Raw genomic sequence first — 45772 nt, 5'->3', positions numbered from 1 at the left:
TATTATTCTTATTGGAAAATAATTAATGTCTCTCATAAACCAATAAATTCACTTCTAAATATAACCTCTTTTTTGAATTTTATACATGAAAGTGAACAGAAAGCAATTCTTTAACTTAAATTGAATTCAAATAAAAAAATAACCTAGCAATAAGAGCTAGGAAAAACTAATAACAGTATAATTATCAACTAAAGATATACTTTTTTGGAAAGCCTCTTTATTTCCAACTAGAACTAAATAATCCCCACCTTTAATTCTTTCATTAGGCCAGGAGAAATAATTACTTCTTCTCCTCTCCTAATAGCTATTACGGTCGCCCTGTAGTATCCCAAAATTTAACTCAGCCAAAGTCTTACCAACGGCAGTGCTTTTTTCATTGACGCGAATTTCAACAGGGTTAAAATCACTAATGTTTTTTAGTCTATTGGCATATTCTATAAATTTTAACAAAAGAGTTTCTAGTCTTTCATCAAGTTTTTTTCTTTCTTCAACGATTTTAACCAATTCCTTTTTTAAAACCTCTAACGTTTGTCTTTCATTAAATTGGTTTATATATCTTTGCGCCGCTTCTTTGGATTTAATAATTATCCCTTTGCCTTGTTCTGAAAAAACTACTCCCATGTCCTGTAAAAGGGAAATAGCACGCCGTATTGTCTCAGGTGAAACTTTATAAATTCCCGCAAGATTTGACCTGCCGTAAAGTCTCTCACCCTCATTAAACTCGCCATCTACAATTCTTTTAGCAATATCAAAAGCAATATATTCATATTTTGGTCTTATAATTTCAGACATATAAATATGCCTCCGTCTCATTATTTAAAAATCATAGCTTTAATTAATTTTCTCACTACACTGCCTTTATTCATATTTTATACTTTTCCATGTAAAAACTCAATCAAAATTTAAAAAATCCCTTTATCAACACAAGCCTCAGTTACTTTAATTTTCCTATTGTGTTATAATACTATTAGTGATTAAAAAGTTTAGAAAAAACAAATATATAAGTGCTGATCAAAATCTATTTGGACTCCATTATAATCCAATTGATATTGCCCCTAAACAATACAGACAATGTAGGAGTTTCCAATAAAAATAGGAGGTGTTATATGGCAACTAAAAAAGAAATAAAAGAAATACTTAATTTAGCATTACCTGCAGTTGGAGAAATGCTTTTATACATGGTTGTGTGGGTAATAGATACGATGATGGTGGGGCAATTTGGCGGAAAAGACAGTGTTAGTGCTGTAGGCCTTGCATCAGAAATTATATATACCTTCTCTAACATTTTTGTAGCAATGGGAATCTCTATAGGAGTAACTTCCTATGTCGCCCGTAGCATTGGAGCAAAAGATTTTGAAACTGCTAAAAAATACGCATCTCAAGGAATTTTGTTAGGAACTATTGTCGCTATTATTATTTCTTTAATACTTTTTGCTTTTGCAGAAAATTTTTTAATAATAGCCAGTGCGACTGGTAATGTACTTTTCGTAGGAAAAATATATATAAAAATTGCATCAATAGGTATTTTCTTTAATATGCTTATGAATGTACTAAACGCAGTTTTAAGAGCACAAGGAAATACAAAAACCCCCATGATAGCAGCAAGTATAGTTATATTTATCAACATTTTATTGGATTGGATTTTAATATTTGGAAAATTAGGCTTTCCTGCTTTGGGTGTAAAAGGTTCTGCAATTGCTACTACTATAGCACAATTCTCTGGCTTTATATTTATAATGTTATATTATTTCAACCAAAAAATATTAAATATTGATCTTTTTGATATAATAAATTTTGACAAGCAAATAATTGTAAAGATACTAAAACTTGCCTTACCTGCTTCTCTTCAAGAAGGTTCCTTTGACATAAGTCGACTTATTTCAATATTTATGATAATGCACCTTGGAACAGTAGCTTTCGCAGCCAATCAAATTGCAACTACAATTGAATCTATCTCTTTTATGCCGGGATGGGGTTTTGCAGTGGCTGCAACCACAATGGCAGGTCAAATGGTTGGCGCAAAAAACTATGAAAGTGCAAAAAGATATACAAATATTGCAGCATTCTTCGCTGTAGCTATTATGGGTACAATGTCAATATTGTTCCTTACAATACCTTATCCTTTGATGAGAGCTTTTATAAAAGATACCGATGTAATTGCAGTAGGAATTTTGTGTCTTATGGTAGCATCTATTGAACAACCTTTTATGGCAGTTGGCATGGTTTATGGTGGAGGCCTTAAAGGAAGTGGAAATACAAAGACCCCCTTTATTATCTCTACAATATCCAGCTGTTTATAAGACTTCCTCTTATGTACATAGTCATCTACATTTTAAATTTAGGAGTTGTCTATGTATGGTTTGTAACAGCCATCCAATGGGCGTTTGAAGGAAGCATAATGTATATATACTTTAGAAAAGAAATAGATAAATTAAAAAGGGGAGTAAGGAATATATAAACCTTACTCCCCTTTATTGCCATCTAAGCATTATATAAGTCATAAGTAAAATGCTTATAATAATTGAAACGGTAATAAAAACAGAAGCCAATTTAGCATTTAGTCCTCTTTCCTTGGCATAAATTACTGCTACCATAGGAGTAGGAAGAATTGCTCCTATTGTTATAATTTTTATTATAAGCAGTTTTGTATCAAACAAAAACGGTGTTGTTAAAATTAAAGCAACTCCCGGTAAAAATTTTACAAACAAACCTATTATCAAAGCTTTTAATTCATTTTTATTCAAATCAAAATCCAAAAAATATCCAATTGTAAATAAAGCAAGAATATTGTTAGGTAGAGAAAGTTGATAAATAAATTCCTTTGTCATCCCAGTAAAATTGATATTAAATAAACTCATTAAAATAGCTGATATGTACACATCAAGTGGAAAAAAATATATAATCTTTTTTGATACCTCTTTTAAATTAAAATTAGTTTTTCCACCCGCTAAAAAAGATACACCATAGGCAAAACCAAAAACAATAAAAGAATTACCCATATCAAACATTGCCATATTTATAATGCCTTCATTTCCATAAACCTGCTGTATAAAGGGAAGGGCAAATAAACCTATATTATATCCGCATATAGAAACCAACAGAGTCCATTTATCAGAATTATCTAAGTTAACTTTTTTTACCACAAAATATCCAAAGATAAATGTCAAAACTCCCAAAATAATACTTATAAAAGTGAGAATAAATAATCCCGTATCAATTTTATACTGAGAAAAAATAGTTAAAATCGTAGCAGGTAAAGTTATATAAAGCACAATCTTGCTCAGTACATCACCTGAATTTTCAGAAATTTCCTGGATTTTTATAAAATACCCTAAAAAACTACAGCAATATTTAAAAAAATTTTTCTTGTATCATTAACTGGTTCATTTAACGCACCCCAAAGTCTATTCTATTGCATAAAAACATCTAAAACCAATTAATTTATTTTCCAATAACCTAAGTTCTAACTACCTTTAAATAGTGGGAAACACGATTTTTATTCTACTTCCAGTAATCAAAATTGTTAACTTTTATTAGTAATCAAGCAAACACTTTCAACGTGATGCGTATAAGGAAACATATCAACAGGTTGCACTTCCATCGTTTTGTATCCTTTGTCATCAAGATATCTCAAATCTCGTGCCAATGTAGAAGGATTACAAGAGACGTATATAATTTTTTGTGGATTCATATTCACAATTGCTTCTAAAACAGGTATATCGCAACCCTTCCTTGGAGGATCTATTATAACTACATCTGCTTTGACTCCTTTATCAACTAACTCAGGCATTACTTTTTCCGCTTGTCCTGAAATAAATTCCACATTTTTAATGCCATTTATGTAAGCATTTCTCTTTGCATCTTCCACCGCTTGGTGGACAGCCTCAATACCATAGACAAAAAAAGCCTTCTGTGCCGCAAATAAAGATATGGTACCTATCCCACAATACACGTCTATTACGGTCTCATTTCCCTTTAAATCGGCATACTCAAGGACCTTTCCGTATAAAACCTCTGTTTGAACAGGATTTACTTGAAAAAAGGATAAAGGTGATATCTCGAATTTTATGTCCTTGATATAGTCAATAATATTATCGCTTCCATAAATAGTTATATTATCCTTCCCCATAATCACATTAGTTCTTTTTGTGTTGATATTTAATACTACACTTTTAAGCCCCTTTATCTCTTTTTTCAAAGCATCAATTAATTGTTCTTTATAGGGTATGTGTTTTCCATTAACCACAAGGATAACCATAACTTCTCCTGTTTTAAACGCAACTCTTGTGACAATATGCCTTATCAAACCCTTTCCTGCTTTTTCATCATATACAGAAACGTTATATTTTTTAATCCAATTTCTTACAGTTATTGCAATATTATCACTAATCTCATTCTGTATCATACAGCTTTCTATAGGTACAATATCGTGAGAACGAGGCGCATAAAAGCCCGTCACTACTTCGCCATCAAGCATTCCAACAGGAAACTGAGCCTTATTTCTATACCTTTGTGGCTCTTTCATTCCTATGATTTCATGAACTTTAGTATACACTTTGCCTATTCTTTCTAAATTGTCTTTTACCTTTTGTGTTTTGTATTTTAACTGCCCTTCGTAACTTAGATGCTGGAAAGAGCAACCCCCACATTTATTTGCATAAGAGCATAAAGGCTTTACTCTATCATGAGACTTTTCTAATATTTCGACTACATGACTTATAACGTAATTTTTATAAACTTTATCTATTTGTGCAACAACCTTTTCTCCTGTCAATGCTCCTTCTACAAATGTAGCAACTCCTCCAATTCTTCCAACTCCTTGGCCTTCATGAGCCATATTGTCAATATATACCTCATAATTTTCTCCTACTTTTATGTTGTGCAAGAAAAACGCCTCCTTTTCCCATAATTATTATACCGTTATATTGAGAAAAAACATAGAGTTCTTATAAAATATGTAAACGTTTACTATAATTTTAAGAAAAAATACACTTAAAAAAGTGCATTTAAAAAAATCGGTTACCCTATTATTTATTATAACTCATTTTCATAGTATTTTATACCATTTTTTATAAATTTTAATCACAACATTTTGCAAGCATTTGATAAACTTCTGGCATGACTTTTTTTAAGTTAATAGGTTTCTTTTCAAGGTTGGTAAAAGGATGTTCTGTATAACCTTGTGCTAAAAGTTTGTTATCCTCTTTTCGTATTATATCATATAAAAATTTAATACGGGTTCCTTTAACAAATTCTAATCGAGTACGTATTATTATAAGGTCGTCATACAAAGCAGACGAAAAATATTTGCACTGAGCGTCAATTACAGGTAGCATTACATTTTTTCTTCTAAACTTCTGTAAGACATCCCTAAAGAACGAAAAAACTCTGTCCTGCCAATTTCAAACCAGTTAAAATAATTAGAATAGTAAACTATACCCATTTTGTCAGTTTCTCCATATCGGACTCTTAACTCTGCATCCCATACATGCATGACTTAATCACTCCTTAAAAAGAAAGAAAAGAAAGACAAGAGAAAATCTTGTCTTATTTAATATTTACAGTTCCTTTATACACAAATCCTCTAACGGTGTCAACCGTTACAGTCATGCCATCTTTGAGTTTAGAAGTTGCTCCTTCGCACCCTACAATTACAGGGATTCCTAGGTTTAGCCCCACAATAGCAGCGTGAGAAGTAAGCCCTCCTTCTTCTGTGATTATAGCCGAAGCTTTTTCTATAAGAGGCATAAAATCTCTTTCAGTCTTTGCAGCAACTATTATATCTCCTTCTCGGAATTTATCTTTATCTTTACTTATATCATTAATAACACATACAGCACCTGTAGTAGCTTTAGAACCTATACCTATTCCTCTTAATAAAACATCCCCTACTATATGTACTTTCAACATGTTGGTGGTACCTGCCATAGCTACAGGAATTCCTGCGGAAATTACTACGATATCGCCATTCCTTATAAATCCTGCAGTTAATGCACTTTGTATTGCCACATCTATCATTTCATCTGTAGTAGAAACCTCTTCTGTAACTAAAGGATATACGCCCCACACTATAGAGAGTTTCCTTGCAACACTTTCGCTTGGAGTAGTAGCAATAATCGGAGCTTGAGGTCTGTACCTTGACACCATTCTCGCTGTATAGCCAGATTTAGTACAAGTTATTATAGCAGCTGCACCTATATCTCTCGCTGTAGTACAAGTTGCATGGCTTATAGCGTTTGTAATAGAAACATTTGTATCAATATTTCTATCGATTATATCTTTGTATCCCACGTAAGCTTCTGTCTTTTCTGCAATCTTAGCCATTGTCTCAAACGCCTCTATTGGGTATTTACCTTGAGCTGTCTCCCCTGATAACATTATAGCATCTGTTCCATCAAGAATAGCATTTGCTACATCTGTAACTTCTGCTCTTGTAGGCCTTGGATTTCTCATCATAGAGTCCAACATTTGAGTTGCAGTAATTACCGGTTTCCCCGCTTTATTGCATTTTTGTATAATCATCTTTTGAACGATTGGTATTTCTTCAAGAGGAATCTCAACCCCTAAATCTCCTCTGGCTACCATTATTCCATCTGAAACCTTTATAATTTCGTCTATATTTTCTACTCCTTCGCGATTCTCTATTTTGGCAATAATTAAAATATGCTCTGCCTTATTTTCTTCTAAAAGTCTTCTTATTGCCAAAACATCAGAAGCCTTTCTAACAAAAGAAGCAGCAATCATATCAATGCCTTTTTGAATTCCAAACTCTATATCGTCTATATCTTTTTGAGTTAATGCAGGAAGATTGAGTTTTACCCCTGGAACATTTACTCCTTTATGATCTTTTACAGGACCAGAATTTTCTACAATACAAACTATATCTTCTCCTTTAACATCTGTAACCTTTAGAGAAATTAACCCATCGTCAATTAATATGCGGCTGCCTCTTTCCACATCTTGAGGCAACCCTTTATATGATACACTGCATATAGTTTCGTCTCCTAATACCTCTCTTGTCGTAATGACAAAAGTTTGTCCTTCTTTTAATTGTACTTCGCCATTTTTAAACTTTCCTGTTCTTATCTCAGGACCTTTTGTGTCTAATAAAATAGCAACAGGCAACCCCAACTCTTGCCTTATTTTTTTTATATTGTCAATTCTCGCTCCATGTTCTGCAAAATCTCCATGAGAAAAATTAAGTCGTGCAACATTCATACCTTTTTCAATTAATTTTCTCAGTATATTATAGTCTTCGCTGGCAGGTCCTATTGTACATACTATTTTTGTTCTGCGCATACCTTCACTCCTTAAAACTTATTTATATAGACAATATCTTGCTGAGCTCATAAAGTTTTCTGTTAAATTCTTTCTTCATGGAAAGAGCTTCATCTATATCATCATCTACAATTTGATTGTTTCGTATACTTATTATCCTTTTGGTTTTATTTTCCAAAAGCAATTCTACTGCTCTTGCCCCCATTTGGCTTGCCAATACCCTATCCATCACTGTAGGAGCTCCGCCTCTTTGAATGTGCCCCAAAATAGTATACCTTAAGTCCAATTTTGGTAGTCTTTCTTTAATCATTTTCGCTAGCTCTGGAGCACTCATAACTCCCTCTGCAAGAACAATTATATGGTGAAGCTTCCCCCTCTTTATCCCATAAGTGATTTTATCACAAAGTTCATCGATGCTCCATTCCACTTCAGGAAGTATAATCATCTCTGCTCCACCAGCCAGACCAGCATACAAAGCAATGTAGCCCGCATTTCTTCCCATCACTTCTATTATATTTGCTCTTTCATGGGAAGTAGCAGTATCCCTTATTTTATTTATCGCGTCAATGACAGTATTGCAAGCAGTATCAAAACCTATTGTATAATCCGTACAAGGTATGTCATTATCAATTGTACCTGGAATCCCAATTGTATTTACATTCCACTCCTCACTCAAAAGCTGTGCACCTCTAAAAGAACCGTCTCCTCCAATTACTACCAGACCTTCTATTCCATGTTTTTGAAGCGTTTCGTAAGCTTTTTTGCGCACCTCTTTTTTCTTAAATTCTTCACATCTAGCAGTTCTCAAAATAGTACCACCCTTTTGTAGTATATCTCCTACCGAAGAAAGATTTAAATCAATAACTTCATCCTCTACTAACCCTGCATATCCCCTCATAATGCCTTTTACTTTAAGCCCATAATAAATTCCTGTCCTCACCACAGCTCTTATAGCTGCGTTCATCCCTGGTGCATCTCCACCACTTGTAAGTATCCCAATTGTCTTCATAGTTTACCTCCTTTTTTATCCCACATGGACTATACTTGTCCCATTTCTGTTAAAACAGCCTTTCGGGCAAAAAATTATAGGCCATATTCAATAATAATACTTTGCGCATCTTGAGCCTCTGTTTTGGGAACTAAAATTTCACAATAAGAACCTTTTTTGTCTATTTTTTTGTTAAGTGGACGCAATTTTACTAAGAAACCTTCTTTTGTTAAAACCTCTTTGACTTTTTCTGCAGTCTCCATATCTTGTGCCATGTATATTACCGTCCACATAAAACTGCCTCCTTAGTATTTCTAGAGTATATTTTAATCTATTTTCTTTCAGTTATCAACTTAAAATTTGCAAACTTTTTCTCAAACTACTTTAACATTTTCCTCTCCTAACACCATATGAAGTTCTTTAATTAATTCTTTGCTTCCATTTACCCACAAATCTCTATTAGCCGCTAATAATTTTTTACTGTTAAGCTTTAAAACTACTGGCATATTACCAGGATTTTTGCGCAATATTTGTTTAACAATCTCAATCTTTGCAGAATCTTGCAAATTAAGATAAAGTTTCTTCACTATCGCTTGAGACAACGACTTAATTTCATCGCATAAAATTTTAGGCTCTTCATCTTCCCTTAAACTAACCTTTCCCTTCACTACAACTGGGCTGTCTTCTTTTATTATACTAGAATACTTTTCATATACAGTTGGAAATACTATTACCTCTACAGTACCATACAAGTCCTCAATTGTGACAAAAGCCATCATATTATTACTTTTCGTAAATTTAATTTTTTTTGTAGATATGACTCCTGCTATCACCACTTCTTGGTTATCTCGCAATTTGGGTTGAAACATCTCCTCTTCGCTAACTTTAAAATCCAAAGTAGTGGCATTAGTAATTTTAGGAATATCCTCCACATACTCTTCTAAAGGATGCCCACTTATATAAAGGCCTAAAGTTTCTTTTTCCATGGACAACAATCTGCTTTTAGGAAATTCTTCTAAATCAGGAAATTCAAATTCCACCCCATGTTTTTGTTCTATTTCCCCAAATAAAGAAATCTGCCCGTTTATATTATTATTCCTATTTTTCTTTATATTTTCCATTAATTTGTCATATACTGACAAAAGTTGAGAACGCCGCACTCCAAAAGAACTAAAAGCTCCGGCTTTAATTAAGCTTTCCACTGCTTTTTTATTTAATTGACTATCCTGCATCCTCTCGAAAAAGTCGACTACAGATTTAAATTTCCCATTTCTTTCTCTTTCACTTACGATTTCCATTGTCATATTTAAACCAACATTTTTTACTGCACTAAGTCCAAACCTTATTTTATCCTCTACCACTGTAAAATATGAATCGCTCTCATTTATATCAGGTGGTAGCACTTTTATCCCCATTTTTTTACACACGTGAACATAAAAAGCAATCTTGTCCAAGTTATCTACAAAACTGTTTAAAAGAGCTGCCATAAATTCTACAGGATAATACCTTTTTAAATACGCAGTCTGATAAGCTATAACAGCATAAGCTGCAGCGTGAGATTTATTAAAAGCATAGTTTGCAAAATCTAACATTTCGTCAAAAAGTTTATTAGCAGTTGACTCATCTAATCCATTTCTCAAAGCTCCTGGAACTATTACATTTCCTTCATCATCAACCATTCCATAGATAAAATTTTTTCTCTCTTGTTCCATAACATCCATTTTCTTTTTAGCCATGGCTCGTCTTACCAAGTCAGCCCTACCTAAAGAGTAACCCGCGACATCTCTCACAATTTGCATAACTTGCTCTTGATACACCATACAGCCATAAGTTACATCTAAAATTGGCTTTAAAAGAGGATGGTCATAGACTATACTCTCTGGGTGATTTTTATTAGCGAGATATCTTGGAATTTGGTCCATAGGTCCGGGTCGATAGAGAGAAATTCCTGCTATTATGTCCTCAAGGTTTTTAGGCTTTAATTCTGTCATAAACTGTTTCATGCCAGAAGACTCTAATTGAAAAACTCCTTCTGTCTCCCCTTTTGATATAAGTTCATAAACTTTAGGGTCATCGTACTCCATAGAATCAAAGTCTATAGTCACTCCTTTGTTCTTTTTTACCATTTCAATTGTATCCCTTATAACTGTCAAAGTCCTAAGCCCCAAAAAATCCATCTTTAAAAGTCCTAACTCTTCAAGGGTGGTCATCGGAAATTGAGTTACTATGGAATCTTCATTTTTTTGTAGTGGCACGTAATTGACAAGAGGTTCTTTTGATATTACTACTCCTGCCGCATGAGTAGAGGCATGTCGCGGAAGGCCTTCTAAAGACCTAGAAATATCAATAAGCTGTTTTACTCTTTCGTCATTTTCATACCGCACTTTAAGTTCAGGATTTAAAGATAAAGCTTTATCAATAGTCATTCCTAATTCAAAAGGAATCATTTTTGCAATTACATCTACCTCTGCATACGGATAATTTAAAGCCCTTCCTACATCCCTTATGACAGCTCTTGCTGCCATGGTACCAAAAGTTATAATCTGAGCAACATTATCTTTGCCATATTTTTTTACAACGTAATCAATTACTTCTTGTCTTCTCTCATAACAAAAATCCGAATCAATATCAGGCATGCTCACCCTCTCAGGGTTTAAAAACCTCTCAAAAAGAAGGTTGTACTTTATAGGGTCTACGTTAGTTATTCCCAACGTATAAGCCACTAAACTTCCTGCTGCAGAACCTCTTCCTGGTCCCGTCATAATTCCATTGTCTTTTGCAAACTTTATAAAATCCCACACTATGAGAAAATAATCTACATACCCCATTTGCTTTATCACAGAAAGTTCATAATCTAATCTTTCAATCACTTCTTTGTTTGGATTTTTATACCTTTTGTACAAACCTTCATAGCATAAATTTCTCAAGTATTCATAGGAATCAACGCCCTCTGGTAAATCATATTTGGGTAGTTTCGTCTTATTAAACTCAAATTCTACATTACACATACTTGCAATCTTCTCAGTATTTTCAATTGCCTCTTTACAATATGAAAAGAGATTTTCCATCTCTTCTGGAGATTTTAAATAAAATTCATCAGTTGGAAAAGACATGCGATCTTCATCATCAATTGTCTTCCCTGTTTGAATGCACAAAAGTACCTCATGGGCTTTTGCATCTTTTTTGTCAAGATAGTGTACATCATTAGTAGCAACTAAGGGTATCCCTGTCTCCTTGGAAAGTCTTATAAGTTCTTTATTTACCTTTTGCTGTTCTAAAATTCCATGGTCCTGCAGTTCCAAATAAAAATTCCCTCGTCCAAAAATAGAATCGTAAAAAAGTGCTGCCTCCTTCGCTTTTTCATACTCACCTCTTAAAATATAAGAGGGAACTTCTCCTGCAAGGCAAGCACTTAAAGCAATTAGCCCCTTGCTGTGCTCTTTTAAGAACTCTTTGTCAACTCTCGGTTTATAATAAAAACCCTCAATTGAAGCCATAGTCACTATCTTCATTAAATTTTTATAACCTACCATATCCTTTGCCAGTAACACCAAGTGATAATTTTCATTATCAATCCCATATTCTCTATCCCGCATGCTTCGAGGGGCTACATAAATTTCACAGCCTATAATAGGTTTTATACCGTGGGCTACTGCTTCTTTGTAAAAATCTATTACGCCATACATTACTCCATGGTCTGTAATAGCTATGGCTTTCATATTTAACTCTTTAGTTTTAGCAATTAAATCTTTAATTCTGCAAGAACCATCAAGTAAGCTGTATTCAGAATGAACATGTAAATGGGCAAACATGATATAATCACCTAAACCATCTTTATTCTTTTAGAAAGTCTAACAGACATCAATGCCTTTGCAATTTCTTCCTTCTCATGCATGATTCGAATTTCTAACTTACTAAAATTATTAGTGACTTCTATTATTCTTGCAAAAACTTCTATTAATTCCTCTGTACCTATGGGTTTAATAAAATAAACTGAAAAATTATCTAAAACAGCATCATATCTTTTATTCTGCGTTATAGCAAAAATGCCAGATTCACACATTAACATCATTAAAGCACTGTTGTTTACTGTACTAAATTGGTTAACCAACATTGAAGGAATTTTACCTTTAAATTTTACTCCATTTTCTATTTTTTCCATATCAAAATCTTTAAAAATTGTGTCTTGAATAGCTTCACTAATCTGTGGCTGTTTTGCGGTATAATGTAATGCCTTAATTACATCTTCTCTGCTTATAAGCCCTATCAATTGTCTACCGCGAGTCACAGGTAGTATCTCTACATTCCACCATATCATTAAATGAGCTGCATAAGAGAGCGTAGTAGTATCCGTTACAAATACAGGGTTAGGAGTCATAATACTCCCAATTTTATCATCCTCCGATGCAGTAGCAACGTCCCTTGAAGTAACCATCCCAACTAACATCCCTTTTGAATCAACAACGGGATATCTGGTATGTTTAGTCTCTGTATATAATTTTTTCCAATCTTTTACTGTCTGTTGAGGCATCATATAAATTGGATTATATGTCATTACATCGCTGACGTATAAAATCTTTTTTCGTGTCATACTTTCATTAATCGCCTTATTTATAAGAGTTGCTACAGTAAAAGTATCATAAGAAGTAGATATAAGTGGCAATGAAAGCTTATCCGCAAGTTCTTTTATATGAGATAATGTATCAAAACCTCCTGTGATCATCACTGCTGCCCCTGCTTTTAAAGCTGCTTCCTGTGCATCTTCCCTATTACCCAAAATTACAAGATCTCCCGGTGATATGTATTTTACCATTTCTTCGATGGTCATGGCCCCAATTAAAAATTTGTGAAGCTCCATTCCCATTCCACCATGACCACCTAACACTGTCCCTTCCACTACCTCTGTAATAACCTCATAAGTGAGACGGTCAAAAAATGGCTCCTTTTGTTTTCTTCTTATAGTTCCTACTCTTGGAATCGTTGTTACAAGCATTAAATTTTCTGCATCCTTTATAGCTTTATAAGCAGTACCTTCACTTATATGTAAAGTCTGTGCAAGACTTCTTACAGAAATTTTGGTACCTTCAGGTAAATTTTTTATATATTCCAATACAATTTCATTTTTTTTCATAAACTATCATCCTTTTATACAAAAAAGGTTTCTGAAAAAGAAACCTTTTTTGTTTACTCCTCACCAAATTTTGATTCAATAAGTTCTACCAATGCTTTTATAGCTGCTTCTTCGTCATCACCTTCAGCACTTAATTTAACAACATTACCTTGCGACACTCCAAGAGACATAATCCCCATTATACTTTTGGCGTTTACTTTTTTGTTATCTTTCTCTACCCATATTTGTGAAGAAAATTTGCTAGCAGTTTGTACAAATAAAGCTGCAGGTCTTGCATGAAGCCCAGTCTTATTTTTAATTTCAATCGTAACTTCTTTCATTATTGAACTCTCCTTTCCTTCAATTTGTTTGAAATTTCTTCAATTTTTCTAAGTCTATGATTCACTCCTGACTTGCCGACAGGAGGAACTAGCATTTGTCCCAATTCTTTTAAGCTCAGATCAGGATAATTAATCCTAAGTTCCGCTACTTCTTTCAAATTAGGAGGCAAATAATCAAGACCTACTGTCTCTTTAATATAATTTATGCTCTCTATTTGCCTTAAAGACGCGTTAATAGTCTTGGTTAAATTTGCAGTTTCACAGTTTACAATCCTATTTACATTGTTTCTCATTTCTTTATACACTCGTATATTTTCCAAGTTTAATAAAGCACTGTGGGCTCCTATTATATTTAAAACATCAACAATTTGCTCTCCCTCTTTTAAGTATACTACATAACTATTTTTTCTTGCAATAACCTTTGAATTTAAATCAAAAGAATTTATCAATTTACTTAAATCTTTCCCGTGCTCCAAATTATGAGTAATAAACTCCATATGATAAGCCTTTTCAGGATCGCTTATTGAACCACCCCCCAAAAAAGCCCCTCTCAAATACGCCTTTTTTGCTTTTGTGTTTTTTACAATCTTTTTGTCTATCCCATAATTTAATTTTATATGGCCTTTTTCATAATTTAATATTTTAACTATATCTAAAATTTTTTCTACAATTTTTGTATCAGGTATAAAGAGGAGATAGTTCAAGGTTTTTTTGAGATACCTACCTCTTCTCACCATTGTCTCAGGAATTATCCCAAATAAATCTTTTATTAACTTAAAAATTAGCCTTGCCACAGAAGCATTTTCTGTAGCAAAAGTCAAAGAAATTTTCCCATTGCCATAAATGGAAACGCTACCTATCGTCCTAATCAAAGCAGCTAACTCTGCTATTTTGCTCTCTTTATCCTCAGGGTAAATCTTTGCTAATTCGTCTTTTGTGTTTGAAGAAAAAGACATAGTGTATCACCTCAACAGGCTTATTTTTATTATACTACATTATTTCAAAAAAAACACCCCTTTTAAAAACACCACGAGTAAAAGGGGTTTATAGTTTATAGTAGACTACAATAATTTTTTCTTTTCCCACTCAATATATTTAGGGGAACTTTTCCAATTATGTCTTTCTTCAGAATTACACCATTCCCTAAACTCTTTGTAATCTTTCCACTCTTCATATTCACTCGCTTCAACTAATTTTTTTAATGTGATAAGCTTTGTAATGTCGTAACTTCCATACAACAGTTCATAATCTTTATAATATTGATAATCTCTGCCATAGCGGGATGTATCTTTCATACCATCACCCCTGTTTTTTTAAAAAATATAGGGGAATTTTCATTCCCCTTTATTTTTCTATCTTCATATTATTCATTTAAACTCTTATTGGTTACTTTAAAATATAAGCGGAATTAGGTTGCAAATAAAGGAGATTACCACTTCTTCTCAATTCCTTCATTTTTAAAATATCTTCTTTCCCCTCTACTTCATTCAAAAATATTACTTCCTGCTTACTACTGTTATTTAGTACAACAATTATTGATTTACCTTTGTATTCCCTCTTAAAAGCAAATACCATTCCTATAGCGTATAAAGTACAGAAATTTCCGTATTTAAGCTCCTCACTTTCTTTCCTTATAGAAATCAATTTTTTGTAGAAATCAAAAATACTTCTATTTTGCTTTTCCTCCTCCCATATCATACATCTTCTGCAATCAGGGTCATTGCCCCCTACCATTCCTACCTCATCACCATAATAAATATATGGAATTCCAACAAAGGTAAATTGAAACACCAACGCCAACTTCATTCTCGTAACCATGCCATTTGCTAAAGTCAAAAACCTTTCTGTATCATGGCTTCCTATCAAATTAAACATAACCCTATTTACACTTTCCATATGTCTCATAAGTTGCTCTGTAATCAATGTATTAAAGCGAGAAGCACTTATTTTTCTTTTTGCAAAAAAGTCCACAACTGCATTTCTAAAAGGATAATTCATTACACTGTCAAATTCATCCCCTCTCAGCCAAGGAGAAGCATCATGCCAAACCTCTCCCACAATTATGGCTTCTGGTTTAGCTGTCTTTACTACTTCTCTAAATTTTTTCCAAAAATGATGGTCTATCTCATTGGCAACATCCAGCTCCAACCGTCTATATCCACTTCTTTAATCCAATATTCTGCCACTTCCAATAAATATTTTTGCACTTCTGGATTTTTTGTCATAAGCTTTGGCATTCTCCATACAGTATCTGCAAAAGCTTCATAGGAAGGTTTTGGATGAGTTTTAATTGGCCATTCGTATATATTAAACCAATCCCAGTATTTTGATTTTTCACCATTCTTAATAACATCCTGAAATGCAAAAAAGTCATACCCACAGTGATTAAAAACGGCATCAAATATAACTTTTATGCCATTGTCATGGCATTTTTGAACCAGTTCTCTCGCTTTTTGCGTATCGCCAAAGCGTGGATCAATTGTATAATAATCAGTAGTATCATATTTGTGTGTGGAAGGTGATAAAAATATAGGTGTTAAATAAATGGCATTTATACCTAAATCTTTTAAATAATTTATTTTATCTATTATTCCTTGTAAATCTCCTCCAAAAAAAGAATCTGCAGTAGGCTTTTGACCCCAAGGCTTTACATTTTCAGGGTCGTTTGATTTGTCGCCGTTATTAAACCTTTCAGGAAATATTTGATATACAATGCAATCGCTTGTCCAATTTGGAGCAAAAAATACATCTTTCTCTCCTATATAAGGGTAATGGAAAAATCCCCAAAATCCATCTTCTGGCCTTTTTTTGTAAAATCCTGCTTCTGTATAATATAATTTCTCGCCACCTTCAGATACCAAATAGAAAAAATACACAAATTTTTTATTAAGGTCTAAGGTAGTTTCAAAATAATCAAATAATTCGTTGGTATGGATTAATACCATCGGTTTTATTTTGAATTTCCCCATCCAATCGTATCTGTCTTTGTATAAAACATATACCCTATCCACATCAAATACAGCAGTTCTTAATACTATCTTTAATTGATTTTCATTAACTGGATATGCGTAAGGCACATCGCTTTTATGGAATATAGCTTCTTTTATCATCTTCTTTCCCCTTTCTATGTATGAATATTTATAGTAACCGGTGATGGTGTCTGCACTGTTGGTAACTCCTCACCGTCTACAGTTATTTTAACAGCTGGCGGATATCCCATCAATATAGTAATACTATCTTTTACATCAAAAATTTTAGACATATCCTTTGTCATAAGACCTTCAAAAACCACATTCTCATCTACTTTTATACTAAACCAACATTTTTCGCCAGGCACGCTTATTTCTACTTTATAACTTTCTCCAGAGGGAACAACTTTATATTCTATTTTTTTGGAAGTTTCTGATATTTTTTTCAATCGACGTATTTACTTTCGGTTGAGAAACATTGCTTTCCTGTGAAGGATTTGTTTTGTTCTCTAAATCTGTTTTGTCTTCTGAATATGTTGAAGCTTCACTTTGATTTTGTTGTGGAATTGGTGCAAGTCCCTTTTTAACTTGATTTATAAAATAGTAAAAACCGTATCCTATAATACCTATTACTAAAACAAAATTACTGCCTTTTTTAAAGTCAAAAAAAATTGCGAAAAATCTCTTCCCTCTTTTTTGTAAGAAGAATTAGTTTCTATATTAGGTAATGTCTCCTCCTCTTTCTCCTGAAACAAATACTCATATTTTTTTACTAACTCATTGCCATCCAATCCTAAAGCTTCAGCGTAACTTTTTACAAAGCCCTTAGCATATACAAGGGCAGGCATTATGCTAAAATCTCCATCTTCAATAGCTTTTAAATAGCGTATTCGTATTTTAGTTATCTCTTGAATTTCTTCTAATGTCAACCCTTTCTTTATTCTTTCATTTTTTAAAAATTCTCCTAATTCCTTCATACCTATCACCCCTTGCTAACCATCCACTTATTATATATTCCACACAAAATACATTTTTCCTTCCATTATTTTTGGAAAAATAAAAAATTAAAAGGATGATTTCAGCAAACTACCTCCATCCTTTTTCTATACAAAAGATCCACAAAAGCTTCCAAACGGGTTTGGTAACCTGCTTGCCCAGTGTTTTCATCGTATACTAAAGACATCACTGGAATATTGTAATCTCGACTAATTTTTGCAATTATTCCTTGAGCTACTATTTCAGGGGTGCAGGTAAAGGGAAGTATGTGAATCACGCCATCATATTTTAGTTTAGCATATTTTACTGTATTTGCAACAGTGTTAAGTCCATGTCCTCCTATATCTCTTTCTAAATATCCTCTTGCGTTTTTCTTAAACTCCATCCTTTGAGGCAATTTAAAGGCACTGTTAATTAAATAATCTGAAAGATATTCTGTTTTTGTAACTTCTACCCCCAATTCATTTAAAGATTTGCTGATATCCATATTAGTAAAAGGTTCTAATAGCATATAAATTTCTCCTACCAGTGCCACTTTAAGCTGTATTTTCCGTTGTACATTTGCATTTTCCTTTATTTTTTTCATAGCCTCTGCTACTATTTTGTCCACTTCTTTACCAGTTTGAGCCTTTTCTAGCTTTTTCATATATTCTTCGTATATTTTTGTTGTCACACCTGGTTTATCTTCATGGGCTCTGTGTTTTAACAAAAACTTTTCTAATCTGTCAGCTGCTATCATCTTTTTCACTGCAAATACAAAAGATTTTAAAGCCGTTTTTCCATCTACATTAGGAAAATATGAAGCCAATTCTTTAAGAAAGTCTATTAACCTACCATGGGGTGGATCAACAATTATCATTTTAAAGTCATAACCTAAATCTTTTAATATCTCTTTTTGCACCTGACCATAATATCCAAATCTACAGGTCCAATCCCCCCTAACATTATAATCGTATCTGCACCCTTATCGAGAGCCTCAATAAAATTTCCGACGTTGATTTTAAAAGGTAAACATACAAATTCATGAGAATTTCTTACTCCTAAAGTTAATGTTTTATTAGTAGAAGGGGGTGGATCTACCACTTCTACCCCGATTCCTTCAAACATCGTCTTTAAAATCATATTTAAAGAGCCCATATTGGGATAAGTAATTTTCATACCATCACCGCCTTTTTGTTAAATCTTAAAAGATCTATAAAAGCCTCCAACCTAGTCATAATGCCAGCTTCTCCAGAATGTTCATCAATTGTAATCAACATAAAAGGTACCTCCTTCTCTCTTTTATAAATCCTCTCCAGCAATTCCTCTGTTATAGAATTAGGTCCACAACCAAAAGCAGAAATCATAATCACACCATCCACATTTTTTTGTTTCAGAAAATATAGCCCTGCTCCTAAAATATTTCTTTCATAGTTCCAAAATATGTCTTTTGAAAGTATTGATGCTCCTTCTAATATTGAATTTCTCTCTAACATTTCCATTGTATAGACTTGCGCTCCCATGCTTTTTAACTTTTCAACAATACCCATACTTATGTACTCATCCATAATATTATAAGGATGAGAAATGACTGCTATTTTAAGGTCATAATTACTTTCTTCTTTTTTTTAGTTTGTTGCTTTCCCAAACTCTTAAAGCTTCTAAATTAGTGAAACCTTCTTTCAATAATTCTTCAAACTTTTTTTGTTGTTGGGTAGCTTCAAAATAAGCTTTTAAAGATTGCTCTTTAGTTTTTCCAAAGATTCTACCAATTTTTATAAATTCTTTTTGAGTAAATTCATCATTTCTATAATAATTAATCTCGACATCTATAATAGGTGGCAAATCTTCAATTAAACTTTTTACAAAATCAGGCAGTCCTAAAAACTTTGAACAAAGGTATTTCTTTCTTTCTACACTTACAATTCTTGGAATAAATATATAATCAACACCTTTTTCTTTTAAATTCATTACATGACCTACATAAGTTTTTACGGGAAGACAAGCATCTTCAACGCAGGTCTTTACTCCTTCATCAAGAATTTTTTATTCGTATCCTGGGAAACCACTACTTTTGCTCCCACACCTTCAAAAAAAGTTTTCCACATTGGATAAAAATCGTAATATAAAAGTCCTTTGGGTATTCCCACAGTCTTAGTCACTTTTGACACCTCCTTTTAAAAGCAAATACATATTTATTCTTGCCATAAATTTTTATTTATATACAAAATAAAAATACCGGAAATAATCCGGCATTTACAAATTGTTCCATGTGTAACAATTTTTATCCTTTTACTGCACCTGCTGCAAGACCAGCTTGTAAATACCTCTGCAATACCATAAAGAGTATTACAAGAGGAAAGGACGCCATAACAGAAGCTGCAGCAAATTGAGTCCAGTGAGCTGAAAATGGTTTTGAATAAATCTTTGAAGTCCTAAGGCTATTGTGTAATTTTCAGGTGACTTTAGTACCGCACTGGACAAAATAAATTCACTGTACACTCCCATAAAGCTAAATAAGAATATAACTACAAGCATGGGGGTCGCTAAAGGGAGAATTATTTTTGTAAAAATCTGCCAATGAGTAGCCCCATCAACTAAAGCAGCTTCATCTAACTCTTTTGGAAGACTATCAATATAACCTTTTAAAAGCCATATACTAAAAGCACTACTACCTGCCATCACTAGCATAAGAGCATAAAGATTATCCAGAAGGTTTAATTTTGCCATTATACCAAATATAGCAGGTAATGCCATAAATGTAGGGAACATCTGCATTATCAAGAGACTCTTTAAACCATTTTTTCTTCCTACAAATTTCATTCTACTAAAAGCATAAGCTGATGTAGCAGTCAAAAATAATTGAATAGTTGCAACACCAACACTCAAAATCATACTATTTTTACCCAAAGTAAAAAATTAGTCTTAACAAGCACATCCTTATAATTTTGAAATGTCATATGTTGTGGAAAAATTGAACCAGAGAAAAAGGCATCTCCAGGCGCCATAGAGGCTCCTACTACCCAAGCCACAGGAAACATTATTATCGCAATTACAGCCCATATAATAAGTCGGCTAATCCAAAGAGATACTTTTTCATGGGGTTTTAATTTTTCCCTATAATAAATCTTTTGAGTCCTTTTTTTATCACCAAATTTAACACTTGCATATTCCATTTTAGTCCACCTCCTCGAAAGCACGAGTCATCTTCATATTGATAAGGCTTAGTGTGCCAATTATCAAAAATATAATTATAGACAAAGCCGCCGCTAAGTCATACCTATTAAATTGCATTGTCATCTTGTATGCTGAACTTACAAGCAAATCAGTATGACCCGCAAAAGAAGTATCTGTTCTTGGAGGTCCTCCTCCTGTAATTAAAAATGCTGCACCAAAGTTGTTGAAATTATATGCAAAAGATGAAATAATAAGTGGTAAAGTAGAAGATGTCAACATTGGCACTGTTATCATTCTAAACTTTTGAAACCATGTGGCACCGTCAATATCCGCAACCTCATAAAGTTCAGGCGGAATGGCTTGAAGAGCTCCTAAGGATGCATTCATCATAAAGGGATAACCCATCCATACACTAACCATTATAATTGCAATTCTTGCCCAAAATGGGTCAATAAGCCATGGTATCATAGGAAGGTGTAACTTCTGCAGTATCAAATTTATACCACCATACTGCTGATTTAAAAGTCCTGTCCAAGTAAGAGCAGCAATCGTGCCCGGAAGACCCCAGGGAATAATTAATATTGCTCTATAAAAATTTGTTTCCCACATATTCTTGTTATTCAAAATAACCGCTAAAAGAAGGCCAATAATATAGCTCAATAATGTAGCGGAAAGCGCAAAAATAACTGTCCATATAAACACAGGAGCAAAAACTACTTTGAAAGGGCCGGCAAGTATATCAATAAAATTTTTTAAACCTACAAATTGATAATTTTTAAAATGATATAAATTAAAGTTTGTAAAAGCAATATAAACAGTATACAAAATAGGTGCAAAACTTAATACAGTCATAGATAGTATAGCAGGAGACAAATAAGCATAAGGTCTTAATTTATCCCTCAGAGTTTTGTTTATTTTCATACAACAACCTCCTTCTCTAAAAAAAGGGGCTAGAAGCCCCCTTTCGTTACTGCTGTGTTTCGATACCTTGTTTGATTTGATTTACCATATCATCGGCTGCTTTGTCAACCTGGACTTTTCCAGACGTAATAAGCTGGAGTGCATTGCCTGCAGGAGTCCATACTGCTGCCATTTGCGGTATATTAGGCATTGGAATAGCATTTTTCGCCTGTTCTGCAAAAGCACTTAAAATTTCATTGTTCTTTACTTCGTCAGTGTTCAAAAGTGAGTTAAGAACTGGTATCCTGCTACCTGTTTCAAATAGTGGTAATCCTGTATTTTCAGCAAGATACTTCATTAAATCCCATGCTTCTTGCTGATGCTTTGAATTTGCACTTACAAAAGCAGCCTGAACACCTGCAAAAGAAGGCATCGGTTTACCCTCAACCTGTGGTAGTGGAGCAACTTTGAATGGAACATTGGCTTGCTTGAAACCGTCCACATCCCATGGGCCACTTATATAAAGTCCAATTTTTCCACTTTGGAAATTACCTTTTGCCATATCTCCATTTATATCTGCAGGCATGAATTTATATTTTGTTACAAAGTCTTTTATAAGTTCTAAGCCTTTCTTTGCACCATCGTTATTCAATCCTATATCGTTTGGATCAAGTCCACCACCTGTATCCTTAAACACATAACCGCCATAAGCAGATATAAAGGCAAAGCTAAAATAGAAGTTATTTACATCGTATTGAAATCCTACTTCTTTGCCCAACTTAATTAAATCATCAAGTGTTGCTGGAGGCGTTTTAACTTTCTCTGTGTTATAGAAAAGCGCATAAGTTTCCATAGAAATTGGAATAGCATACATCTTTCCATCATAAGACACTGCGTTTATGCTCATTGGAACATAATCATCTTTGTTTATAACTCCCTCTGGAACTTCGGCTAAAAGTCCTGCCTTCTGAAAAGTACCTAAGTTATCATGTGGCAAACCAAACATGATATCTGGACCCTTACCACTTTGAGCAGCTGTTGAGAAAGCTTGGAAGTCACTCTGGTCTGCCAAAACTTTTACTTTGTTGCCAGTCTGCTCTGCCCATTTGTTTGCAATCTCCTGAACTTTTGCTATTTCAGGGTCTGTTAAGTGGGACCATACTACCAATTCTACAGGCTCTTTCTTTTGTTCTGTCTGACCTTGTGATGAAGTATTTTCGCTTGTCTTACTGCCGCTACAACCTGTTAAAGCAGCTGACAAAACGAATACCATCACAGTCAGCAATGCAATTATTTTTGTGTACTTCTTCATACAAATCCTCCTCTTAATTTTAATTTTATTATAATAATTTTGGGAAAAACCCAAAATTTTATTTCACTCTTCCATTAGTCCATATACTGACACTGTCTTTAGGTAAAGTTACACTTAAAACGTTGTTTTCATCCTTACCTTTTTCAACTTTTAAAATAACTCCTTTCAATAAACCCTTTAAATAATCGTTGTATTTGCCTTTTTGAAGAGAAGTTTTTATATTCTGTACAGTAGTCTTTTCTCCTTTATTTATTGCAACTACAACTATATCTTTGCCATATTGCCTCTCATAGATATAAACGTCATCACTAACATATCTTGCTATTGTCTTACCATACTGTAATGCCGGTGTAATCTTACGCAAATTTGACAGTTCTCTAATTAAAACATAAGCCTTAGTATCCTCATTAAACTTTTCCATCATTGGCCTATTGTAAGGGTCATTTCCCCCATTTGTGTCATTGTGCAGATACTGCTCTGTGCCATAATATATTGCAGGTATTCCTCGTGATGTCATTATAAAAGCAATAGCTTCATGCAATTTGTCCTTATCATTATTGACTGATAAAAACCTCGGCATATCGTGATTGTCCACAAAAGTAATCAACTTATAAGGATTATCATAATCTTTATTTGTCTCTTCAATAGTATCATTCAATCTGTCAAAGCCATAACCTTTTTCAAAAACATCTTTTATTGCACTGTTAAGCATAAAATCCAATACAGAAAAACCACTTGTATTAGCAAATTGAATATTATAACCGTACAAAGGGTCAGTGGGACCGTTTAACATCCACTCGCCAAAAAGAATAGCATCTTTTTTAACGCCGTATATGGCATCAGCAAAACTTTTTACCCATTCCATAGGCATATGCTTCACTGCATCTAGCCTTACCCCATCAATTCCATGACTAAACCATAACTTGATAGAATCCTTTAAATACTTGTCAACAATAGGATTACTTTGATCAAGGTCCGCAAGGTCAAACAAATTTTTATCCTGCAAATCTTCTAAATTGTTCCAGTTGGTAATCCCACCATTATGATGAAAAAATTTATTGACATCATTGCTATAAGTTCCCAATAATTTCCCATCGTCATAAAGTGCACCGTTTTCAGCAAAGTCAGGATTATTTTCATCTGCAGGACTCGTATGATTGGGAGCAAAATCTAGTATAACTTTTATCCCATTAGCATGAGCAGTCTTTACAAAATTGTCAAAGTCCTCCCATGTACCAAAATGTTCTTCTACTCTTTTAAAGTCCCTCGCCCAATATCCATGATAAGGTGCATTTATTTCGCCATTATATATTGCCGGTTTGTTGATGTTATCTACAACAGGAGAAATCCAAATAGCTGTTACTCCCATCCCTTTTATATAAGGAATTTTTTCTGTCAGTCCCTTTAAATCTCCGCCCCAATACATTCTCCAATTGGTATAGGTTGGATCAAACATACCTTTACTTACTTTAGGGTCATCGTTGGACTTATCACCATTGTAAAACCTATCTATCATAACCTGATATATTACATCCGACTCAGGAACATTATTAGAACTGGCATCTTTAACACCACAACTGGTCAGCAATAAGGATAAAACTAAAATTATCGCCGCAAATAGCTTTACATTTTTTCTCATCACTTTCCCCCTTACAAGTAATTGCTAATATATTACAGCAATCGCTTTCTTGAAATGTATTTTTTAAAAGCGCCCAATTGCAACAGTCTTGCAATCGCTTGCGCTTATCCTTAATATTATTGTATATCTTACTTAACCAAATGTCAATATATTTTTTTGTATAATATAGACTAAAATTTGTCGTTCACTTAAGCAAGCCTATAATTACTTCTGCAAGCTTTTGCTCATTGTGCCTTATAAATTCCTTTTTTAAAGCTACTAAATTTTCTTCTACTACTTTAATTTCCATACTTTCTAGCTGATTCTTATCGTATTCAACAGGTTGTGACATGTCTTTTATATAGCGCTCCATATAATCATGGGGAATTTCGCCATTGTTGACAATAATGTAATCTAAAGATTTAAGCCCATGTTCAAAAAGAGCCTTCACATGGTCACAAGCAGTATAGCCCAAAGTCTCTCCTGGCTGTGTCATGATATTACAGACATAAACTTTAATTGCTTTGGAAGCTTCAATGGCGTCACACACTCCATCTACCAAAAGATTAGGAATTACACTTGTATATAAACTTCCAGGACCTAATACAATGGCATCAGCATTTAATATATCCACTAACACTTCTTCAAAAGGCTCTGCATGAGAAGGTTCAATATATATTCTCTTTATCTTACTATTTTCTTTTTGCTGCAAAACAGGAATTTGCGATTCCCCTTTAATGATAATTCCGTTTTCAAGCTCTGCTACAAGCCTTACATCATCAAGAGTTACAGGAAGAACTTTTCCTGATACAGCAAGCACATCGCTCATCTTTTTTACAGCTTCTTCGAAATTTTTTGAAATACCTATCATGGCTGCCAAAAACAAATTCCCAAAATTTTGCCTTTTAGCATTCCCTCAGTAAACCTGTACTGCAAAAGTTGTTCCATTGTAGGCTCTGTATTTGCTAAAGCCAGTATACAATTTCGTATATCTCCAGGCGGCAGTATCCCTAAATCCTGTCTTAGGATTCCTGAGCCACCGCCATCATCTGCTACTGTAACTACCGCAGTAATATTGGTTGTATAAAGTTTTAATCCTCTTAGCATAGTAGAAAGCCCCGTACCTCCGCCAATAGCAACAATACAAGGTCCCCCTTTAGAACACTTCATAGTCACCTTACTCCTCTCCTATATCTCTATGGTGCAAGATAACAGAATAATCTTCTTTTTTTAGAAACTCATAAAGGGCATTTGCAATAGTAACAGACCTATGCTTTCCTCCTGTGCATCCAATAGCTATAACAAGTTGAGATTTACCTTCTCTTATATAATAAGGGATTAAAAATTTAATCATGTCCCCTAATTTTTTTAAAAACTCTTTTGCTTCCTCCCACTTCATCACGTATTCTTTTACCTTATCATCATTTCCTGTAAAAGGTCTTAATTCATCAATATAAAAAGGATTAGGTAAAAACCTCACATCAAACACAAGGTCAGCATCAAGAGGTATACCGTATTTATATCCAAAAGACATAATATCTATTATGATTCCTTTAAACTTTTTGCCTTTTAAAAAGATATTAGACAATTCCCCTTTCAACTGGGAAGAAGTTAAATTAGTAGTATCTATTATGTTATTGGCAATTTTTCTTATTTCTGCAAGTCTCTTTCTTTCCTCATTTATTCCATCAACTATTCTACCTTCTTCAGAAAGAGGATGTTTTCTTCTAGTTTCTTTAAACCTCTTTATTAAAACCTCGTCAGAAGCTTCCAAAAAAACTATTTCGTAATCGTAGTTATTTTTTTTTCAAAAACTCAAGGCTAGAATAGATGTCCTCAAAAAACTGGCCACCTCTTAAATCCATACCAAGGGCTACCTTATCAACATTTTTTGAGTGATAAAAAAGGTCAGCAAGCTTTGGAAGAAGAGCAGGTGGAAAATTGTCTATACAAAAAAAGCCCATATCCTCCATAGCCTTCAATGCCTGTGTTTTTCCAGCACCAGAAAGGCCTGTTATTATTACAAACCTCATAAAAATATCACCTCTTTGCGTTTATTATATCTTCTTCTGTTAGTCCCGCCTTTTTTGCAATTTCTATTCCTCTTTCAAAGTCTCCTACTTTATGAGGTGTATGGGCATCGCTGTTTATTACAAATTTGCACCCCTCTTTTTTAGCTATCTTTACGTATTCAACTGTCATATAACCGTGACTTGAATTAATTTCAAGAGATGTCCCTCTCTCTTTTGCTGCTTTTGCAATCTTTTGTGTATCAATATCTACTTTAGCTCCCGGATGTGTTATTATGTCTATTTTGTATTTCTTTATTGCATTGATCATTGCCTCAGTATTTTTTTCTCTCATCTCTTTCCTCAAGGAAATAAAATATTTGCTTGCCACGTTCTTACCAAAAAGCTGTAAAGCGCTTTTAAAGTTTTTAGGCATTATGCCCGTGTGATATCCCATAAGCAAAATATCTAAATATTTCATAAGTTCATCTGGAACATCAATATCTCCTTCTAAGCTGATTAAATTTGCTTCTACTCCCATCAGCACTTTAATTTGTGGATATTTTTCATTAATCTTATCTATTTCTTCTCTCATTTTTTTAAAATCCCATTTTCTTAAGCCATAAAACACATGAGCTGGCCCATGGTCAGTGATTGCAATCTCCTCAAGCCCAATTTTTATCGCCCTTTTTACATTATCTTCTATTGTGCCTTTTCCATGACTGTATACCGTATGGGTGTGATAATCAGCAAAAATTTTCATTTGTCAAATCACCTATTTCTCTCCTATTATTTTTATTTCTGGTACAAGTTCCACTCCAAACTTTTCTTTTACTACTTTTTGTATATGCTCAATCAAATTTAAAACATCGTAAAAAGTTGCATTGCCAGTATTTATAATAAATCCCGAATGCTTTTCGGAAACTTTAGCTCCTCCAATTGAATAGCCTTTAAGTCCTGCTTCCTCAATCAATTTCCCAGCATAATATCCAGGTGGCCTTTTAAAAGTACTTCCGGCACTTGGATACTCCAAAGGCTGTTTTTCCCTTCTTTTTGCATTTAGTTCCTCCATTTTGCTTTTTATCTCTTCGTATTTCCCTTTTGCCAAACTAAGCCATGCTCTTAAAACAATCCAATCCTTTTCATGAATAATGCTGTATCTATAGGAAAAATTCATTTCTTCGTTTGATAAAATCAATATATTGCCTTCTCCATCTAAAACCTCTACTTTTTCTACCACGTCCTTCATTTCAGACCCATAAGCCCCTGCGTTCATCACTATTGCTCCACCTAAAGTGCCAGGAATCCCGCTAGCAAATTCAAATCCCGCAAGTTCATGTACAAGTGCCACATTGGCAATATAGGAAAGAGGTGCTCCCGCTTCAGCAATTATCCTATTACCTTCTACAATTACATTCCTCAAAGAGGATAATTTTATTACAACTCCCCTAATGCCCTTTTCACTTACTAATAGATTAGTGCCATTTCCTAGTATAAAAAAAGGGATGTTTTCTTGTTTCAACAAAGGTATGATTTCTAATAATTCTTTACGATTATTTGGTACAACTAATACATCTGCAGGTCCACCTATTTTAAAAGAAGTGTGTCTTTTCATGTGCTCGTTTAAATACAATTTCCCTTCTCTTAAAATATCTTTCAATTTGTCAATTATTTCATTCACTGTACCACTCCTTAAAATTTAAAGTTTAACTACTCTCCATCTATAGTCTATCAATAATATATTATTTTCATTCCAAAATGAAACTTTACCTGCAATTTTATAATATCACTTTTTTTTCAGAAAATAAATAGAGGGGACTACCCCTCCTTTATGCATTGTAACAAACTTTAAATCTCTTGCTTATGCAACCTTCTGAATCATACATGCTTACAACAGCTGTACACTTTTTTATCTTTATCTCGCAATTGCAATCCCTGCAAAAATATAGGTTATTCCCTATTTTGCCCACATTCGTACTTTTGCAATTTGGGCATTCCACAGCAATCACCTCTTCATCAGCCACTTACACTGTGAACTGCATCGCCAATGAATTGGCGGACTTTAGGGCCACAAACTGCCGTCTATTCTTTGGCGTGTTCAACACACCTCCCAGTATAAGCAGCTTTTGATTTGTGTATTAAGTAATCTAATCTTAAAATTTTGAATATTTTATGTATTTGTTAAAATTATTTCCATTTCAATTTTTATTATACCACAGGTAAAGAAGTTGGATATAGTTTGAAATTACATCATATCTTCTAATATTTTAAATTTTCTCTTATATTTATTCAGTATTTCTCTCTTTTGCAAAAAAATATCCGTTTTTCTAAGTTTTTTGCTTAAAAGTTTAAGCATATAATTATATGAGGTGTTCAATATGATTTTTAAAGTTGTAAAAGTCTTTTCCATCCCTTTTTTCACATCAATGGGAGTTGTTATAGGTGGAGCTTTAATTGGTGCTTTATCAGCTGTATTTACTTTTGACTCTCCTGTCAAAATAATTAATATGATTTTAAAAGATATACGATTATGGGCAATATTGGTAGGACTCGGAGGTTCTTTTTCTGCTATAAGAGGTCTGGAAATAGGTTTAAGCGGTGAATTCACGCAACTGGCAAAACAAGCTGTGATAATTCTTGGAGCTTTTTTAGGTTCTTACACTGGTTTTAAAATTATTTCTTTTATTGTTGGTGATTTTAAATGAAAAAGTATTACCTTCACTTTTGCTTTTTTATTCTCGGCTTTATTATTGGGGGTTCTATCATAAATGCAGTAAATGGCATCAAAATTGAAAAACTAATTTTTGAAAAAGAAGCTTATAAGATGAAGTCTATTGAATTAAATGAAAAAGTATCAAAACTTAATGAAACATTGAAAAACAAGCCCCAAAGAGTGGTCACAGATATAATTGTCAACATAAACAATGCTGACAATAAATTGACTATGGAGATAGAAAAATATGTAAAAGGAAAATTAAAGGGTTTATACGGAAAAGAAATAGAAAAAATAGACCCCACATTAATAAAAAACATTTTTGACGACAGAATCCTAACAATTGAAAATGAAAAAATAATTTTAAAGGTTAAATTTGTTGTGATAAATAGTATACTTGAGATTTATTTGGATATTGACGAAAAAATCCCCTTAGAAGAATAGACAAAAATTACTTACTCTTCTATTAACTCTTTTACAACTTCTATACCGTTTAATTTCATGTGATACAAAAACATAGTATGTATCAAATCACCATCATGAGGCATTATCTTAAGGTACTGGGCAGTTTTTACAGAAATGTCATAAGTTTCAACACAATTTTCTGGCACAATTACATTAACTTTAAGATCATTGGCATTTGCAATCATTTTTATAGACATAGCCGTCTGGTAAACGCATAAATCAGTACAATCTCCCACCACAATAAAAGTAGATTTTCCTTCCTTTATCATATCCAAGGTCTTTTTCAAAAATTCATTTCCACCTTCTAATTCCCCACCAAAAAACGCATTTAAAGAATTCTTTTCAAAAACTACCGGCTCCCCTTCAATTGTTTCCTTCAATTCATCCACAATTTCACTTTCAAAACTTCCTCTTACACAATGCTGTGGAAATTCACTAAATTCTGTTGCTCCTACAGTATGAGAATCATTTATAAAAAAGACATTTTTTATACCCTTTTTATGCGAAGCCTTGATTAAATTTTTTATAGGTTCTATTATGCCCGCTATTCTAGAGCTAGATAATGGACCACTTTTACAAAAGCCATTTACCATATCCACAATCAAAATTGAAACATTTTGAGGGCCCCCAGCATTATAAATAATACTGCTGAGACTTTTATTATCGAGATTGCTGTAAAAATCAAAAAGGTAATTTAGAAAAGGCCTGGTATTATACAAAAAACTATCAAAATTCATAAAAATCCCTCCAATGAAAATCTCTGTGTTGACTAAATTATACCACAAAACAAAAAAACAGAACATTCCATACTGCCACTGAAACACCTATACAAGAATGAGTTTGGACAAATCCAAACTCATTCTAACTATTATCCCCTCTAAACCTTCTTAATCTCAGAGCATTTAAAACAACTGACACTGAGCTAAAAGCCATCGCCCTTCCCGCTATAGCTGGAGTTAAAAATCCCATTGCAGCAAATGGTATACCAATTGTGTTGTATATAAAAGCCCAGAATAAGTTTTGATATATATTTTTCATGGTGGCTTTACTTAATTTTATAGCAGTCACAATTCCCATAAGATTACCACTTATGAGTGTTATATCTGAGGTTTCTATTGCTACATCTGTACCTGTACCTATCGCTATGCCGACATCCGCGGTAGCCAAAGCTGGAGCATCATTAATGCCGTCTCCTACCATTGCAACTACTTTTCCCATTTTCTGAAGCTTCGCAACCTCTTCAGCTTTATTTTCTGGCAATACTTCCGCTAGCACATTTTTTATGCCAACTTGTTTTGCTATCGCCTCAGCAGTTCTTTTATTATCTCCGGTAATCATGTATACTTCGATACCCATAGCTTGTAACTTCTGAATTGCTTTTGCCGAGTCATTCTTTACAGTATCTGCAACAGCTATAATGCCATAAACTCTGTCGCGAGATGCCAATATCATTGCTGTTTTACCCTGTAATTCTAGTTCTGTGACCTTATCTTCAATTGACGTTATACCAATATTTTGTCTATCCATGAGCCTTCTATTGCCAATATAAAACTCTTTTTCATTTATCGTAATGCATATACCGTTTGCCCTCTGCAGATGTTCTCCTCCATTTATGAGTATACCATTTTCTGCTCCTATCAAAGCTTTTAAGCCCCTTTTCTATTTTTGTTGCACAAGACATCCCTGTTATTTTTAAATTAGCTTTTTTGGCCATACTTCTGCCCCTTTTTATCTCTCAGTATTCTTATAGGGTATTCTGCACATCAAAGGGAATTCCGAAATTTTATTTTAACTTTCCTTTCTATTATTCCGCCTCCCACAACAATATCTCCATCATAAAAAACTACTGACTGCCCCGGTGTAATAGCCCTCTGTGGAGAGTCAAATTTCACAAAAACCCTCCCATCTTCAAGTGGTCGTATAACTGCATCTTGCTCTTTTGCAGTGTACCGTATCTTTGCTTTTACTCTCATCTCTCCTTCAAGTTTGTCAATTGAAATAAAATTATTATTGTAAGAAATGAGTTCATCTCCATATACTTCGTCACCGTATCCTAATACTACCACATTATTTTCTGCATCGATATCAACAACATAAAGAGGTTTACCTACTGAAATTCCCAGGCCTTTCCTTTGTCCTATTGTATAATGTATAATTCCCTTATGATAACCTAAAAATCTACCTCTCGTATCGCGGAATTCTCCTGGTTTTATCTCTTCTTTGGCATTTTCTCTAATAAATTTTCCATAATCATTATCAGTTACAAAACAAATTTCCTGACTATCTGGTTTTGATGCAACCGGCAGACCTAAGTCCTTAGCCAATTTTCTGACTTCATCTTTTTTATATTTACCCAGTGGAAACAAAATATGCTCAAGCTGAGTCTGAGTAAGATTATATAGTACATACGTCTGGTCTTTGGAAGTATCTACAGATTTCTTTAATAAATACCTTCTTCTTTCTTCATCATACTCTTTAATCGCATAATGGCCCGTTGCTACGTAATATGCCTCTATCATTAAAGCTCTTTTTAAAAGTTCTTCAAATTTTATATATTTATTGCAAGCAATACAGGGATTGGGAGTCCTCCCTCTTAGATACTCATCTACAAAATAATCTATTACTTTTTCTTTAAAAACATCTTTAAAATTCATTACATAATATTTAATGCCAATCTTATTCGCTACTCTTCTGGCGTCATTAACAGCAGCCAATGAACAACAGCCGCCTTCAACTCTTACTGCTTCCTCATCTTTGTCCTGCCATATTTGCATCGTAACACCTATAACCTCATATCCCTGTTCTTTTAAAAGATAAGCCGAAACAGAGCTATCAACACCTCCACTCATTCCCACTACTACTCTGTTATTTTTTTCATAAAACTTTTTAACCTCCTATCTTGTAGATTCAGATATCTAAACCACGAAGTAATTGCATTTTTTCCGTACAATTTACCGTTTCTTAATTATTAGTATCTGTTCATAATTCTATATTTATTGACGATAAAGTTCAATATTCAAAAAAATTTCTGCATACTTAAATAGCTTTTACCTGTATCAGGCAACTCAGTTACAACCCGTTTTCCTTTCCTAAAACGATTTGCAACTTCAATTGCGGCAAAAATTTCTCCGTTCTATGCTCATCGTATCAGGCATTACAAGAATCAACTTATACCCTTTTACAGTACTGACCATCGTACCTCCGCTGCATTTTCAGGAACAATTCTATTTAACTTGAAGACATAAGTTTTTGCCTCCTTTTAATTCCGATTATTTAGATAGGAATTATATGATTTCTTTTCTTAAAGTATCACAATCTTATATCAATGTCAATAGATACGTTTCAAAATTTAGTTTATTTAACATTGTCTGTAAGTATAAAATTTAACACAGGAATTCAAGGTAGAAGAGATAAGTGCAATATTTTGATAACATTCCTTAAGCCATGTAGATTTCTAGAGAAAGATGGGTGACAAATATGTATTTATAAGGTATTTCGCTATTATGTCTTAGCCTTTGTTATTTTGTTCGCAAAAAGTATAATAAATTAATATATGGAAATACTATTTGTTGATAATAAATAAGTGAGGTGTGTTATATGACAGCAGAAAATGTAGTTAAATGTTCAGTAAATACTTGCAGCTACTGGAAAGATATGAGATGCCACGCTCCATCAATTGAAGTAAGTTCAAAAGTAACGCCTGCAAAAACTAGCGCAGAAACAGAATGCACAACATTTAAACCAAAATAAAAACAACTAAAGAAAACCATTGATAAGTATTCAACGTTTCAGACTTTAGGCATAAGAAAAGTCTCCGCTTTTATGCGTAGAGTGCATCGCGGAATTTTTGAAACTAGTTTGCGAAATTTTAGGGAAAGCAGCTTACCGTCGAGCCTGCACTCGAGCATAAAAGGAGGAGACTTTATTTATAAGTAAAAAGTTTGTCGAAAGCTGATTCATTTTTAAATCCTTCAACGCTTTTGTTCACTTTAAATTTTTAATAGCTATATTACACTTCATATCCTGTATCAATAATTGCTTTTTTCATATCATCTATAGAAACTTTGGAAGGATCATAAGTTACCGTAACATTTCCTTTGTCAAGGTCAACAACAGCTTTTGATACACCATTTAACTTTTTTAGTGCACTTTCGACAGACATTTTGCAATGGTTACATGTCATCCCCTTAACATTTAATATAATAGTTTCACCTTTAGGTCCAAACCAGCCCATAACTCCTATACTCCTTTCATAAATTTAAAGTATTATATATGGCAGTACATAATTTGTAAAAGTTCTTGACTCAACGTTTTTTTCTATTTAAAAAGCTTACAATTGGGGGCATTAGAGATATAACAATTATCGCAATTGTTACAAATCCAAAATGGTCTTTTACTATCTGCAAATTTCCAAAATAATAACCTCCTAAAGTAAAAAGTAGAACCCACAGTGCTCCACCTAATGCATTGTAAAACAAAAACTTAAAATACCTCATTTCCCCAATCCCTGCTACAAAGGTACAAAAGTTCTAATAATTGGTATAAACCTTCCTATAACAATAGTAAAAGAACCATACTTTTCATAAAAACTACGAGCTTCTATCAAATGCTCTTTTTTAATTAATTTTAAATTTTCTCTTTCATAAATCTTTTCCCCGACAAATTTTCCTATGTGATAGTTTGCCGTATCTCCCAATATTGCAGCAGATGCTAAAAGCATAATCACATAAAATACATTTAAGCTGCCAATTGCCGCAAACGTCCCTGCAGCAAAAAGAAGAGAATCTCCTGGTAAAAAAGGAGTTATTACAAAGCCAGTTTCAAAAAAAATTATAAAAAACAAAATGCTGTAAGTCCAGGCACCATACATTTGTATAATGTTACCCAAATACCTATCAAGATGCAATATAATATCAATGAAATCTTTTATAAGGTCCATCTCCTCCATCCTTTCATATATATAGTAATTCTAATTCACAGCATTAATTATACTATATATATGAAAGGTCTTGTAAAAATATATGAATCAATCTTCTCCACCCCAATAGCTATGCCTATGGCGCATACCTCTATGGCATCTTTGTTCTTCATTATAAACCCTGTAATTGCCACCTTCCACCCTTATCGCTTTGCCATTGACTAAAGCATCAGCTACCTTTTGTCTAGCAGAACTTATTATTCTAAAAAAGGTGGGTCTTGACACTTTCATCATATCAGCACATTCCTCTTGCTCTAAACCTTCCAAATCCTTAAGCCTTATAGCTTCCAATTCCTCTACTGTTAGTATAACTTCATCTAACATAGACATAGGGACGCCAACAGGTTTAAAATGCGTCACGTTTGGTTCACTTCTAACCCATCTACATTTTGGAGGTCTTGGCATTTTATCACACCCTATTGTTTAATAAATGACGATTACTTTTATTTTACACTTTTTAAAAAAAAATATCAATCCTTCATAAAAGAATGGTCCGTATAAACATTTTGTGGATATTATTCATACACCTTCGGTCTGTCGATCTCCCTCGGTTTTTACCTCTTATTCTCTTATTAATATCTCACCAAAATTTCCATTTAGTTTTTCTTTTATTTTTTTCAAAAAGCTAATATTACAATCTTGAATTCCACTCCTCTTCTTATCCAATACTCCTTCCTCATACTTGTACCTTTGTAAAACATACCTTTTCGCAGGAGAAATCCAATCAGCTAAAGCCTCAAAATCTTCTAAAGTAAGTAGTTTGTCATTTACAGTAGTTCTAAATTCGTAATCTATATCAGAATTTTTAATTATCTCTACACTTTTTTGAACATTATCTATATCTTTTTTTGTTTTTTAAAAATATGCCATATTTTTCTATTGGTGCTTTTATATCCATAGCTATATAATCGAGCAATCCTTCATCTATTAAATTTTCTAACACTTGTGGTCTTGATCCATTAGTGTCAAGCTTAACACTAAAATTTAAATCCTTTATATCTTTTATAAAATCTTCTAATCCTTTCCAAAGAGTAGGTTCTCCGCCTGTAATACACACTCCTTCTATCAAATTTGCTCTCTTTTTAAGATAATCAAAAAACTCCTTTTCACTCCGCATACCTTCCCTTATTTGAATTAAATAAGAGTTATGGCAGTAAGGACACTTAAAATTGCAGCCACTTACAAAAACAGTGGCTGCAATTTTTCCTGGGAAATCAACAAAAGAAACAGGCATAAAGTCGTATATCATATGACAAATTCCTTTCTGTCTTTAAACTCTTTTTTCTTTCCTTCATTCCAATTTTTTACTGGCCTATAGTACCCTACAACTCGACTGTAAACTTCACATTCTTTTCCACAGTAAGGGCACTCATAATACTCTCCTGATATATAACCATGGTCTTCACATATAGAGAAAGTTGGAGTTATAGTATAGTAAGGAATTCTATAATTATAAGCTATCTTTTTGACTAGAGCTTTGCAGGCTGTCACATCGTTTATACTTTCTCCAATAAATCCGTGAAATACCGTACCTCCTGTGTATTTTGTCTGTAACTCCTCTTGTAAGTCAAGAGCAGCAAATATATCTTCAGTAAAGTCTACAGGAAGCTGTGTAGAATTAGTGTAGTAAGGCACATCGCTACCTGCAGTTATTATATCAGGGAATAATTCTTTATCTTTTTTAGCCAATCTATAGGAAGCTCCTTCTGCAGGGGAAGCTTCTAAATTGTACATGAAATTAGATTCTAATTGATATTGTTCTAATTTATGCCTCATAAAATCCAATACTTCAATGGCAAATTTCCTTCCTTCTTCACTGGCTATGCTTACTCCCATGAAATTTAATAGTGCCTCATTCATCCCAATGAGCCTATCGTGTTAAAATGGTTTTGCCAGTAAAATCCAAATCTCTTTTTTATATCTCTCAAGTAAAATTTCGAATAAGGATACAATCCCATTTCAGTCATTTTCTCCAAAACTTCTCTTTTTATTTCAAGGCTTGTTTTTGCAATATCCATAAGCCTTTCTAACCTTTGGAAAAACTCTTCTTTTGATTTAGATAAATACCCAATTCTTGGCATATTTATAGTTACAACTCCTATTGAACCTGTAAGAGGATTCGCTCCAAAAAGCCTCCCTCCTCGCTTTCTTAATTCTCTGTTGTCCAACCTCAACCGACAGCACATCGATCTCACATCATTGGGATCTAAATCACTATTTACAAAGTTGCTAAAATAGGGCAAACCGTACTTCGCAGTCATTTCCATTATTTTATCTATGACAGGACTATCCCAGTCAAAGTTTTTTGTTATATTATAAGTGGGTATTGGAAAAGTAAATATCCTGCCGTTGGCATCTCCTTCCATCATAACTTCTGCAAACGCTATATTTAGCATATCCATTTCTTTTTGAAATTCTTTATATGTTTTATCCATCAATTGACCGCCAATTATAACAGGTTCATCTGCCATAATCTCCGGTACCACAAGGTCCATAGTTATGTTTGTAAAAGGAGTTTGAAATCCTACTCTTGTAGGAACATTTATGTTAAATATAAACTCCTGCAAAGCTTGCTTAACCTCTTTGTAAGAAAGATTATCGTAATATATAAAAGGCGCTAAATAAGTATCAAAGTTGGAAAAAGCCTGAGCTCCTGCTGCTTCCCCTTGAAGTGTATAGAAAAAGTTGACAATCTGCCCAAGAGCAGACCTAAAGTGCTTCGGAGGTTTGCTTTGAACTTTTCCTTCTACTCCTGTAAATCCAGAAAGAAGTAAATCTCTTAAATCCCATCCACAGCAATACACAGATAAAAGGCCTAAGTCATGAATGTGCAAATCTCCGTTTACGTGGGCATCTCTAACTTCTGGAGGATATATTTTGTTTAACCAATAATGAGCTGTTATTGTACTGGAGATATGATTATTTAAACCTTGAAGTGAATAACTCATATTGCTATTTTCATTTACTCTCCAGTCCAATTTTCCTATGTATTCATCCACCATTTTTTCAATATCCATAAACATCTTTTTAAACTCTCTTATGTCTTGATGCTGTTTCCTATACAAAATATAGGCTTTTGCCGCTTTAGCATGACCACGCTTTATTAAATATTGTTCTACAATATCTTGAATTTGTTCCACACTAGCTATTCCTTCTAAATTCTTTTCAACATAATTAGTAACCTCATCTGCTATTTCTACTGCTTGTTTATATTCCCCTTCCCCCACTGCTTTAAAAGCTTTATATATAGCATTTACAATTTTAGATTTATCAAATTCAACCTCTTTCCCATTTCTTTTTATAACTTTCATAGTAATTTCCATATTTTATACCTCCATTTCATTTCATCATCACAGTGGCGGGACCGTGCAGGACTTTCACCATACTTCCATTTTAACCTAATTTTAAAGTCAAAATTGGGCACCTCTAATTGAAAGTATTAATTTTTGCTACAAAATATGGTATACATAATCGCATTCACCTCAATATATAGTATAACATTGCTTCATAACCTTGTCAATAAAAAATAATTTTTTAACATCCTTTTTTGTAAAGTATATTTCTTTGCATTTACCACATATTCTAAAAAAGACCTAGTTCTCCATAATATATGGCAGGACTTTAATATTCGTTTATACTACCACAATATCTGCAAAATAAATGAACATGAATTTTTTTTGTTAAAATGCCAATATAAAATGGACATCCGCTTTATCTTCCGCGGATGTCCTGCTTCATAAAAAGTGTAAAGGAAATGCCAAACAAAGCAACACTTATAGCGATAAGCCCTGCAATATGCGGCCAAATGAGTAAAAGGCTTTGTTCAAATGCAATAGGAGATGGAATAGCACCAACTAATTGTTCTACGGTAAGAGGTCCTAGCGCTCTAACATTAGGAGAAAGCAAAGTGGTGATTGCCTCTTGATACAAAATATTAGGAGAAAGCCGTAATAAATACTGATGCGTATGCATCTGCTGTAATACTACTTGCGGTGCTCCCTCTGGATTAGACGGCACAATTATATTAACAATCATTTCATAAAACAGTGTAAAAAATAGCCATATCGCAATACTAGCCAGTAGTGAAGTAGCCGATTGTCTGAAATATATTGAAAAGAGAATAGCAAGGCTCAACCATACTGCAACATATAAAGAAGTAACAAGTAAAAATACAACAATTCTTAACACTTCTTCAATAGTTGGAGGTATTCCAAAAAAAAGTATTCCTAATCCCATTACAAATAATCCTAAAGCAATGAAAAACGTAGTAATTACAAAAAGAGAAGCAAGCCACTTAGACAATATCACATCATCCCGATATATTGGCTGAGCAAGTAATCGAAGAAGAGTTCCTTTATTTTTCTCCCCATTTATTGCATCAAACGCCATACCAATTCCAAAAGGGGTGCTAAAAAACCTACAAAAGCAATAAAGGAAGGAAGTTTCCCGTCAGAAACTGTAAAAATTTTTAAAAATAAATTTACGTCACCAATTGGAGTCTCCGCTTTTGGCACTGCATCCCTAATCGTCATAGCTGCAGTATAAATTGATGCCATAGCAGTAAGAAAAATTAGTGCTAGCAATATATTAAACCTCCAGCTGTGAATGTGATCAGAAACTTCTTTTTTGACTAACACATAAAGTGAGTGGCGCATTTTACTGCACCCCCTCAAAGTAGCAATGGTAAATATCGTCAAGTCCATAGACTTTAGGTTGAATCCGATGTAACTCATATCCCTTGTTTACAACCACAGCTGCTATTTGTGGTGCCACGTCCTTATTGGCATTTATAACTAATGTTTTATCCTCTCTTTCCACTTTTGTTACACCTTCTATTTTAGAAATAATTTCAATTATCTTATCGTCATTAGGCGCTACAACTGCTTCAAAAGTGTAAAGTTCAGAAAAAAATAGCTTTTTGGCCAATTCACTAATGGTACCTTGTGCAATCAAGCGTCCCTTTACAAAAATCCCCACTCTGTCACATATTTCTTGAACTTGATGGAGATGGTGAGAAGAAAGCAACACTGTTATTCCTTCTTCTTTGCTAAGTTTTCTAATAAGATTGAGGAATTCTCTCATTCCTTCAGGATCAAGCCCTAAAGTAGGTTCATCTAAAATTATCATTTTAGGTTTTTTTATCAATGCATCAGCTAAACCTAATCTCTGACGCATACCACGGGAATAAGCACCAACTTTTTTGTTTATCGCTTCTTTCAATCCGACACGATTTAAAAGTTCTTCTGCAGTCTTATGGGCTTTACCATCTTCCATTCCATTTAACCGTGCGGTAAGAATTAAATTTTCTAAGCCCGTCATATCGTCATAAAATCCCACGTCTTCGGGCAAATATCCTACCCACTTTTTTACTTTTAAAGGTTCACGCGTGGCATTAATACCTAAAACCTTTGCTTCTCCTTGGGTAGGTTCCACTAAACCTAATATCATGAGAATTGTGGTAGTTTTGCCAGCACCATTCGGCCCTAAAAGGCCAAAAACTTCACCTGTCTTAACAGTCAAGTTTAAATGGTCAACAGCAGGCTGAGTGCCATAAATTTTTGTTAAATTAATAAGTTCTATTACAGCCTCAGCCACAGTTACCGCCTCCCGTACTTTTGAATCAAGTAATATAACCCGCCAATGACTCCTGCAATAATAATTACAGCCACAATTCCCCACCATAAACTGGTTTTAACAGTTACTCTAAAAACAGCTTCATTACTTGCTTCAGGAGTAGAAGCTCTCATGGTAACTACGTAATCCCCTGCTATTGCTTTTTTATCCGCATGAATAATTGCAACAACCTCTTTGGTCTCTCCAGGGGCAAGAGTATCTATTGTTTGTGGTTCAAAAGTCACCTCCCAATCAACAGGAGTATCAGCTGAAAAGTTTATTTGCGCTAATTGAGATGAACCTGTATTTTTTACCTGTAGAATAACTTTTCTATCACCACCAGCAATTACATCTGTAGATAAAACACCAGAAGGTGTGCTCAATTCAATGCCATAGGTGCCGCGAACAACTACCTCTAATGTGAGAGAAGCGCTAGTGTTTTTCGTATGTGCTTTTATTGGAATCTTGTAAGTACCTGCTTTTATTTGGGAAGGCGGATTGATAGAAACCTGGATTATCTTTTGACTATTAGGCTCGACAGAAACAGAAGTGACCTCTTTTCCTTCAACAGTAAATTGCACGTTCCATCCTGCCTGAACATCTGCAGTAAGTGCGTAAGTTTGGGTTTCAGGAGTTCTGTTCTTTAACTTGACTTCATAAGTAAAAGTAGATTTGTTGGTACCCTCCATATTTGGCTGATCGCTGGTAAGCTCTGTTTGATATGTCCCTTGTTCTGTTACATTTACAGTCAAAGTAAGAACTGGCAAACCTGCAGCAAGCAACACAATATTATATGAGCCTTTGTTAATTTTTAAAGGAACATCCACGGTTAAATTAACAGTCTGAGTTTCATTTGGTTTCACGGAAATTTCTTCGATTTTCCAACCTCCAGCGGTCAATGTTGTTTGCCAATCTTTTGGAGCTTTTACACTTAAGGGAATATTTTTGATTTGAGTAGATTTATTTTGGATATCTATGTTGTAAGAAATAGAATCTCCTGGGGTAACGGCAATATTAATATAAGGAGTGTAAAAGGTAACACCGGAAATGTCAGCATAAGCAAAACTGCCCAAACTATAATAGAATAATATTACAAATGAAATAACAGCAATTATGTTTTTTGAAAATTTCTTATTCAATGCAATCCCTCCTACAACAATTTAAAAAATGATAAAACCTATGTTGTAGGTAGCAAATATTTAACGTGTAAACGTTTTATACAATTAACCACCCCCTGTTTTTATTTTAGATTGACAAAAAAACTTCTGTCAATATATTAGACATAAGTATGTATACTACAACGTATCCTCAGGACCTTTTATACTGTCAAGTTCATAAACATAAGGTTTTATATCAAGTATAGGACTCCCATCTAAGGCATCTACTCCTTTTACATAGAGTTTATTTCCTTCAACTTTTATAACGTCAGCAACACAAAAAGCTATAGGATTTGGCCTTGAAGGAGACCGTGTAGCAAAAACTCCTTTTACCTCCGGCCCCCAAGGTGTGACTGTCTTTAAAACATCCCGTTTTCCTAAATGGCACCAATAAAGCACAATTATGTGCTTTTTGCTCTCAATATCACAAAGCCCATCTACAAATTCCGGATATATTTCTAAAACTGCTTCTTTATCAGACATTCTCCCTTGCTTTGGCGCATCTCCTCTTTTTTTATAAGGACTGCGAATAATTCCTATTGGTATTAAATCCAAGCTAAACTACCCCTTTCTACAATTTAGAGTGGTATAACTATTGGTATATTACGGTATTTTTCTACTGCAACAGGTATACCATAAACAGCTTTTATATTTTCTTCCGTCATAACTTCCATTCCACCATAGGCAAAAATGGTGTTATCTTTTAAAAGTAAAAATTTATCAGAAAATCTAAGTGCCAAATTCAAATCATGGATTATAACAATTGCTGCTATATTTTGCTCTTTCACTGTCTCTTTCACAATTCTCAAAACTTCAATTTGGTTTTTTAAATCCAAATTATTTGTCGGCTCATCCAAAAGCATCACAATAGGTTGCTGTGCCAAAGTCCTCGCTATGACTACTTTTTGCAATTCTCCTCCACTCAACTCATTTAAATAGCGCAGTGATAACTTTTCTAAATTAAATTTTTTTAAAACCTCATTTACAATCTTTATATCCCTTTCAGTCACATCCCACTTTATATGAGGTTTTCTTCCTAAAAGTACCGCATCAAATACAGTAAATCGACCATTCTCATTCCTTTGAGCCACATATCCTATTCTTTTAGCCACCTCTATTCTACTTAATTTTGAAATTTCATCTTTTTCGATATATACTGCTCCTTTGTGAGGCTTTAGAATTTTATTTATACACTTCAAAAGAGTAGACTTACCAGCCCCATTGTTTCCTAAGATAGAAAGTAATTCTCCTCTTTGAAGAGTAAATTTAACATCTTTTAAAACAGGTACACTGGTATAGCTGAATTCAATACCATCTATATCTAAAATCATCTCTTATACCCCCTTGAAAGCACATAAAGGAAAACCGGTGCTCCCAAAAAGGAGGTTATAGCTCCCACAGGTAATACTATCGGAGAAATAATAGTTCTGCCTAAAGTATCTGATGCTAAAAGTATTAGACCTCCCATTACAGAAGAAGCAGGAATTAAAAATCTATGGTCTCCCCCAATTAATCTCCTCATTATGTGAGGTGCAACAAGTCCAATAAAGCCTATAATTCCTACAAAGGAAGTAATAACGGCAGCAATTAAAGAAGAGACAAACATGCCCAATAATCTTACTCTTTCCACTTCAACTCCAAGGCCCTTTGCCGTTTCTTCTCCGCTGTCTAAAGCATTATAGTTCCATCTGTTAAACATAAAATATATCAGAGAAATGCCTACAACTACAGACATTATACCTAAATCTTTCCATGATACCCTTCCTATATCCCCAAATGTCCAAAAAACTACAGAAGCCACTCTTACATCATCAGCAAAATACTGCAAAATCATAGTAACAGCGGAAAACAAAGATCCTAAAGCTACTCCTGCCAAAACCATCGCCTCAGGAGTTACTCTAAAGCTTTTTGCCAACATCAATACAACTATTGTCGAAGCCATTGAACCCAAAAAAGCAAAAAAGACTACTAAATATGGATTATTTACAATCACTGAATCAGGGTTTGTAGTACTACCCGCTCCAAATACAATGATAGCTACTGCCGCTCCAAAAGCAGCCCCTTGTGAAATACCTAAAGTAAAAGGAGAAGCTAAAGAGTTTCTCAGAATGCTTTGGGTTACACATCCTGCAACAGATAAACCAATTCCCGCCACAATTGCTGATAAAATTCTTGGGAACCTAATGTTCCAAACTATGATATGAAATCTTTTTTCTCCCTTACCTAATAATGCTTTTATGACATCATAAGTACTAATACCAGCAGAACCTGCATTTATAGCATATATTGCAAGTACAAGCGTAGCCAAAGCTATCAAAGATATAATCAATATTTTTCTTTTTATGTATTTATTGTAGCTATCCGGTGCAGTATATATAAATGACTGTCTCAAGGCTTCATCCCCTTATCTTTGCAATTCCCCCACTTTTAGTGGAGGAATTTTTACTATTCACTAAAACTTAATTTTTTCAAAGCCACCGTACACTTCTTTCATCTTGTCATAAACGCCTTTTCCAGCTTCTCCAAAGAATAAAGTGTAAATTTCCTTAGCCTTTTCTGCAGGGTCAATATCTTTAAATTGTTCAGGATAAAGGACTTTCCCTACCCAATAAGAATCTGCTAAAGCTGTATCAATATTTGTATTATACTGATTGTAAGGTAAAATCCCATAAACATTGTCATTTTTTACTGCCTTTAAGTTTTTATAAAAGTCCGGATTCTTCTGATAATCCTGTTTTACCAAGTCAAAATTTCCTTCATCAATGAATATTATATCAGGATTCCAATCTAATAATTTTTCTTTTTCTATCATCACACTTCCTTTTTGACCTAAAGTATCAGCTACATTTCTTGCATTTACAGCCATAAAAGGCGGATAATTTCCTTGTGTACTCTCTATGCCATGGGCACCTTTAAATCCTAATGCACCTATATAGACAGTTGGTTTTTTATCCTCTGGTATATCCTTTGTTCTGTCCTGTAAATCTTTTTGAACTCCTTTTATGTAGTCCACTACTTCTTTGGCTCTGTCCTCTTTTCCCATAATCTTTCCTATAATCTTTAATGAGGTATATACATCCTCTTCAAAAGTCCCGAGTTTCCCATAGCTTAAAACTACTACAGGAATTCCTGTTTTGGCTTGTAAATCGTCAGCGTTGGCTTTATCAAGCAAAGATATCACAAAAATAACATCTGGATTTATTTCTATTAATTTTTCTGCATCTGGCGTAGAATCAGGACCTCCTTGTCCAATAGTGGGAAGTTGTGCTAATTTGTCTTGGAAAATCACATTGTAAGTTCTACCATTTGTAAGTTTTTTGTCTATATTTTCAACACCTGCCACTCTGTCAATCCCATCTATATAAGTTATAAGTCTTAAAGCTCCTGGACCTATCCCTACCACTTTATGTACTGGAGTCTTTATCTCTACCTGTCTTCCGACTAAATCCGTAACTGTAATTGTTTGAGCTGTTTCCTTAGAAGTTTGAGAAACTTGAGATTGATTTTGTGAAGCTTTACTACATGCTGTCAAAGAAATGACAATCGCTAACAAAATAACAACTATACCACTAAACTTTTTTAATTGTTTTGACACTAATTACCCCTCCATTATTGAACTTTTACTATTGTTTTTCCATCTATAATATAGTGTTACTTTTTTAAAAATTATAACACGAAAAAAAAGAGAAAACAATAGGCGTTAAAAAAACAGACCAAATCTGGTCTGTTTAAAATTCTTTATATTTTTGACATAGCATCTAAAGCAGCTGAATTTATTGGGTATGACACAGGAGAAGATGTGAGTAGTGGATGTGTCGCCACTTGGAAGGTATTTAATTCTGACGCTGTTGTTCCTTTTTGTATTGCAAGACTTAAAATATTAATCATTTCACCAACATTTTCTCCTCCTGCTATTTGAGCTCCTAATATGACTCCAGAATATCTTGAAAAAATCAATTTTATATTTACATTTTTTGCATTAGGCAAAGTTCCAGGGTGTTTGTCCATTGTGTTAAACTTTCCAACCACTATATCAAAGCCTTCAGCTTTTGCTTGCCTTTCTGTAAGACCCGCAGCAGCAAAAGCAGTATTGTATATCTTTGTAGAGAATGCACTTATTGTACCTTTATTTTCCCTAACCAATCTTAATTGAAATACATTTACACCTG

General features: G+C 33.8%; 31 protein-coding genes and 15 pseudogenes (1 of these 46 running past the window's edge). 4 read left to right on the top strand and 42 right to left on the bottom strand.

From position 1 onward, the window contains the following. Nucleotides 1-297: 297 nt before the first annotated feature. Nucleotides 298-792 carry a winged helix-turn-helix domain-containing protein gene (locus JCM7501_RS04175; protein ID WP_256201124.1) on the bottom strand — a complete coding sequence of 165 codons (495 nt, stop codon included), beginning with the start codon at nucleotides 790-792 and terminating at the stop codon, nucleotides 298-300. Between the two features lie 257 nt (nucleotides 793-1049). Here JCM7501_RS04175 and JCM7501_RS04170 point away from each other — a divergent pair. Next, nucleotides 1050-2458, top strand: a pseudogene (locus JCM7501_RS04170) (MATE family efflux transporter). A gap of 13 nt (nucleotides 2459-2471) precedes the next feature. Here JCM7501_RS04170 and JCM7501_RS04165 read toward each other — a convergent pair. The 23 genes and pseudogenes from JCM7501_RS04165 to murB form a co-directional block, all read right to left on the bottom strand. Next, nucleotides 2472-3308: an AEC family transporter gene (locus JCM7501_RS04165; RefSeq protein ID WP_256201130.1), complete on the bottom strand. Its 837-nt coding sequence runs from the start codon at nucleotides 3306-3308 to the stop codon at nucleotides 2472-2474. A 215-nt stretch (nucleotides 3309-3523) separates the two neighbouring features. Further along, entirely contained in the window at nucleotides 3524-4885 is a 1362-nt protein-coding gene (gene rlmD, locus JCM7501_RS04160; protein WP_028991900.1) for a 23S rRNA (uracil(1939)-C(5))-methyltransferase RlmD, read from the bottom strand. 193 nt (nucleotides 4886-5078) lie between these two features. Then, nucleotides 5079-5494: pseudogene (locus JCM7501_RS15805) on the bottom strand (acyl-CoA thioesterase). Nucleotides 5495-5547: 53 nt separating this feature from the next. Next, a complete protein-coding gene (gene pyk / locus JCM7501_RS04150) occupies nucleotides 5548-7299 on the bottom strand; it encodes a pyruvate kinase (protein ID WP_028991899.1) in 1752 nt (583 codons plus the stop codon). Nucleotides 7300-7321: 22 nt separating this feature from the next. Next, nucleotides 7322-8287: a 6-phosphofructokinase gene (gene pfkA, locus JCM7501_RS04145; protein WP_003868325.1), complete on the bottom strand. Its 966-nt coding sequence runs from the start codon at nucleotides 8285-8287 to the stop codon at nucleotides 7322-7324. A gap of 74 nt (nucleotides 8288-8361) precedes the next feature. Continuing rightward, on the bottom strand, nucleotides 8362-8559 hold the full coding sequence (locus tag JCM7501_RS04140) for a hypothetical protein (protein ID WP_028991898.1): 198 nt from the start codon (nucleotides 8557-8559) through the stop codon (nucleotides 8362-8364). A gap of 81 nt (nucleotides 8560-8640) precedes the next feature. Next, nucleotides 8641-12078: a DNA polymerase III subunit alpha gene (locus tag JCM7501_RS04135; RefSeq protein WP_028991897.1), complete on the bottom strand. Its 3438-nt coding sequence runs from the start codon at nucleotides 12076-12078 to the stop codon at nucleotides 8641-8643. 11 nt (nucleotides 12079-12089) lie between these two features. After that, complete coding sequence (locus JCM7501_RS04130) at nucleotides 12090-13397, bottom strand: DRTGG domain-containing protein (protein ID WP_012995611.1); 1308 nt, start codon at nucleotides 13395-13397, stop codon at nucleotides 12090-12092. Nucleotides 13398-13450: 53 nt separating this feature from the next. After that, nucleotides 13451-13717 (bottom strand): HPr family phosphocarrier protein, encoded by a 267-nt coding sequence (locus JCM7501_RS04125; protein WP_012995612.1) that lies wholly within the window; start codon nucleotides 13715-13717, stop codon nucleotides 13451-13453. Next, on the bottom strand, nucleotides 13717-14673 hold the full coding sequence (gene whiA, locus JCM7501_RS04120) for a DNA-binding protein WhiA (protein ID WP_012995613.1): 957 nt from the start codon (nucleotides 14671-14673) through the stop codon (nucleotides 13717-13719). Before whiA ends, JCM7501_RS04125 begins: the two co-directional genes overlap by 1 nt. 105 nt (nucleotides 14674-14778) lie before the next feature. After that, on the bottom strand, nucleotides 14779-15012 hold the full coding sequence (locus tag JCM7501_RS04115; RefSeq protein ID WP_012995614.1) for a hypothetical protein: 234 nt from the start codon (nucleotides 15010-15012) through the stop codon (nucleotides 14779-14781). A 91-nt stretch (nucleotides 15013-15103) separates the two neighbouring features. Continuing rightward, nucleotides 15104-16827: pseudogene (locus JCM7501_RS04110) on the bottom strand (glycoside hydrolase family 13 protein). A 14-nt stretch (nucleotides 16828-16841) separates the two neighbouring features. Further along, nucleotides 16842-17663: pseudogene (locus JCM7501_RS15800) on the bottom strand (helix-turn-helix domain-containing protein). 101 nt (nucleotides 17664-17764) lie between these two features. Then, nucleotides 17765-18840 (bottom strand): annotated as a pseudogene (locus JCM7501_RS04100) (2-hydroxyacyl-CoA dehydratase). Further along, nucleotides 18837-19823, bottom strand: a pseudogene (locus JCM7501_RS15795) (acyl-CoA dehydratase activase-related protein). Before JCM7501_RS15795 ends, JCM7501_RS04100 begins: the two co-directional pseudogenes overlap by 4 nt. A gap of 122 nt (nucleotides 19824-19945) precedes the next feature. Then, nucleotides 19946-20837: pseudogene (locus tag JCM7501_RS15585) on the bottom strand (sugar ABC transporter permease). Between the two features lies 1 nt (nucleotide 20838). After that, entirely contained in the window at nucleotides 20839-21759 is a 921-nt protein-coding gene (locus tag JCM7501_RS04085; protein ID WP_012995620.1) for a carbohydrate ABC transporter permease, read from the bottom strand. Between the two features lie 46 nt (nucleotides 21760-21805). Continuing rightward, nucleotides 21806-23050: a sugar ABC transporter substrate-binding protein gene (locus JCM7501_RS04080; protein WP_013150585.1), complete on the bottom strand. Its 1245-nt coding sequence runs from the start codon at nucleotides 23048-23050 to the stop codon at nucleotides 21806-21808. A gap of 58 nt (nucleotides 23051-23108) precedes the next feature. Next, nucleotides 23109-24689: an alpha-amylase family glycosyl hydrolase gene (locus JCM7501_RS04075; protein ID WP_028991894.1), complete on the bottom strand. Its 1581-nt coding sequence runs from the start codon at nucleotides 24687-24689 to the stop codon at nucleotides 23109-23111. A gap of 184 nt (nucleotides 24690-24873) precedes the next feature. Beyond that, a pseudogene (locus tag JCM7501_RS04070) lies at nucleotides 24874-25838 on the bottom strand (gluconeogenesis factor YvcK family protein). 7 nt (nucleotides 25839-25845) lie between these two features. Then, nucleotides 25846-26701 (bottom strand): annotated as a pseudogene (rapZ, locus tag JCM7501_RS04065) (RNase adapter RapZ). A 7-nt stretch (nucleotides 26702-26708) separates the two neighbouring features. Then, a complete protein-coding gene (locus tag JCM7501_RS04060) occupies nucleotides 26709-27440 on the bottom strand; it encodes a PHP domain-containing protein (RefSeq protein WP_012995625.1) in 732 nt (243 codons plus the stop codon). Nucleotides 27441-27452: 12 nt separating this feature from the next. Further along, nucleotides 27453-28358: a UDP-N-acetylmuramate dehydrogenase gene (gene murB, locus JCM7501_RS04055; protein ID WP_028991893.1), complete on the bottom strand. Its 906-nt coding sequence runs from the start codon at nucleotides 28356-28358 to the stop codon at nucleotides 27453-27455. Nucleotides 28359-29055: 697 nt separating this feature from the next. Here murB and JCM7501_RS04045 point away from each other — a divergent pair. Together JCM7501_RS04045 and JCM7501_RS04040 are read left to right on the top strand one after the other, a co-directional pair. Then, complete coding sequence (locus tag JCM7501_RS04045) at nucleotides 29056-29382, top strand: YtrH family sporulation protein (protein WP_013150588.1); 327 nt, start codon at nucleotides 29056-29058, stop codon at nucleotides 29380-29382. Continuing rightward, entirely contained in the window at nucleotides 29379-29834 is a 456-nt protein-coding gene (locus JCM7501_RS04040) for a hypothetical protein (RefSeq protein ID WP_013150589.1), read from the top strand. Before JCM7501_RS04045 ends, JCM7501_RS04040 begins: the two co-directional genes overlap by 4 nt. An 11-nt stretch (nucleotides 29835-29845) precedes the next feature. Here the strand turns inward: JCM7501_RS04040 and JCM7501_RS04035 are convergent, their stop codons facing one another. The 4 genes and pseudogenes from JCM7501_RS04035 to JCM7501_RS16145 all read right to left on the bottom strand — a co-directional run. Next, complete coding sequence (locus JCM7501_RS04035; RefSeq protein WP_028991892.1) at nucleotides 29846-30592, bottom strand: cysteine hydrolase family protein; 747 nt, start codon at nucleotides 30590-30592, stop codon at nucleotides 29846-29848. A 124-nt stretch (nucleotides 30593-30716) separates the two neighbouring features. Continuing rightward, nucleotides 30717-31436, bottom strand: a pseudogene (locus JCM7501_RS04030) (HAD-IC family P-type ATPase); the annotation flags it as partial. A gap of 182 nt (nucleotides 31437-31618) precedes the next feature. Next, a pseudogene (gene mnmA / locus JCM7501_RS04025) lies at nucleotides 31619-32731 on the bottom strand (tRNA 2-thiouridine(34) synthase MnmA); the annotation flags it as partial. A 140-nt stretch (nucleotides 32732-32871) separates the two neighbouring features. After that, nucleotides 32872-32979 (bottom strand): annotated as a pseudogene (locus JCM7501_RS16145) (cysteine synthase A); the annotation flags it as partial. Nucleotides 32980-33452: 473 nt separating this feature from the next. On the opposite strand from JCM7501_RS16145, the gene JCM7501_RS12545 reads away from it, so the two are divergent. After that, nucleotides 33453-33605: a DUF1540 domain-containing protein gene (locus tag JCM7501_RS12545; protein ID WP_013150593.1), complete on the top strand. Its 153-nt coding sequence runs from the start codon at nucleotides 33453-33455 to the stop codon at nucleotides 33603-33605. Between the two features lie 259 nt (nucleotides 33606-33864). Here the strand turns inward: JCM7501_RS12545 and copZ are convergent, their stop codons facing one another. The 14 genes and pseudogenes from copZ to JCM7501_RS03960 all read right to left on the bottom strand — a co-directional run. Beyond that, nucleotides 33865-34089, bottom strand: coding sequence for a copper chaperone CopZ (copZ, locus tag JCM7501_RS04020; RefSeq protein WP_013150594.1), 225 nt, complete (start codon nucleotides 34087-34089; stop codon nucleotides 33865-33867). A gap of 70 nt (nucleotides 34090-34159) precedes the next feature. Then, nucleotides 34160-34794, bottom strand: a pseudogene (locus JCM7501_RS04015) (VTT domain-containing protein). Nucleotides 34795-34881: 87 nt separating this feature from the next. Beyond that, nucleotides 34882-35238 carry a DUF134 domain-containing protein gene (locus JCM7501_RS04010; protein WP_013150596.1) on the bottom strand — a complete coding sequence of 119 codons (357 nt, stop codon included), beginning with the start codon at nucleotides 35236-35238 and terminating at the stop codon, nucleotides 34882-34884. A 156-nt stretch (nucleotides 35239-35394) separates the two neighbouring features. Next, nucleotides 35395-36082: pseudogene (locus tag JCM7501_RS04005) on the bottom strand (anaerobic ribonucleoside-triphosphate reductase activating protein). Next, nucleotides 36079-38156, bottom strand: a pseudogene (locus tag JCM7501_RS04000) (ribonucleoside triphosphate reductase). The pseudogenes JCM7501_RS04005 and JCM7501_RS04000 overlap by 4 nt, the downstream one beginning before the upstream one ends. A gap of 388 nt (nucleotides 38157-38544) precedes the next feature. Then, complete coding sequence (locus JCM7501_RS03995; protein WP_256201117.1) at nucleotides 38545-39222, bottom strand: ABC transporter permease; 678 nt, start codon at nucleotides 39220-39222, stop codon at nucleotides 38545-38547. Continuing rightward, a complete protein-coding gene (locus tag JCM7501_RS16530; protein WP_256201116.1) occupies nucleotides 39204-39488 on the bottom strand; it encodes a hypothetical protein in 285 nt (94 codons plus the stop codon). Before JCM7501_RS16530 ends, JCM7501_RS03995 begins: the two co-directional genes overlap by 19 nt. 1 nt (nucleotide 39489) lies before the next feature. Beyond that, nucleotides 39490-40428: an ABC transporter ATP-binding protein gene (locus tag JCM7501_RS03990; protein WP_028991886.1), complete on the bottom strand. Its 939-nt coding sequence runs from the start codon at nucleotides 40426-40428 to the stop codon at nucleotides 39490-39492. Between the two features lie 2 nt (nucleotides 40429-40430). Beyond that, nucleotides 40431-41585 (bottom strand): COG1470 family protein, encoded by a 1155-nt coding sequence (locus JCM7501_RS03985; protein WP_081723114.1) that lies wholly within the window; start codon nucleotides 41583-41585, stop codon nucleotides 40431-40433. Nucleotides 41586-41741: 156 nt separating this feature from the next. After that, nucleotides 41742-42158, bottom strand: coding sequence for a tRNA (N6-threonylcarbamoyladenosine(37)-N6)-methyltransferase TrmO (gene tsaA / locus JCM7501_RS03980; RefSeq protein WP_013150602.1), 417 nt, complete (start codon nucleotides 42156-42158; stop codon nucleotides 41742-41744). Between the two features lie 23 nt (nucleotides 42159-42181). Further along, the gene (locus tag JCM7501_RS03975) at nucleotides 42182-42934 is read right to left on the bottom strand and encodes an ABC transporter ATP-binding protein (RefSeq protein ID WP_013150603.1); all 753 of its coding nucleotides are present in this window, start codon (nucleotides 42932-42934) and stop codon (nucleotides 42182-42184) included. Further along, entirely contained in the window at nucleotides 42931-43995 is a 1065-nt protein-coding gene (locus tag JCM7501_RS03970; RefSeq protein WP_028991884.1) for a FecCD family ABC transporter permease, read from the bottom strand. The genes JCM7501_RS03975 and JCM7501_RS03970 overlap by 4 nt, the downstream gene beginning before the upstream one ends. 60 nt (nucleotides 43996-44055) lie before the next feature. After that, complete coding sequence (locus JCM7501_RS03965) at nucleotides 44056-45198, bottom strand: iron ABC transporter substrate-binding protein (protein WP_013150605.1); 1143 nt, start codon at nucleotides 45196-45198, stop codon at nucleotides 44056-44058. Nucleotides 45199-45341: 143 nt separating this feature from the next. Further along, a protein-coding gene (locus JCM7501_RS03960; protein WP_028991883.1) for an FAD-dependent oxidoreductase crosses the window boundary here: on the bottom strand, nucleotides 45342-45772 show its 3' portion. 910 nt of this gene lie beyond the right edge of the window; the window shows 431 of its 1341 coding nt (coding positions 911-1341); its start codon lies off the right edge, out of view; the stop codon is at nucleotides 45342-45344.

This window comes from Thermoanaerobacter thermocopriae JCM 7501 (genome assembly GCF_001310975.1).
In the GTDB taxonomy this organism is placed as follows: Bacteria; Bacillota; Thermoanaerobacteria; order Thermoanaerobacterales; family Thermoanaerobacteraceae; genus Thermoanaerobacter; species Thermoanaerobacter thermocopriae.
This window is presented reverse-complemented; position numbering and strand designations above follow the sequence as displayed.

What these genes read in the sequence shown, in the direction of transcription:
- JCM7501_RS04080 (WP_013150585.1), bottom strand. Translation starts at nt 23,050, where the DNA reads ATGAAGAAGTACACAAAAATAATTGCATTGCTGACTGTGATGGTATTC.
- JCM7501_RS04130 (WP_012995611.1), bottom strand. Translation starts at nt 13,397, where the DNA reads ATGAAAAAAAATGAAATTGTATTGGAATATATAAAAAATTTACCTGAA.
- JCM7501_RS04085 (WP_012995620.1), bottom strand. Translation starts at nt 21,759, where the DNA reads ATGAAAATAAACAAAACTCTGAGGGATAAATTAAGACCTTATGCTTAT.
- pyk (WP_028991899.1), bottom strand. Translation starts at nt 7,299, where the DNA reads ATGCGCAGAACAAAAATAGTATGTACAATAGGACCTGCCAGCGAAGAC.
- JCM7501_RS04060 (WP_012995625.1), bottom strand. Translation starts at nt 27,440, where the DNA reads ATGAAAATTTTTGCTGATTATCACACCCATACGGTATACAGTCATGGA.
- copZ (WP_013150594.1), bottom strand. Translation starts at nt 34,089, where the DNA reads ATGGGCTGGTTTGGACCTAAAGGTGAAACTATTATATTAAATGTTAAG.
- pfkA (WP_003868325.1), bottom strand. Translation starts at nt 8,287, where the DNA reads ATGAAGACAATTGGGATACTTACAAGTGGTGGAGATGCACCAGGGATG.
- JCM7501_RS04075 (WP_028991894.1), bottom strand. Translation starts at nt 24,689, where the DNA reads ATGAGAAAAAATGTAAAGCTATTTGCGGCGATAATTTTAGTTTTATCC.
- JCM7501_RS04115 (WP_012995614.1), bottom strand. Translation starts at nt 15,012, where the DNA reads ATGAAAGATACATCCCGCTATGGCAGAGATTATCAATATTATAAAGAT.
- JCM7501_RS03995 (WP_256201117.1), bottom strand. Translation starts at nt 39,222, where the DNA reads ATGGCGTTTGATGCAATAAATGGGGAGAAAAATAAAGGAACTCTTCTT.
- JCM7501_RS12545 (WP_013150593.1), top strand. Translation starts at nt 33,453, where the DNA reads ATGACAGCAGAAAATGTAGTTAAATGTTCAGTAAATACTTGCAGCTAC.
- JCM7501_RS04175 (WP_256201124.1), bottom strand. Translation starts at nt 792, where the DNA reads ATGTCTGAAATTATAAGACCAAAATATGAATATATTGCTTTTGATATT.
- JCM7501_RS03975 (WP_013150603.1), bottom strand. Translation starts at nt 42,934, where the DNA reads ATGATTTTAGATATAGATGGTATTGAATTCAGCTATACCAGTGTACCT.
- JCM7501_RS16530 (WP_256201116.1), bottom strand. Translation starts at nt 39,488, where the DNA reads ATGCGCCACTCACTTTATGTGTTAGTCAAAAAAGAAGTTTCTGATCAC.
- JCM7501_RS04010 (WP_013150596.1), bottom strand. Translation starts at nt 35,238, where the DNA reads ATGCCAAGACCTCCAAAATGTAGATGGGTTAGAAGTGAACCAAACGTG.
- JCM7501_RS04035 (WP_028991892.1), bottom strand. Translation starts at nt 30,592, where the DNA reads ATGAATTTTGATAGTTTTTTGTATAATACCAGGCCTTTTCTAAATTAC.
- JCM7501_RS04125 (WP_012995612.1), bottom strand. Translation starts at nt 13,717, where the DNA reads ATGAAAGAAGTTACGATTGAAATTAAAAATAAGACTGGGCTTCATGCA.
- JCM7501_RS04140 (WP_028991898.1), bottom strand. Translation starts at nt 8,559, where the DNA reads ATGTGGACGGTAATATACATGGCACAAGATATGGAGACTGCAGAAAAA.
- JCM7501_RS04040 (WP_013150589.1), top strand. Translation starts at nt 29,379, where the DNA reads ATGAAAAAGTATTACCTTCACTTTTGCTTTTTTATTCTCGGCTTTATT.
- JCM7501_RS04045 (WP_013150588.1), top strand. Translation starts at nt 29,056, where the DNA reads ATGATTTTTAAAGTTGTAAAAGTCTTTTCCATCCCTTTTTTCACATCA.
- whiA (WP_012995613.1), bottom strand. Translation starts at nt 14,673, where the DNA reads ATGTCTTTTTCTTCAAACACAAAAGACGAATTAGCAAAGATTTACCCT.
- JCM7501_RS04135 (WP_028991897.1), bottom strand. Translation starts at nt 12,078, where the DNA reads ATGTTTGCCCATTTACATGTTCATTCTGAATACAGCTTACTTGATGGT.